Below are 46,772 nucleotides of genomic sequence, written 5' to 3'. Positions count from 1 at the left end.
GCAGCACTAACCGTTGTAGTGGCCGTTGTGGCGATTACGCTACCTGAGTTTAGCCAACGATAGGTCACGCCTTCTGTTGTTGTGGAGCCGATCAGTTCTAAGCTGGTAGTCAAGCAGGTCAAAGGGCCTGTGTTGCTGGCTGTTACCTCTTCAGGCTGGGTGTTGTCTGTGATCACTTCGGTGGTGACGGTGGTCGTGCAGCCTGTACTTTCTTTGGTCACCTCAAGGGTGTATTCACCAGCAGCACTGACCGTTACGGTGGCTGTAGTGGCGATTACGCTACCGGAGCTTAGCCAGCGGTAGGTCACTCCTTCTGTTGTGGTGGAGCCGATCAGGTCTACGCTGGTAGTCAAGCAGGTCAAAGGGCCTGTGTTGCTGGCAGCAACGTCCTGAGGTAAGCTAATATCCTGCATCACTGTAACTGTGTCCTGTTTTGTACAGCCATTGTCGTTATTAATCACCTGAGCAATGTAAGTACCTGATTCGGAAATTGTAATTGAGCTTTCCCCTGGCGTAAACCCATCCCAGGAAATTGTAATATTAGGCGTAGTTGATGACGCTACTAACTCGACAGCAGTGTGGGCACAACTCAGAGTGTCTGCCGGAGAGATTGAAATATCCGGTATTGCGACATCTTGCGTAACTGTTGCGGTGGCAGTACCTGTACAACCGCCACTAGAGGAAACGACCAATGTATAGTCACCCGGAGTACTTACCGTGATGACCTGTGTGTCCGCGGTAAAACCCTCCGGACCGGTCCAGTTGTAGGTAACACCGGGCTCGGAAGACGCTCCGGTGATGTCTACTGAAGTATTGCTGCAAGTCAATGTTCCATCTACAGTCACAATAGCATCTACACTACCCTGACTGGTTCCTGCGACTGTTACGTTATCGAAATAATATTTCTCAGTGGAGTGAGAGTTTCTTACTCTAAAGATGATCTGGACGGTACTACCATTTAATGGTTCCGATTCAATAGTTGTTGACGATGCCGCATTATTTGCCCCGTTAAGGCCTCCGTTATTTCCAAATATCAGCGTTTCCGCACCACCATTCAGCTTATAGTAAACCCGTATATAGTCGTCTGATTCAAAATAATCGTTAGAACTGGCGGTTGCACTGCGCAGATCAGCAGATACCGTAGCGTTACTAATCCCCGAAATATCGATGACATCAGAAAGCCAGACACCCTCGTTAGCTGAATTGAAGGATGCCTTGAATTCATTTCCTTTCACCGAAAAGGTACCCGATCCCGAATTTTGTACTGTCCAGCTTGTCGGGCCATTATCTGAATTTGTACCATCTGCGAGGGTAAAATTTTCCTGCCATACAGTATTTATACCACCTCCATCGGAGGTTACTTGGGCTATGGCTGTAGCCGTACACCCTCCGGGAGTGGATACCTCCAGTGTATAGTCACCAGGCGTGCTGACGCTAATCACTTGTGTATTTCCAGTAAAACCACCCGGTCCGGTCCAGTTATAGGTGACGTTCGATGCATTGGAACTGCCGGAAATAGTTGCTGACGAATTGTTACAACTCAGGCTCCCATCCACAGTTGCTGTGGCAGTTAGAGGTGCGTTTACCATCACGTTATCGAAATAATATAGCTCATCCATGGCAGTGGTCCTCCCTTTGATAACGACCTGAAGAGTAGAACCATTGAGTTCGCCACTGGTGATAATACTGGCGTGACCGTTGTTATTGATCTCCCCTAAAAACTCATGGGCCAGTATTTTAGACCCACCATCCAATATGTAATATAGCCTTAGATAGTCGTTCAGGTTCCCCGAGCTTTCCAATCCATTTCCACCATTGATCACCTCGCTTCTTGCCGCCATGGTAACGGTTACATTCGGCATATTTGAAATGTCAATAACTTCTGAAGTCCATTTCGCTACTTTCCCGGCACCGGTGTTGACAATCACAAACTCATTGCCTGAGACCTCGAAATTTCCACCTCCGCTGTTTTCTATACTCCAACTTGTGCTACCACCATCGCTGTCGGTACCATCAGGAAGTGTGAAGTCTTCGCTCCACAAAGCAATGGTATTAAATTTCAATACCTCTACCTCCGCGACAGCCGTACATTCTGTCCCCGGGGCAGTCACAGTCAGGGTATACATTCCCGGTTCCGTAACCACAGGGTTTTGGGATGATGATGTAAAACCGCCCGGCCCTGCCCAGTTGAAGGTCGCGCCTGCAGTATTCGAGCCGCCGGATAATGTCACCGAGGTGTTGGTGCAGCTTAAATATTCACTTGCCGATGCCGTTGCAGTGACTACAGAGTTCAATTCTACATTATCGAAATAATAGAGCTCATCCGGGGCTGTAGTCCTGCCTTTGATAATGACCTGTAATGTGGAACCGTTGAGTTTACCGCTGGTTATCCTGGTGGCCTCACTGTTATTTCCATTGATCTCCCCTGAAAACTCATGGACCAGTGTTTTCGATCCTCCATCTAGCCTATAATATAAGCGCAGATAATCATTCAGATTTCCTGAGTCTTCGAGTCCGTTTCCTCCATTGATCACCGCACTTCTTGCCAGCATGCTGATCGTCACATCAGGTCTGCCTGAAATATCAATTACCCTGGAGGTCCATCTTGCAACCTCCCCGGCACCAGTGTTCACCACTACAAATTCATTTCCCAAAACCTCAAATTTTCCACCCCCACTATTTTCGATGCTCCAGCTAGTGCTGCCTTCATCACTGTCGGTGCCATCAGGATGTGTGAAGTCCTCTCTCCAGAATACACCGGAACCTCCTCCGGACACCTCTACACCGGCAGAGTTCGACTGCCCGGATGTAGGATCAGTCACGGTGACGGTGTAAGTTCCGGGTACGTTGACGGTGGGATTCCGGTACGTAGATGAAAAGCCATTGGGACCTTCCCACAAATAGTCAACATTAGAACTATTCGTGGTTATACTTATTGTCACCTCAGGATTCGTACAGTTGAGGGTTCCTCCTGTGATTTCTATGATCTCCAAGGTTGGCTTACCAATGACAATCATGTTATCGATCACATGTCTTTCATTTTCAGAACTGTTACTCACTTTGATGATAAACTGTACAGTATTCCCGGAAATATCGTTCACAGACACTGTAACGGGGGCTGCGGAAGCGCCTGTAAAGCCCCCGATCAACACTTCATTTCCCCCATCAAGCCGGTAGTAAGCTTTTATATAGTCCGAACTTTCCATTTTTCCGTAACCGGACAAGTCAACGGACATATCCACCGATGAATAGTTGGATATGTCTATTGATTCACTGATAAGCTTTGCCTCTCCGTTTAACTGTCTTCCAAGAAACCTGTCCTGCCGTACTTCGAAATATCCGACTGAGCCGATGGAGGCACCGGATACATCTCTCACCCACAGACCGCTGGAGGTAGAAAAATCGGGAAGTCCGTTAAACGTTTCATTCCAGACGAGGTTCGCAGGGAGGTTACCGGCATCCCCGGTCACTATCACATCGTCAAATACAATGTACTCCGCAGAATGATCGTTATACACTTTAATAATTATCTGTAATTTCTCACCTGCCAGTCCCGTAACAGTAGCTGTAGCCTGACCAAACGATCCGTATTGCGCCCCGTTGTCGAGCAGGGTCTCAGGGCCTCCATCCAGCCGGTAGTACACTTTGATATAATCTTCATGAGACTCCAATGCTCCTGTTGAGGACAGATCCACCCTAATACCAATGTTAGTGTAGTATTTGATATTGATCACTTCCGATTTCCAGATAGCTTCGATATCTAGATTATTGGATTCGTAAGCCTGATTTGCTACTTTGAAATGCCCGCTAACTCCTGAGGCTTCTCCATCCCATCCGGCTTGCCCGGCATGGTAATTCGTCCCATGGGGCAAATTATCAAAATCTTCATACCAAATGGTGTTGAATGGCAGGCTGGCGCTCTTGTAGGAGATATGCTCCATACCTGACATTTTAGCTTCCGTTGTGGGTTCAACTGATGATTTTGTCCTTGCCGGTATTTCGTGGTTTGGAGCTGCTATGTCCGGGATAGCTAAGGTATGGGTTAAGCTTGCTGTTAGCACATTGCTAATGAGTAAGAAGGAAGTGGCTATGAGCCTTTTACTTCTCGAAAGGTGAGATAAAATAGGTTCCATGCTGTTGGGTTTTAGTTGGTTTAGAAATATTTTATCGGCTGCCATGACCATTTATAAGCTGCTACCCGTTTGGATTTAGCCTGGTATTTGTTGGTCAGGGTAAACCTGGTTGTTATCAACTAGAAGGATACCGGCTTGCATTACTTATGCTTCGCTACCGGTATTGGCCTTTTCTTATTGGCTTTCATAGAATAGCCCCAGTACCTTTTCACCTGAGCTTTTGAATAGATCTTCATAGCGGGTAACTTTTCGCACAAACGCGTCAAAGTATCCTATCTTCCGGTAAGATCCCATAGCCTCGAGGGCCAGAGAAAAACTTTCGAATTCGCCAATAGAAAATCTGTTCAGCCCGTCATTGCCCATGTAGACACTAACTGAACTGATGTCGACTTTTTCAAAAAAATCGATTTCCGGGGCCTCTCTTTTTCCTAATGCCAATAACTGTACAGTATAGTAGATGGGCTGACTCAAGGCTTCTTCGCTCAGCGTATCCTGCACTAAGACAATAGCGGTGCTATCCAACAGAACTGTGGTATCAGGTACAGGTTCCGCTTCTCCAAAAGTGATGACGGCACTATATATGTCGGAATAACTTCCGTTTCCCGAGCTACTATAAAGTGCCAATCCGCCGGGGTCCAGACTCAGGTAGGCATCAAAGCCCTTTGTATTTATCTCAGGTCCCAGATTAACGGGTGTGCTCCAATTTTGCCATGTATCGTCCAGCCTTTCGGTCATAAAAATGTCAGAATCGCCAAACCCGCCATGCCCATTACTGGCAAAAAAGATCCGTTGCTCATCATCAGTCAGGAAAGGGGAAATTTCAAATCCGGATGTGTTTATTTCCGGCCCTAAATGAATGGGGTCCTGCCACTGACCGTTTTCTTTGATATAAATATAGAGGTCTTCTTCTCCATAGCTATTTTCCGAATTCGATGACAGCAGTATGACGTTTCCACTGGCAGAAACAAAGTATCCCCGAAAGTCTCCGGTATTTTTAAAGACCACATCATATTCCTTTGGCGCGGTCCAAATTCCGTCACTATCCTTTGTGCTGTAGGCTATTCCCCACTTTTCCCGTAAAGGGCCTGAATATGAATTGAGCAGATATAGTGTATCGGAATTTTCTGATATGCCGACTACCAGATTGTTATCAATGGTGTTCAGTGAAGTCAAATTACTGGCCGTGGACCAGGTACTGTCTTCTTTTAGCCGGCTATACCAAATATCCTGACCTGCCAGCTTACCACCCATATTTTCCTCTGAAAATGTCCTGACAAAATAGAGTGTCCTGCCATCGTTAGTCAGCATAGGATTCGATTCTTCCATTTGGCTGTTGACAGAATCGGAAAGCACCTTTACATCACTGACACTAAATTGTGCTACTAAAAGAGGAGCAGGTCCCAGGCACAATATCACAATGACAGTTGAAAAGACTTTTCCAAATGTGTGTTTAAAAAAATTACCAGATCGGAACATAACCTCTTTTATTAAAAAGTTGCAAACCCAGAGCGACCTCGTGGCTACCCGGCTTAAAATCACGAACATCCAAAAATTTATACTCATAAGAATAGCCAAACCGGAAAGTATCATTTATGATCAATCCCAATGAACCGATCAGTGTCTGATCATTACGATAAGCCATACCGGCATCCAGCAATTGGTTAAACCTTAGCTTCACCCCCAAATCAAATGAGGTGGGATTTCTTTTCGAGTAGCGTACTATAGCACTGGAAATCAGCTCCAGGTCCTGACGCAGACTGAACCTGTACCCTCCCAAAAGGCTGTGAGAAAATTTGGCAAAGAGGTCTTCTCCGGTTTCAAATCCCGACAAAACCACATCCCCGGCATTCAGAATGGAGTAGCTCAGGTAATATGTTGGGGAATACAACGCCAACCCACCATTTATCCTTAGATAGGTAGATTCCGGGGCATCTTTCAAATACGCGTTGTAAAGAGGGTCGCCCGGGTCAATGACGCTCACCCTTTCAAAGTCGATCTGCGTTTGATTAACGCCATATGACAACCCCAGCGAGAGATAGGTTTTGCGCTTGATAGGAACGTGCACAGCGGTATTGCACATGATCAGGTTTTGAGTAAAGGCTCCCAGTTCATCCTTAATTACATACCCGCCAAGTCCGAGTTTAACACCGTTTCCCTCGTAGGGGGAAAGATTACTTACCCTGGAGGAGTTATATTTGTATTCGTTATTTCTGAACTTTTTAACACCATTTACGCTCACCATCAAAGTTTTTGGCGCTCCTTCGAACCCCACCCACTGCTGGCGATAGGATGTACGGATGTCAACAAAGTCCATAGCGCCTGCAAGTCCGGGAGCTACGGAAGGCAGGTTTTGGTAGTATTGGGTCATGAGCACGTCACTTTGCGCGCAAGCGCCCACCCCTGCTAGTAGCAATATCGATGTAAAGAGGTGTCGGGTCATTTTTTATACGGTTTAGGTTAAAAGCTTTTACAGGATCATTACAAATCCTTTATAGACTCGTTCAGAGCTGTCATTCAATTCGATGATATAGAAGTATGTATCTTTACCCAGTTCTTTGTTGTTGCTGGTTCCATCCCATGGCGCATGATAGCCTTCCGAATAGAATACCTTACGGCCATTGCGATGCATTACCGTTACTTTGCAGTTGGGATACCTTTCGATCTCAGGAATTACCCATAGATCATTAAATCCATCGTTATTAGGCGTAAAAGCACTGGGAATATCTAGCTCCCGGTTGGTATCCGGGATGACGATTATTTCAAAATCTCCTTCAACAAACTGCCCACCCTGATCAGTCGAGCGGATCGTTATATTGAAACTGCTCCGCAGGTCATAATCAAAGGGACTATTGGACAATAACTGATTGTCCTGAATGGAAAATGAAGCATCATCCCCACCAACTATGGTATATTGATGCACATCGCCAATATCTTCATCAGTAGTTAAAAGCAGGCCTACCAGAGTCCCTGCCGCTTCCTCTTCCAAAATTGTGTTGTTGGATAAGCTGATGGAGGTTGGTGGTTCATTAACATCCAGAATAGTGATCTGAAATGTCCTTTCGAAGGACCCGCCTCCCGTATCGGTGGTTCTTACCAGGATTTCATAGCTGTCTTTCAATTCAAAATTAAAAGATGCGTTGGTGAGCAGTTCATCCCCATCGATCGAAAATGAAGTCACATCCGCACCACCTTCAATGGTATAGGTGTGGGTATCGCCAACATCATTGGTACTAAAAATACCCACTAATGTACTCACTGGTTCATTTTCAGGTACCGTGTTTGATGAAAGGGACAGGTCAACAGGTGGGTCGTTTACCTGGTGGACGATAACCGTCAGGAACTGCTCATCGGCAAAGGTTCCATCACTTGCGGAAACGACCACCTCATAGGTATTATTTGCATCATCATCTGCCGGATTTGCAAAATCAGGGACACTAATAAAGTCCAGGTCACCGGAGGTTGCATCAATATTAAACAATGCCTGATCCTCGCCACCGACAATGGAGAATGTGAGGTTACTGCCTGTATCCGCATCGGTAGCGGTAACAGTGGTAACAGCAGCAATTTTTTCATCAGTATGGATTGTGGCCTCATCACCACCACCATTTGAGGTGATCACAGGTGGATTGTCGTTCAGGTCATTAATAGCTATGTTCCAGCTTTCGGAATCACTGTTTCCATCGGAGTCGGTAACTGAAATCTCTATTTCATAGACATTATCTGCATTCGCATCGTCCGGGGACTCAAAGTCTCTGGCCACCATACTTACCACGCCCGTAGTGGAGCTGATAGTGAACGCTGCTGCATCTGCTCCTCCTGTTATAGCATAACTGATACTGCCAATTGGGGTGCCGGCAATGGATGGAGTTACTGACGTATATGCAGCATTCTCATCTACGGTAGCATCAGAAATAGCATTGATGGTCAGCGTAGCGGCTTCCACAACATTGATCACCGTTACAGTCCAGCTTTCCGAATCATTATTGCCGTCAGCATCTGTAGCGGTAATTTCAATCTCATAGATGTTATCCGCATCAACATCGTCAGGAGCTTCGAAATTTCTGGGAACCATAACCACCACGCCCACAGGATTAATGGTGAAGGCAGATGCATCAGCTCCTCCACTGATCGAAAAGGTGACCTCTCCAACGGGTGTTCCCGTGATGGAAGGCGGTGGCGCCAAGGTATATGCCGCATTTTCGTTTACAACGTCATCAGCAATGGGGTCTATAGTAAAAGTGACGGTCTCTACCACGTTATTGACCGTCACAGTCCAGCTTTCCGAATCGCTGTTGCCATCGGAATCTGTAACGGTGATCTCTATTTCATAGACATTGTCCGTATTCGCATCGTCCGGGGATTCGAAGTCTCTGGCTACCATGCTCACCACACCTGTAGTACTGTTGATCGTGAAGTCAGCCGCGTCTGCTCCTCCGGTTATAGCATAACTGATACTGCCGATCGGGGTGCCGGTAATAGCAGGCGTCACAGAGGTGTAGGCTACGTTTTCATCAATATTGGCATCAGCAATCGGGTCGATGGTAAAAGTGGCTGCTTCGATCACATCATTGACCGTTACAGTCCAGCTTTCCGAATCGCTGTTGCCATCGGAATCTGTAACGGTGATCTCTATTTCATAGACATTGTCTGAATTCGCATCTTCCGGGGATTCGAAGTCTCTGGCCACCATGCTCACCACACCTGTAGCACTGTTGATCGTGAAGTCAGCCGCGTCTGCTCCTCCGGTTATAGCATAACTGATACTGCCGATCGGGGTGCCGGTAATAGCGGGCGTCACAGAGGTGTAGGCTACGTTTTCATCAACACTGGCATCAGCAATCGGGTCGATGGTAAAAGTGGCTGCTTCGATCACATCATTGACCGTTACGGTTAGTGTTTGCAAGTCGGTTTGTACGCCATCACTGACAGTAACCTCCACTACATACACATTATCCGTGTCACTATCGGTGGGGGCCTCAAAATTGGGGGCTGTGTCGAATACCAGCACCCCACTGCTACTGTTAATATTAAAAAGCGCCTGATCCGTACCTCCTGTAATGCTATAGGTAAGCGTAGTGCCGGCATCCGCGTCTGTGGCTGTTACCGTGGTAACAGCAGTGGTGTTCTCGTTAATATTGACAGAAGCATTGTCGCCTCCTCCGTTGGAAGTGATCACAGGAGGGTTATTGTAAACGTTGATATGCACCCAGGCTGTATCCGCGAAGCGATAAGGATCTGCAAAAAAAGTGCTGTCAACTACGAGGTATTGAATAGAGTCTTGACCCAGATAACCTGAAGTAGGTGTGTATGTAATATCAGTTCTGCTGGATATTGTCGCGGTACCGTTTTTAGGCGGTGTCACAATAACGCTGGGCATCACATAGATCTCATTAAAAATGTCATTGCTTTGAACGTCCAGTACATCATTCACGGCATTTGTATGCACGTTCACCGCATCGTCTATACTATTGATCTGCGGTGACACCACGTGTGCGTCTCCAAATAGGTCAATGTTTTCGTAATGCGGATAAAAAGGAGCAGGCGGTGAGTTTGCGGTATTCAGTTCAGCGATACCATAATTATAGATGTATCCGTTAAACATGCGATCAAAATGCCATGTACCATATAACGCAGTATCTTCATCACCTCTTAACCTACTATAGAGATCTGCCTGAACTTCAGCTTCAGACCTGAACCTGTTCCATAGTCGCAGCTCACAGATATCCCCTACCAAAAAATTACCGCTATTCATGGTATAGGTTTTTGCCACGTCATTTTTACCGGAAGTTTCGCCACCCACGAACAACCGGGTGAACTGGTTTTCAAGAGGAAGTGAAAAGGTTCTGCTATCTACCTCCTGCCCATCGATGTACAGATGGTATGTATTGGCTACATCACCACCTGTGAAAGTCAGGTGATACCATTGATTTTCATTGACGGTCAAAGTTGCCGGGTTGGTTTCCACCGACTGGCCCGTAGTGTACACATAAGCGCTAAACTTGCCACTCAGGTACTCTATTTTATAATACGCTGTTTTACTACCGTAAGCTGATTCTCGAATTAAGATGACCTGGTTGCCCTTAGAGGTATCATTGATACGTACCCAAAGTTCGACAGAAAACCTTCTGTCACCGTTATTCAAACTGAGGTACATGGAATCACTTACTACACCATATCCGGCGCCATCGAATCTTGTAAAGGAAGAAAAATTCTCCTCTGAGGTAGAGGCGTCAACGGTTGAAAAGCTACCTTCTACACCATCGAATGAGGCAACAGCATAAAAGTAAAACTGGCCATTGGTTAGCCCGTTATCCGTGTAGGTGTTTGTACCAAAAGGCACACTTCCCAAAAGATCAAAAGTAACCGAGTCCGTAGACCGGTATATTCGATATTCCGAGACACCGGAACTTACCGTGGGCAGCCATGAAAGTTCATTTGCTTCATCAAGCGAGACAGCATGAAAGCCTGTAGGAGGATCCGGTTGGGCGTTTGCCACAAATGCAGCAAACACCATAAATAATATAGAAATAATTCTATACCATATTTTTGAATAGGTTAGGTGGTTCACGAAATTCATGTAAGTATGTTGGTTTTAAAAAATGATCTGCCATAACAGATACCATTAGGTTGATTGCTATCAAAGAATGATAGTTAAAATAACATACTCACTAGCTTAGCACTTTATGGATTAGTCGAAATTCCCGATGTACCATTGTACCTAAAGGTATAATACCTCCAGATGGATAAGCGGGAAAGAATCAATGACCTTGTTTTCGGCAAAGCCTTTGATTAACATAGCACGACCTCGTGTAATATAAAGAACACCAGGTCCTTATCGGGGTTGAACCTGCAACTTACTAAAGTGTTATGATAATGCATCGGGTATAAATACTTTTAAGGCACACATGTACCATTATTAGATGAAAACCCATAATAAGCACCTCTTTATACAGTCATACAAGCCCATTCCTTTTTGTACAGAACAGTTTGAACCGTCCGTGGCTGAAGACTTTTGAATATCATGTATTAGAAAAACAGCCCTTCGGCACATTATTAATAATTGAGAAAAGGGCTGTTTGGTTAGTGCCTCGAAGAAAACTCCAATGTCCGCGTTACACTCGTTCCAAAAAGGCTCTTCCCCGACAACTGTAACAACTGTACGGGACTACACCGCTGAGAGGCGGTTACCCAATATTCATCAGTTACTCCAGCGTCATCACCAGTTATTCTTCATCTCCTGATCCGGCATCGTTCTGCCCATAGTGTCCCTTAAGAAAAAGCAAACAAAAAAATGGGGATTAAAAGTGTTAATCTTCTCATTAGAATGAAAAAGTTTAAAACCACCAATTTGATAAAATATAAAATGAAACAGAAGCTTAAAAGGTGTGTAAGTTTTTATACATAAAAGGCAATACCAATCCCAACCTCCTAAGTCAGAATTTTCTATTTTAGTATAATGGACAAAAAACAACAAGAAAATATAATGAGAGAGGCCATCAGGCTCTCTATTCATAATGTAGAGTCAGGAAACGGAGGGCCTTTCGGAGCTGTTGTGGTAAAAGACGGGAAGATAATAGCTCATGGCACCAACCAGGTGACAGCAACTAATGACCCTACTGCTCACGCGGAGGTGGTGGCCATCCGGAAGGCATGTGAAATACTAGGTTCATTTCAGTTGGATGGTTGCGAAATATACACTAGCTGCGAACCTTGTCCGATGTGCCTGGGAGCCATTTATTGGGCAAGACCGGATAAAATATACTATGCCAATACCAAAGAGGATGCAGCAGCGATCAATTTTGATGACCAGTTTATCTATGACGAAATCGAGCGCCCGATATCAGAAAGAAAGCTTTTCACACAGCAAATGCTTCGTGACGAAGCGATAGAGGCTTTTAAAAAATGGTCTGAAAGTTCAGACAAGATCGAGTACTAAGCAACACTAATGGAATTTATTCTAAATAACAGATTGGTAAAAACTGACAAGCCGGGCGGAATGACACTGCTGGATTTTATCAGGTATGACCACCAGCTTACCGGCACCAAGATCGGCTGCAGGGAAGGTGATTGTGGTGCCTGTACGGTCTTGATCGGAGACGTGAAGGAAGGCAAGTTAAGGTACCAGTCGATGACATCTTGCATCACTCCACTGGCCAACGTCAAAAACAAGCACGTGGTAACCATAGAAGGTTTAAATATGGAGCAGCTTACACCGGTACAACAGGCGTTCGTAGATACAGGGGGCACCCAATGTGGTTTTTGTACTGTTGGTTTTATAATGTCCTTGTCAGGATACTGCCTGTCAGCCGGGTCGGCAACGTTAGAGGAAGGCATCAGTGCTATTGATGGCAATATCTGTCGCTGCACCGGGTACAAGTCTATCGAACGGGCCACAGGGATCATTGTAAGTAAATTAAGCCGTAAAGATGATAAACATCCCATTGACTGGTTGATCAGAGAAGGGTTTATTCCCGGGTACTTTGCAGGAATACCTGAGCGACTGATCGCATTACAGGTAGCCAGCCAAAACCCCAACGGACGTGCGGATAGACTACCCAAAGTAGGCGGAGGTACAGATGTGTATGTACAACGTCCGGACGATTTAGTGACCTCTGATATCCATCCTTTTTTCGATCTCACAGACTTAAAAAGTATTTTCCTGGATAAAAACATTTGCTATGTGGGAGCAGGGGCAACAGCAACCGACCTGCTGGAATCAGATGTATTTAACAGCATGTTTCCCAACCTCAGGAAGCATCTGAAGTTAATCTCGTCCACACAAATAAGAAATATGGGCACTATAGCGGGAAACCTGGTCAATGCCTCCCCGATCGGTGATCTGACAGCATTTTTTCTGGCCCTGAATGCCACTTTGACAATTAATAAACCGACTGGTGAAGTGCGGAAGTTGCCGTTGAAGGAGTTCTACCTGGCCTACAGAAAGGTTGACCTCAAGGAAAACGAAGCGGTTGAGATGCTTGAATTTCACCTCCCGGACGAAAATACTTTCTTCAATTTTGAAAAGGTAAGCAAACGTACATACCTGGACATTGCCAGTGTTAACACTGCCATCAGACTGGCCGTCATAAACGACAATATTGAAGTGATAGATGTATCAGCGGGAGGGGTATTTGCCACACCGCTATATCTGGAGAAAACATGCGCTTTCTTAAAGGGTAAGCAGCTAAGTTCTGAAAGTGTGAGCGCTGCAGCGGAAATATTGGATTCGGAGATTTCGCCCATCAGCGATATACGTGGCAGCAAAGAATATAAAAGGTTGCTGCTGCGCCAGCTCTTTTTTGCCCATTTTATTGAATTATTTCCTCAAAAAAATTTAAAATGGAGGCGCTTATATGAAAAATATTGATTCAAAAGGACATGTGCGGGGTGAATCAATTTACCTCGATGATATCCCTGTACAGATCGGTACGCTCCATGGGGAAATTTTTGATGCTCCGTGTGCGCATGGAAAAATAAAAAATGTAGACTATTCCCAGGCAGAGCAATTTCCCGGGGTAGTAAGAATTATTACTTTCAAAGACATCCCCGGTGAAAATCAGATTGGCGGCATTATACCTGATGAGCCTCTGTTTGCCGAAGATGAGGTCCACTTTTGGGGTATGCCGGTGGCTCTGATCATCGCCACATCCGAGTTTATAGCCAGACAGGCTAAAAAGCTCATAAAAATTGATATTGAAGAGCTCGATTGTATTGTTGACCCAAAAGAAGCCAGAGAAAAAGGAAGCCTGATATTCCCACCCCGAACCTTTAAGATCGGTGATGTTGACAGCGTTTGGGAAGCATGTGAGCATGTATTTGAAGGAGAGGCAGACTCCGAAGGGCAGGAACATTTGTACATAGAAACCCAGGGCGCTTATGCCTTTCAAATGGAGAATGGCAATATCAGGATAGCCTCCTCTACCCAGGGGCCAACGGCTGTACAGCGAACTGCGGCCAGGGTTTTGGGTGTGGGCATGCATAAAATAGAAGTAGATGTGACCCGGCTTGGCGGTGGGTTTGGCGGAAAGGAGGATCAGGCAACTTCCTGGGCAGTAATGGCAGCCCTTGGCGCTCACCTTTTAAAAAGACCGGTAAAAATAGTACTGCATCGGATGGATGACATGTGCATGACAGGAAAACGGCATCCTTACCGGTCCGATTTTAAGATCGGACTTTCAAAAGACTTTAAAATAAAGGCTTACCAGGTCACCTTTCACCAGAATGCGGGGGCTGCGGCTGACCTGTCGCCGGCTGTAATGGAACGGACCTTGTTTCATGCAACAAACAGTTACCACATTCCGAATGTTACCGCCACAGCATATAGTTGTAAAACGCATTTGCCGCCGAATACTGCATTCCGGGGTTTTGGTGGTCCGCAGGGTATGTTTGTTATCGAGTCGGCTATAGCCAAAGCTGCACATGAGCTGGGTATAGATGCTTCACGCATTCAGGAAAGGAATTTGCTCAAAGATGGCGATGAACTGCCATACGGACAGGTCATGGAACATGCTCTGGCACGAAAAACATGGGCAACCGCACACAAGAAGTTCCAGCTAGAGGCCAAAAGAACAGACATTGCCGATTTCAATCAAAAAAACAAGTACATCAAAAAGGGATTGGCGATACAGCCTGTCTGTTTTGGCATTTCATTTACCAACACCTCCATGAATAACGCCCGTGCACTGGTACACATCTACAGTGACGGCAGCGTTGGTGTAAGCACAGGTGCTGTTGAGATGGGGCAAGGCGTAAACACAAAAATGCTCCAGGTGGCAGCCAATGCATTTTCTATTGCTCCCGAAAAGGTAAAGCTTGAAACCACCAACACCACACGGGTAGCAAACACCTCTCCCTCTGCCGCCAGCGCAACAGCAGACCTGAACGGCAAAGCGCTGCAAATAGCCTGTGATAAGCTACTCACCAGGCTAAAAGAGACTGCTGCCAACATGGTAGGTGCCGAGGTTTCGTCCATCGAGCTACAGGATGAACAGGTTTACTGCAACAACAAACCTGCGGGTATAAAGTGGGAGAAGCTTATTCAGACAGCTTTTCTGGAACGTGTTTGCTTAACGGAAAACGGACATTATGCCACTCCCGTAATCCACTTCGACAAAACCAAAGAGAAGGGACATCCTTTCGCCTACCACGTCTATGGCACTGCTATTCTCGTAGTTACGGTAGACTGTATCAGGGGTATCTATACCTTTGATTCCGTGGAAATAGTTCATGACTTTGGCAAAAGTATGAATGAAACCATCGACCTTGGTCAGATAGAAGGTGGCCTAGTGCAGGGCATGGGCTGGATGACAATGGAAGAACTGAAGTACAATAGTAACGGGAAGCTTCTTTCCAATGCACTGTCTACGTACAAGATCCCCGACATCTATTCGGTACCTAAGGAGATAAAAGTAGAAGCGCTGGAAACAGAAGGACATGAAATGGCAATCCGGAAATCCAAGGCTGTGGGAGAACCTCCGCTGATGTACGGACTGGGGGCCTACTTTGCTATTCAAAATGCGGTAAAAGCATTTAACCCCAACTACCAACCAAAGTATCACGCTCCGTTTACCCCGGAGAAAGTGCTTTTAGGACTTTATGAAAAAGTAAATGTATCTGTATCTGGAATATAAGCTATCAAATATAGTCAGAGGCGGAATCATCTATTGTGGCGGAGATACTATTGCAGCTCTGATACTTGGTGAGTTTACCTTGATCAGAATGCTGACGATGTTAGTGGTCGGCAGCACGATCTACGCATTTGAGATACCCAATTATTTCAGATGGATCGATAAGAAGACCCTCACGCTCTCCGGCTTGAAGAAAGCACAGGCAAAGACAGGTCTCGCATTGCTTTACTTTAACCCGCTATGGGTTGCCCGGCATTTATTCTTTATTAAAGTCTCTATGCTTCAATGGAATGAAATTGCTGTAATATCGCTGATCAATATCGGTTTCTATTCGTTTTTGGTAAATATCCCTATTGCTGTAATAGCCAATTACCTGATCCAAAATCAGGTAAACCTGAAATGGAGGTTTCTGGCCAGCGCTATATTTTCAGCTTTAATGGCCATTTATTATGCAATGAGCGCTGTTTGGTTTAGTTGATGGAATTTTGGAATGATACATATCGCCTCTTAGCTCAATATAAAAAAGTAGCGCTCTTGTACGTTGTTCAAAGCAAAGGCAGCAGCCCGGGAAGACAAGGCTTCAAAATGATCGTGGCTCCGGGTCAGGACATGAGTGGTTCTATTGGCGGGGGTATTATGGAGCACAAATTTGTAGAGCTGTCACGCTCCTTGCTTAAAGGTAACAACGCACTTCCAAAACCATTCATCAGACACCAGGTACACCGCGATGATGCTTCTGAAAAATCGGGAATGATATGCTCGGGTGAGCAGACCATTGCCTTTTACTTTCTTCAGCACGAAGACCTGATATGGCTGAAGAAATTGCTCAGCGCCCTTAAAAGTAACGAAAAACATGTGCTAAGACTGACCAGCGATAGGATCAACCTCCTGAAAAAAGACTTGGCAGCTCCTTTTATGTTTAAGGATATGCAATCATCATCGGGCTGGGAATACGAGGAACAAGTGGGTTTTAAAGAGGCCATTTATATCATCGGTGGTGGCCATGTTGGCCTGGCCCTGTCGCAACTTATGCGTAACCTCGGCTTCTATGTTGTGGTGATGGATGACAGGGAAGATCTAAATACTTTGACAGAAAACAGCCATGCTCATCAAACCAGCGTGATTGCCTATTCCGAAATACACAAACATGTACCCGAAGGAAAGAATGTGTATGTGGTGATTGCCAGTTTCGGATATCGTACAGATAAAGTGGTACTAAAACAACTGCTTGGCAAGAAATACAAATACCTGGGTATGATGGGGAGCGAGGAAAAAGTAAAACGGCTTTTTGATGAAATGAAAAAAGAAGGAGCAACAGAAGCACAATTATCCATTGTTCATTCACCTATCGGGATCCGTATCAAAAGTAAAACCCCTGAAGAGATTGCAGTGAGTATTGCTGCGGAGATTATTGCGGTAAAGAATGGTGGAATATAATGGCGTTTGAATACTTGTCCTGCTATTAAATCAGTAAGAAGACAATGATCAACAGCAGCAAAATGATAAATGGCACCAATGAAACCCCACCCTTTTTTGTCAGCAAATACATCCTCTCCTCCTCATCATCTGTTGCCATAAGTACATTTTTAATGTTTTTGTCGGCTTTTCGAATGTAAAGATAGTTACCCACGAAGCCCCACAGCACTCCAAAAGCAAAGGATGAAACGTAAAAGATCATGGTTTGGGTGTCCTCACTGACAGCGAACAGGTCATAAATTACGCCTTCAATCATCCCCGAAACCAAAATAAAAAGAATAATGAGTATGCCTTCAAGCCATAGCTTTCTGTAAAAGAACCAAAAGAAGCCAATGAAGAAGGGTGCAATATTAAATGAGAACTTATCACCGGATGTATAAGCTTCAAATTTTTCAATATAGTAACCGGACTGGCGTCCAAAGTAGGCCTGTAGGTATTTATCATCCGGCAGCGAAGGCTCTTGAGGAATGTCAATGATATCTTGCATTAGCTTTGATTTTCTGGTTTTTCAACGAATTAATAACTTCCGGTATATTACCGAAGGTGATAAGATGTATGATGGCGTGTGATGACTTCTAATGTTTCAAAACCGCCCTGACACCTGCGGTTCACCGAAATCCGCACCAATTAGTGTCTCTAAGAAAACTCTAAGTGGCTTTAAGAAAGCGTCAAGGTCAACAAGGCTTGCGGAGTTCCAAAAAGCGGAACGTACTAAGGTACGAGAGCATTTTTGGGACAAGCGTAACGCAGACATTGACGTTTTCTTAGAGCCACTAATTAAATAAGATTATCCGGACCATGAAAGAATGTTTATCGATACTTCTCCAAAAATTAATCCTCGTCTGAGTTTGTGATTTAAACCTAATCCCGAAAAGTGATAACAAATTTCGTTCCTTCGTTCACCCTGCTTTCCACATGAATTTGCCCACCCATATCGGTGACGTGGCTATGCACGAGGTATAGGCCTATACCTTTGCTATCGGAGTGTTGGTGGAATTTTTGGCCCAGCCCAAAAATCTTGTCTTTTACCTTCTCCAAATCAAACCCCTGACCATTATCAGCTACTATGAGTTGTTTTTTGCTTCCTTCCTGGGTAGAATAGATTGAAACAACAGGGGGGCGGCCGGGTACGGAATACTTGATCGCATTGGTGATCAGGTTCAAAAAAATGCTCTCGAGATAGGCTCTATTGAACATCACTGTTTCCCACCCTGAAAAGTCGGCATGAATAGTGGTATTTGATGATCGAATTAGCGTGCCGATGTCGTCAAGTACTCCTTGTAAGATCTCTGCAAAAGAGACCTCCTCCATTGCCGCATGCAGCCGGTGCTTTTCGCTAAGTACATCGACATAGCTATTGAGCGTTTGCTGTAACTTACTGCCCGAAAGCTTCAGTATCTCCAATAACTCAACCGTTTTTTGGTCCTTAACTCTGGAAATATCAATAAGGCTGATAATCGCCAGCAAGTTATTTACCGGTGACCGCAAGTCATGTGAAGTAGTATATGTGAGTTGTTTGAGGTCTCTGTTGGCCTGACTCAGGTTGGCAAGCAGCGAATTACGCTTTTCTTCTTCCCTTTTTTTATGGGTAACATTTTTTGCAATCGCAAAGATCAGTTGTTGACTATGTACCGGATAAGCTGTCCATGCCAGCCAAACGATCTCACCGCTTTTGGTTATATATCTGTTTTCAAAGTTGAGTAGTGGTACTGACTCGGTCAGCTTTTGACGCATGTCAGCGGTTACCTGCTTGTCATCATCATATACAAAATCGTTGATAGGCCGGGAGTATAATTCTTCCATTGTGTAGCCCAATGCTTGTGATACAGCAGGGTTGATCCGTTTAAAATACCCATCATACCCGGCTATACACAGCAGGTCAGGTGAGAGATCAAATAATAGTTGGTAATTAAAATCCGTTTTGCCCATTCACAACCGTAAAATCAAATCACGCCTAGATATATTTTTACCATTTCACCGATAAACATAAGCTTTTTTTGTCAGGCTCACAACCTGCTGCACCATCATTATCAGATGGTTAACCTGATGGTTTTCTTTTGCAGTGGCACTGATCGCAGGAACGATTTTTTCATCAGCAAATGGGGGGATCAGTTGCTTCTGCCGTTTACAAAGTGGCAGCTCGTCAGTATAACATCTGCCTGGAATAAACAAGCCTACCCTTAGTGGGGCTGAAAATGATCACGCTGATCATAATGCCTTTCTCATTTTTAGTTGGTATGCCAATGGCAATGGTTGCATTTCCTCGATCGCATGCCCTTTGCAAGATATCAAATCTTTCATCGCCCTGATAAGTCGCTCGTGTGATGATCACTAAATTCGTTCCTCTTTTTGCTTTTATCCTGCATTAAAGTTTGATACCATAACGCTGCTATACTTTCAAATTTTGCCTTGTCTAAAGAAAAAACAGCCGCAAAAATTTAGTAAACCAATTTAACAATCACTACACTATTCGTCTGGCCGGCTTTGGCTCATAACCTGTAGCAGATAACTCTGAAAAGAAAATCAAATAAGAACCCTTGTTCACAGCTATCTCTATGAAGGCCGCCCTGTGTTTCTCAATATTCTTCTCTATGTAACCGGGGCTTCGTACTATACATATCTTCATCTGCTGTGCTTTTGTTCCTTAAAAATATGGGGCATATGACAATGCTGTCATCAAGTGCAAGGAATGAAGTTACCCATTCATTTTAATCACGACTTTTCCTTTTATCTGTCCTTCTCCAAGCATCCTGATGGCCTGAGGCAGATCCGCTAAAGGATATACTTTGTCGATAATGGGTTTCACGCTGCCACTATCGAACATTGTTTTTAACTCCTCCAGATCATCTTTGTTTGGTCGATGCGCCAAGAGACTTAATGATCTGTTTTTTCCTGAGATCCATTTTCCCAAAATGCCTGTTTGAAGTAAAGTAAAAACAGCTCCACCTACAATTACAAGGCTACCTCCGGAATTCAGTGCGCGTCTGTAATCAAACACAGATCTTTCAGCTAATACGTCCAGGATCAGATCATATTTTTGACCAGTCTGAGTAAAATCTTTTTTGGTGTAATCAATAAAATAATCAGCCCCAAGGCTTCGGAGCATATCCCGCTTATCATATTTGTCTACTGCGGTGACCTCGGCACCCCATAGCCTTGCTATTTGTATGGCAAAAGTGCCTACCCCTCCTCCTGCCCCATTGATCAACACCCTGCGCCTTGTTTTGATCCCTCCCTTTCGTAGCCCCTGCAGCGCTAACACTCCGGCTTGTGGTATGGCAGCGGCCTCTTCAAAAGTCATTTTTACAGATTTAACAGCCAACAGATTTTCCGGCACCGCAACATATTCCGCAAAGGCGCCAAAACCAATACCGGAAATATCACCAAACACTTCAGTACCAGGTTTGAGGTACTGTACTTCACTACCCACTGCCTCCACAGTGCCTGCAATGTCGGAGCCGATGATCGGGAATCCGGGTTTTAATATTCCAAATAGCAGTCTGTAAATAAGAGGTTTACCCGTTATCAAGTCCCAGTCCCAGGAGTTAACAGACGCGTTTTTAACCTTCACTAATACCTCATAAGCTTTAGGCACAGGCTTATCTACTTCTATAAGCTGAAGCTGTTCAGGGGAGCCATATTTTCTGTAAACCATTGCTTTCATGGGTCAATCCGGCAAAGCTTCAATATAGTAACCATATTTTTTGATCAGGTTAATGATATCCGTTTCTTTCAACTCTCCATTGGTTTCAATTCTTAACACATTGTCAATATCAGCAGTATCTACCGACCATCCGTCAATCAGGGGGTGGTGGTTAAATACAGGCCCCAATGCTTTTACCTTTTTCTTTGTTTTTATATCCGTTCTAAATATTAGTACCTACATTTTTTCTCTATTTGACATAAATATGGTCAACCTGTTTCTTATCCCCACGCACTTTAGTTAAGGTCGTGATTGCCCTGCAAAATCTATGCATATGTCTCCCCCAGGGGCATTTTCGACTCCTTTTATATCTCTATCACTACCTTTCCCCGGCTATGCCCTTCACAGAAGTATTTAAATGCATCAGAAATTTGATCCAGACTATATTTCCGGTCCATAACCGGCTTCAACTTTCCAGTCTCGAGAAGTTCGCTTAAGAAGCTTAACGATTCCCGGTCAGGTTTTGCCAGTAGTACACACATCTTCCTGCCGTTTCTTCCAGATATGACCGGTGCCAGAAAGAAAGTCTCGAACATCTGTGTTTTCTCACCACCAATACACACATAAACGCCCGTTCCTTTCAGCATACGTTTGTATTTAGTGATGGGGTGATAACCGTTTATAGCCAGTATCAAATCGTACCGCCTATCCGTTTGGGCAATGTCCTCTTTTGTATAGTCGATAACGTGGTCTGCTCCCAGCGCCTGGACCATCTCCATTTTTCCCGTGCTACATACGGCCGTTACTTCAGCTCCAAAATATTTGGCCAATTGTACTGCATACGTGCCTACGCCCCCGGAGGCCCCATTGATCAACACCTGATGTCCGGCCCGAATCCTCCCTTTATCGCGAAGACCCTTCAATGCTGTAATAGCCGCAAGGGGTACGGCAGCAGCTTGTTGAAAGGAAACATTGGCAGGTTTAGCTGCCAGCACTTTCTCCGGGACACAAACATATTCGGCAAATCCTCCGAAACCACATCCTGACAGGTCTCCATACACCTCATCGCCCGGTTGAAAAAGACTGACCTGCCTCCCTGCTGCTTCCACCCTACCTGCAATGTCGGCTCCGAGCGTCTTTTTAGGTTTTAGAAAACCAAAACCCAGGAATCGCCCCATGCCATTCATGATGTGCATATCTGCGGCATTAATAGACGTTGCGTGAATTTTTACCAGTACCTCATCATCGGCCGGCACAGGTTTTTCCACTTCCTTGATCCGAAGCTTATCCGATGATCCATATTTTGTTAATACAACAGTCTTCATTTTATATCATTTAATGTCTTAAATAGTCGATAGCCGCGGTTGCCATTGGAGGTCGGTCCTTTATCCCCCTGATCAAAAGCCATAAACAAATAGTCAGTTCGCCAATTGTAGCAGGCAGGGTAAGGATCGTTGAAATATTCGTATTACCATACGGAGGATATATGGAGTATGCCAAAAAGTCGACCAGATACCCGCAACAACCGATCATTAGAAATACGCCCAATATTTTAGGTAAATACCCTGATCTGTAGACCAAATAGCCAAAAGGAAATAGCCAAAGCGCCCAGAATACCTGACTTACCAACAACCCGTTGCTATGGTATTGAAGAGCCAGCATTACCTGTGCCTGCAACTGCTCCGCATCCAAGACACTGAGATAGTCTGCCTCACTTAAAAGAGATAGTACGTTGAACTGAAAAAGTATGCTGACAAATGAGATGGGGACACTGACCACTACAAAAACAACCATCATTGATGCGTGAGTTTTATCTACCTCACGAAAGAGCTGGTATAACACCAGGGGAAGTAATAAAAAGGCAGTATAACAAACTAAACTGCTTACTGCACCCAACCGGAAGAGCCATTCTGAAGACCTTATATTGCCAACTGTGGCAGCAGGATCTTCCCATACGATAAGCTGGCCAGGCACATACATAAGACTGAAGATACCGGTGATCACCACTATAAAATATAGCACTCCTGCAATTCTCGCTGTTTTCTTAGTAACTTTCATTTTAATTGCTGTTTAAATTAACTGGCTAAATACCCAATCTGTCAAAAGCTTCATAGACCAGAAAGGCGGGCCAAACTATCGCTTTTAGCAGACCTAAAACGCTCATCCAAAAGCCAGAGGCATGCCCTACAAAGTAAAAGGCAGCTCCGATCATACCCAGGAAATAAATACAGTCCGGGGACGGGCGATATTTTAGTTTTTGTTCCATAATATTTCCATATGTTTATGATTAGTTTTGAGATAGCTCGAAGATCGAAATCGGGAGTGCATCCCTAAAGACTTTCGACTATTACTCACAGCATTTTTGCCACTACTTTCCCACGGCTATACCACAATTGGCTTGGCATTTTTTACTCACGACTCACCTTTTGCCTGCTGCTTTTGCCTACTGCCGGCTATTTTTTTTCATTTAAAAATAAACCCGGTACATCAGGTTAGGAAAAAATCCAAATTGAGTTACATAACCCACCGAACCAGGTTCACTTGCGTCATAAAATTCAGACAGCCTTCCTTTATGATCGGTAATATTGTCAAGATTAAGGAAGAGCTCGTGAGTGGCTTTGGGTCTGTTCCACTTGTAGCTGGCCGATATTATGACCGCATACACATCCTCAAGGTCGTGCTCATAAGCCTTTTCATAGTCCCAATACCTGTTATTTTGAGGGTCAACAGCCAGGTGTCCGTTTTCATCCCTCAGCAGCGGAATGATCTTTTTACCCCCGCCAAAAAACACTTTACCATTCAGCCCCAACGTTTGATTCCTTTTTTTACCAAGCCGTGTAAACTCTTTGCCGAACAATATATTCAGCAAGTAGTTGCCATTATATTGGGTATTCCGCTCAACACCATCCAGCGCTGTATACTTCGATTCATACAATGATCCGTTGATGAGATAATAGTATTGGTTATCGAAAAACTTCTCCAAAGTGACTTCAATACCATAATTTTTGCCTGTTCCTTTATTCACCAGATCAATATACCTGAATTCGAGGCCTTCATTGATAGTAGAATAATAGCTGGTATCACTGTTTTCAACCGGTATATCGTACAACCCCTGGTAATAAGCTTCTACTTTTGCTCGCAGGTTCCTCCCCATACGCTTTTCATAGCCTACTACATAATGATTAGCCTTTAACAACCCAAGATCTTTGTTGGGTTTGGTTATGCTTCCGTCTTCATGCTCCACCTGAGCAAAATAATTATGGATACTCTCCATGTTGCTATGTTTTCCGTATCCGAAATGCACCGAACTAGTATTGCTCATCTGCCAGTTTAGAGCAACCCTAGGTTCTAATGTGCTCTTATTGTTCAGCAAAACATTCATGTTGTGAAAGCCCGCTACAATAGCAATATCTCCACTTACACGGTATTTCCAGCTAATAAAATTCCTGATAGTACTTACCCCGTCATTGAAATCAAGAAGTGTAAATCTGCTGCTGGCGTCATCACGAAGACGGCTTTGTTCATAATTATAATCAAAGTAAGCATATGTGGTACCCAATTGGAACTTATTCCTGGCATTGATCTTATTATGGTAGGTAATGGCCCCTCGGTAAGTAGTTTTTGCCAGCCTGCTTTTAAGGTTCAGCCTTTTATCTGCTACTGATTCGCCTATCAAATTCCCCTCATCATCATATATTTTCTCGATCTGAGATTCAAAAACATCATCATTTATTCCTTCGTTTGAATAGGCGATAGTAGTATTGATAAAGCTGTTGTTATTAATGGTAGCAATATGATCGATACCCAGGTTAAGCAAGTGAGCGCCTTTTTTATAGTCTTCTTCAATATCTTCACGCATAAATCTGTCACCCGGAGTTTCCCAGTTAACGGGCGTTACATCTTCTATAAGAAAGCTACTCAACCCACTCAGGCCGAAGAGGGAAAAAGATCCCAGCTTTTCCGTTGGCAGTACTATCTTGAAGGCGGCATCCTGAAATTTGGGTACTCCATTGATGTCCACCAGCCCAAGGTCTTTAATAATAGTGGCGGTAGAGTACCGGTAATTGACGAGGTATGAGCCTCCATATCCCTTCTTCAACGGTCCTTCCAGCGTGAGGTCGGTTCCCAAAAGTCCGAAGCCAAATACCGATTCGAATTTCTCGTTATTGCCGGCCCGTAGTCTTACATCATAAACGCCTGATAGTACATCACCAAATTCGGGTGAAAAAGCTCCGGTATAAAAATCAGAGGTAGCCAGCAAGTTGTTGTTAAGTGTACTTATTGCCCCGCCAACCGCACTCTGATCTGCAAAATGATTGGGGTTGGTGATCTGAACACCTTCCAGGCGCCATTGTACATACTTGGGTGAATTTCCCCGCACAATAATATCGTTGCTGCCATCCTGAGTGCTGGTAATACCCGCAAAATTAGACATGATACGAGAGGGATCATTGAAGCCCCCGGCATAGCGGTTGGTTTCTTCGGCAGAAATAGAGCGTGCGCTGACAAGCGCCATGTCGTTAACGGCCTCTCCCTTGTTTCTGACGGCAGTGACCACTATCTCATCCATTTTAACGGCGGACTCTTCCATACTCAGGGCCAGAACTACCTCTTTACCTGAATTCACAATTACATTGGAAATGATCTCAGGCTCGTAGCCAACATAAGATAGTTGGAGTGAAATCCTGCCCAACGGCACATATACTAATCTGAACGTACCGTTTTCATCGGTTATGGCCCCAATGAGAGGATCTGATCCCTGCACCACTACGGTGGCACCTATTAACGGTGATTTACTGTCTCTGTCAGTGATAACTCCCCGTACTGTCTGGGTGAGCTTTTGACCAAAAGCCGTGGTAGCCCATAGGACTACCATGGCAATTACTGTTAGTTGTTTCATTTTGAGTTGTGTTGTTGTTATTGGATTTCATATTTGTTAGCTTTGAGATGCTGGCTTGGAGTATTGAAAAAGAAAACTCATTCACCATTTTCCTTCCTTTCTTTGTGACCTGACCACGATACACTTTTAGGAATTTCAGGATCATTAGCCAAAACTGTTATCAGTTAATATTTGGGTCATCATAAACCTCAATATTGACAGTTCCTGATGATTGAAAAGAAACATACTTAAAAACATTATCTATTCCCCTGAAGTAATCGCCATGCTGCAGGGCGACATCCAGAGAATCAGTATTGAAATTCTTCATTTCAATCTTGGTACTTCCCATAGTTTTTATAGCTCTTAACGCGGGAGCCGTTATTTTGACCTTAATACTATTATCATTTGCTGTGGTGGAATTCTTTTTAAAGTGCAGGGTCCCGGCACTATTTTCGATCACTGTTTTTTCAAACCCTCCGTTTTCATTAGCCACCTCTACCTTATACACCTTACCTTGCCTTATCTTCACATCCCAATTGGCTGAAAAATTGAGTTTTTCAAAATATTCCACTGGTACGGCCTTATAATTGTTGGCAGCCTCAGCCTGAATCAAAAAGGTTTCCAAATGATTCCTCCACAGCACCATGCTGGCAACCAACAGGGCGATAATAACTCCTACAGCGGTTATCACTATTTTAGTACTTGTTTTCATTATCTACTATTGATCCTCGTGTTTGTACTTTTCATAATACGTTGTAACATCTTCAATTGTCAGGTTAAGCAGGTTCATGGCTTTAAAAAACCTGGGCAATTCCTGGGTGATAAAATCCTCCTTCTTTAGCGCCTTTGTTTTCTGAAGGCCGTCTTCAGAAACAAAATATCCAATCCCTCTTTTGTTGAATATGATGCTCTTTTCCTGCAGATAGTTAAATGTTCTCATCACCGTATTTGGGTTTACTTCCATGTTTACTGCTGTTTCTCTTACTGAAGGTATACGATCTCCAGGATGCCACTTTTCGAGTAATATATTCTCGCAAAAGAGGTCAGCTATTTGCAAATAGATAGCCTGATCGTCTCTGAATTCCATGCTATGCCTCCTGCTCTTTTAATCCTATATAAGCTGTTACCCAACAAAATGGCGCCAGTACCCACAAAAACACCCACTTAATGATCATCCAAAATCTGTGCGCCACAATTTCATCAAGAAGCTCACACTCATAACCCAGACACTCATGATCAGATAAGAATACTCCTTTTAAAATAAAATAAGCAAGTGTGCCTATCGCTGCTCCGAAAAGGACCAATACAAAAAGTGTCTTAGGAAGGACATATCCCTTAAAATGTGTAGCCCCAACCAGGAAAATGCCATGGAGGATAAAATAGTATTTCATTGTATTGACAGCAAAATCGTCAAGCGGATTGAACGGTTCGAATGCCACACCAGCAAAAAGTAATTCGCCAATGGGGTTAGCTATTAAAGCATATATAAAATAGGTAAGGGTAAATAGCCCCATCCATCCTACTGAAGTCAAAAGCCACATACAAACAAACTTTTCAAGTGTAGATGCGGGCAACGTAAGGTAATGGTAACGCTTCAAAGAGTTACCCAGATCATTAAACGCCAAACTACTCAGCACAAATCCCCCCGCGAGCAAACTGAAGATATAATTTTCAGTATGTTCATAAAGTCGCTTGTGCGAGTCAACAGCGATATCCAGCAGCAAGCCGATGAAGAACAGCATACCAAATACAATCACAAATGTCATCAGTATACCTTTTCTGCTCCTGAATACTTCTAACTTCAGTAACAGCCAAAATCTTGATATGTCGAAGTAGCGACTCATTTACTTACTCACTTTTGAATATTTCATAGATCTTTCTCTTGTTACTCACCACAGCATTGAAGAGTATCTCAAGATTCATATTAGTCTCCTCCCTGGTAGTGTTTTCGGATACCACCGTATAGCCACCCAGAGAAGACTCAGAATAGACCAAAGCATCGTTGTCTGGCAGTTCCTTTTGCTTGCTCACCCTCAACTTTTTTGATATTTGTACATAATTCTGAAAAAAAACAATCTCACCCTCATCGAGAATAATGACAGGATCGATCAGGTTTTCCATATCCCTGGCCTGGTGGGTAGAGATAATAAAACTCCGCTCCTCATGAATAGCATTGGCCACCACTTTTCTAAATTGACTTTTGGAAGGAATATCCAGACCATTGGTAGGTTCATCAAGGATCAACAGTTTGCAGTCTGTAGCCAGACCAAACGACAAAAGAAATTTTTTCTTTTGTCCGTATGACATCTCCGAAAGCTTCTGCCCTCCGGTAATATTGAATTCATGCAAATATTCCTGCAACAGCGCATAATCGAAACGTGGATAAAACGGGCTGTAGAGTTGAACATATCGCTCCAGGTACATTGACGGTAGATGGAACTCTTCACTTACCAGATAAATCTCTCTCAGGTATTGCGGGAACCGGTCCTTAGGCTGAAAACCTGCCACATCCAATGTTCCCCCGTTTGGAAACAATAGCCCTGAAATGAGCTTCAGCAAAGAAGTCTTTCCAGCTCCATTCTTGCCTAGCAAGCCATAAATATTTCCCAGCGGCATCGTTATGCTCAGTTGATCGAACAGTTGGTGTCGCTTATTATAGCTAAATGAAAGGTTTTCTATCCGGATCATTATAAGTATCTTAGTGTACTACTTAACTAATACACTGCAATAGTATTGTTTTTATTTTAATTTAGCAAGAATAATTTTTAGAAATGACAAGTTTATTGACGATGAGATGAGCTATAGTCAATTTTTTAAAGCGGCAAATGGAGGTGACTATTGAATAACAAAAGTGAAGTTAAAAGTATAGACTTCGAGTTCATCCTTTTAGCTTATAGATCTTCCTTCTTAACTTTTTCATCTTGCTTATCTTCTTCTTTACTCATTTCCTTTTTCATTTCTTCAATAGCTTGTCGGGCTTCATCATAAGCTATCATACCTTCATTGGCGTTGTATGATGCGGCTTTCTTCATATTGGCTGTGATAGTAGCACGGGACAATGCAATGTTGGCCAGTGTGTCCGCCCCTTTTAAATCCGGTTTGGCTATGTGTGTTACTGCCATCGTCTCTGCACCTGTAAGCAGAATTAGAGCATTTTTTGTATGGTGGCTATCAGTAAGGATAAGTTCACCGGTCAGCGGATTCCCGCTCGTAGCTGTATCTGTGCTAAAAGCCACAGGTGGTGGATCTACTTTAACTTTCTCTAAGGCTATTTGCGCAGCCCTTTTTATTACCTTATCTGCTTTTATACCTTGAAGGAAGCCTCGCCCATACTCTTTCGGGATCATTTTTGCCATCCCCTTTTCTTCTGTGCCCATCCATGCTTGCTGGTTGAGCACATTGGCAACGGGAACTTCCACAACCTGACCATCAATTGGTCCTAGTACCTTTTGCGCCTCACCTTCCTCCTCTTCAGTCCACTTCGCCTGAATAACCCCATCCGCTATATTATTTTCATTAATATTTAAGAAGTCGCTTGTATCTCGTGCTTTCATCTTCATAGCCTTCTGTCCCATTACATCAGCCTCCTTTTCCAGCCCTGGGTTATCATTTACTTTAACTCCACCCGTCATTTGCGTTGTGGGTTTTACCCTTCCCTGTTTTTGTTGTACAACGTGCCAGGCTTCATGAGGTAAGTGTTTTTCCTGCCCGGAAGCAACATGTATCTCAGTACCTTGAGCATAAGCATGTGCCTGCAATTGGGAGGGTTTATCGGAATTGTAATGAACTTTAACATCATCCATTGAGTACCCTGAAAGATTTTCAATACCTGTCTTTAGATGATCGGGCAAGCCCGTGTTGTTCTTTTTCTGAGTGACCGACTGATTTTGACTGTAAGTGTTCTTATTGGCTATTTCCTGAAGCTTTTTCATTTGCTGTACCTGGGTACTGCCGTTTACAACCTCCATCAACTTTCTTTGAGCTATAGCTTCAGGGTTATCAACATTCAATTGAGGGGTGCATTGCCCTGCTTTTGCTTTTTGTTGTGCCACAGCAGTTGACGCTTCGCTTTTGTTTTTTGAAATACTACCAATATATACATTCATATAAGTTTTTTTTAATCTATGGATAGTAACGCCTCCTACACAGTTTCAGCAGACTTAATGACTTTTTCTTTTGGCAATGTAAAATAAAACTGAGCGCCCTCATTCACCTTTCCTTCTGCCCAAATCTTACCACCATGCCGCAGTAAGATACGGTGTACAAGCGCTAAGCCAATACCATAACCTTTGAATTCACTTTCACTATGAAGCCTTTGAAATATACCAAAAACCTGGTCGTAGTATTGCATATCAAAACCGGCTCCATTGTCTTTTACAAAATAAGTTATTTCACTATCCGAGGCTTCACCCCCTATTAAAATTTCCGCCTTTTCACTATTGCCGGTATACTTAATGGCGTTTGATATCAGATTTACCCATACTTGCTTTATTAAAACAGGGTCACCCATCGTGGGAGGCAACTGATGGATCTCGCAGCTAATATCTCTGCCCTCTTCCTGCTCGATAAGTGATTCACATATTTCCTCCACCATCTCTGCCATAGATATGCGCTCATATGAGAGATCTTTTTTCCCAAGCCTTGAAAAATTCAGCAAACTATGGATAAGCTCATTCATCCCATTGGCCTTCGCAATAATAGATTCAATTAAATTTTGAGCCTCGGTGTGGCCTGAATAATCTTCCTGTAAAATGGACAGCCGCCCCGTGATGGTCCTTAGTGGAGCTCTCAGGTCGTGAGCAATAGAATGCGAAAAAGCTTCCAACTCTTCATTTACCGCCATCAATTGCTCGGTTCTTTCCTTAACCCTCTGCTCCAGTTCGTTATAGACATAAACATTTTCAATAGATACGGAAGTGATATCAGCAAGAGACTGCAGTAATTCTATCTCTTCATCAGTAGGATTGTGCTGTTTTGCCCAGTAATTTCCAATGGCTCCCACCGGATCCATAGATCTGATCGGAACGGTAATGAGGCTTTTCACGAAAGTGGGTTTGTATGCTTCGATAGGAATACGATCATCAGTGTAAATATTTTGCACCACAGCCGGTTTTTTATGGATCATAGCCCAGCCACTTATGCAGGAAGACATGGGAAACCTCTGCCCCTTCCATAACGGACCGATGGCATCTTCATCAGCATAATAGCACAGGTCCCGGTCTCTTAATACAAAAGTTGCACCATCGGCCCCTGTCAATTTTCTGGCTGTTTTCCTTACCACATCCATTATGGTTTCTATATCGCGGGCCAGCGATAGCTGCTGAACTGTTTCAACCAATAACTTTAACTGCTTACTTGTCATTGTGCTTTGTTTGACATTCATCTCAATGCGTTGATACAATTTATACAATAAGATGAGGCATTATATTACTCAAACTAGTTATTTCCTTAAAGGCTTACAATTCAATTTTAGCAATAAAGGTACATCAGGATATCCTTTGTTTGAATGAATTAAAACCATTGACATTAATTAAAATCAATGCGGCCTTGAATATTTTTCATACCCAACACAAAGACTTAGTACATGAAGCGTTATATTTTTGATCATTAGCAAATTCAAATATGATTGAAATTCGCCATTTAAAACTTATCGATGCGGTTGCAAAAGTCGGATCATTGAAGAAAGCAGCGGAAAAGCTGTTTCTAACCCAATCAGCCCTGAGCCATCAACTCAAAGAGCTTGAGACGCACCTGGGAACGCAGGTGTTTTACCGTATCAACAACCAGTTGCATTTTACCCCCGCCGGCAAAGAATTCAGGGATGCAGGCAAAGCCATATTAGAACAACTCGGGCAACTTGAAAACCGTGTGCAGCAAATCAACCAGGACCGATTGAAAAGCTATATTCATGGATATTCGAGCGAGGAAACCCAGCGGCTGAATGATCAGGCCTCGACCATATCAGAACTACTGCACCGGGACTCTAAGTGGGAAGACGGGGCGTTGATATTGGAAGCAGGGTGCGGTGTAGGCGCTCAGACCCAGATCATCAGCCATAAAAACCCTGGTTCTAACTTTATATCGGTAGACCTTTCGGAAAAATCATTAGCCCAAGCCTCACAGGTCATTAGGGAAATGAACATCAACAACGTAGAATTTCAGTTGGCCGATGTGTTCGACCTGCCTTTTAATGACAACACTTTCGACCACATTTTTGTGTGCTTCCTTTTAGAGCATGTGTCTAAACCGGAGCTTGCACTTCAGGAGCTAAAAAGGGTGCTGAAAGCAGAGGGTACGATCACGGTGATCGAAGGAGACCATGGTTCAACCTATTTCTATCCCGATAGCAAAACAGCCCGGAAAGCCATCCAGGCACAGGTGACGCTGCAAAAACAAAATGGTGGAAATGCTTATATCGGCAGGCAACTTTATCCTATGCTTTCAGATGCCGGATTTTCCAATGTTGCTGTTAGTCCACGGCAGGTGTATGTTGATGATTCCAAGCCTGAGATGGTGGACCGCTTTATTAAAAATACCTTTACTGCCATGATAAAGGGCATTAAAGATGAGGCGCTTTCTAAAAGAATTATTTCCAGAGATGAAATAGAAGGTGGCATAAGGGACCTGTACAAAACCACCGAAGGAGGAGGTACGTTCTGTTATACTTTTTTCAAAGCCATTGGATATAAAGAACGATAAAGCAACAACTCTTATCATTCAATAGAATAAAGCTCATGGTTCTTCTGAACAACATAGCACAAACCCTGGTTTTTCTTTAAAATAAAGTTCTTTTTCCCGATCCGGCTAACCTGGCAGGCTAATTGTAAATGCAGTACCTATATTTTCCCTGCTTATAAAGTCTATATCGCCTTTCATAAGCTCCACATAATGCTTCACGATATTCAGACCAAGGCCCGTACCTTGTATGCCGTTGACGTTCCGGGCTCTGAAAAATTTACCAAACAAGTTTTTCTGCTGCTCGTCAGGAATTCCTATTCCCTGGTCCTTCACGATTATAACCACGTGGTCATCTTTAACTTCTGAGGTCAGGTCGATGTCTTTTTCTGAATATTTAATGGCGTTGGAAAGCAAATTGAGCATAACATTACGCAGTATTTTCTTATCCAAAAGCACTTCTCTTCTTCCATGATGTAAGTGGTTGATAACCTGTCCCTCCTTTTTCATAGGGTGAAGATCTTCCACGATCTCTGATAAAAACGACTTCAGGTCAAATCCCTCAGGCTCAGTTTCCACTTTACCACGTTCCAGTTTATCAAGTGACAGGAAATCTGTAAGTATACCTTCCAGGTTTTTTACCGATGACCTGATACGTTGCAGGTGTTTTGTCCTTATTCCCTGTTCATCCGCTTTGGCATATCTTTCTGTCAGGTATGCAGATGAGAGGATCGTGCTTAAGGGTGTTCTGAATTCGTGTGACGCCATAGAAACAAATGCGGTTTTGAGCTCATTCATTTCCTTTTCCCTTGCCAGAGAATCTGCCAACTCACTGGTGCGCTCCTTTACTTTGTTCTCAAGCTCTAAATTAAGGTACTGCATGGCACTGTTGATCCTGCATCGTTCAATAAAGCTCTCCGCATTACGTGCAAAAAGCTCCATCCTGTAAAGCTCATGCTCAGTACAACGGCAAGGCTCTTTGGAATGAGTGGTGATAATGCCGATGGGAAGCCCATTCCGATCAAAAAGGGGTGTAGCTTGTACCGCACGGTATCCATACCTGCAGGCTATTTCATATTGTGGAGGCAGATTTACTTCCGTCCTCATATCTGCAATGGCCATCTGTTTATGAACTTGAAAACTCGTACTGTCTTTCACAGAGACCTCTGCCAACTGCTCAAGAAACTCACTGAGCAAACCTACCTGAGCCTCTGTTCTCAGCACATGTTTCTCCGGATCAAGTAACTGGATGTACCCCACTTCTGCTTTAAACAAACTTATTGAGGTACGGAGTATCTCTTCCAACCCCTCCTGAAACCCGTTGATCTCCCATAGCCGGCTTCCTGCATCATTAAGGTCGGCCAGTACTTTCGCGTCATTTTCCAACTTATTTCTTACCTCTATGTTTTCTATCGAAACAGCCGTGATATCTGCAAGCGCCTGCAGGAGAGTCACTTCCTCTTCAGTGGGTGTTCGATAGGTAGCCCAATAATTACCAATAGCACCTATTGGATCCAAAGTGCGAATGGGAACCATTAAAAGACTCTTCACAAAAGTGGCTCGGTAAACATCTTTGGGAATCCGTTCGTCCGCAAAAATATCGGCAATAACCACTGATTTTTTATTTGCCATAGCCCAGCCGCTAATACAGGTCTTCATAGGGAACCTGCTTCCTTTCCAAAGCGGGCTCACGGCATCCTCATCGGCATAGTAGCAGTGGTCGCCTTCTCTGAGTACAAAGGTTGCTCCATCCGCTCCCGTAAGTTCACGGGCAACAGTCCGTACAATCTGCATTACCGAATCAAGATCTCTGGCTAGTGACAACTGCTGCACCGTATACACCAATCGCGTCATACCCGAACTACGGTTAGGCGATTCCCCTGTTGACGGGGTTTTCTCTGATGTATCCAATATAGCCATGCTACCAAATAGTGGGGCTTTTTAGAAGTCCTCTCCGGCGCTCAAAGCCTTCATCTTCTACAAATTAGGAAATTGATCGAATAGTTTCAAGTCATAAGAACTTAATTAGTGTCTCTAAGAAAACGCCAATGTCTGCGTTACGCTTGCCCCCAAAATGCTCTCGTACCCCAGTGCGCTCCGCTTTTTTAAAACTTTATCCCACTCTTTAGCGGGAACGTTTTTCTTAAAGCCACTTAGAGTTTTCTTACAAACACTCATTAATTAATTTATACATTTAATTACTAAATATAATCTTTAGCCCACAAGCCAAAGACCGGCCTCTAAATAGTATTCACTTAAACTTTCTACGACAGCCCTCTTGACAAGCCGCAAAAAAGGCCCCGGTACTCATGACATAAAGCACCAGGGCTTGAGCAGCAAAGCACCGGAGAAGGCTCACCGCTCCTCCCCGGGATATTTTAACTAAAACTACAAAGCGGTATCTACAGGCAGTAGTACTGCATCAATGATATGAACCACACCATTGGCAGCCAAAACATCCGTATTCGTTACTACAGGATTAGCAACATCCGGATCTTTGTCTGTTAGCGTGACGGCATCACCAACATTTACTACAAAGGTATTTCCTTCTACTGTGGTGGCCTCTAATCCATCGGTGAGATCAGATGAAAAAACTCTACCTGAAAGCACATGGTATGTCAGGATGCTTTCCAAAGTACCTGCACCCAGCGTTGGATCCACGTCTTCCGGCCCGTCAATGCCCAGCGCACTGTACAATGTCTGAAACGCAGCATTGGTAGGAGCAAACACGGTAAACGGACCGGCTTCCTGCAGCGTACTCACTAAGCCCGCTTCCTCCAATGCAGCAGCCAGGTCCGTAAACCCCGCATTTGTTGCGATACCCACTACGTCTAGCTCGGCTGGTATCAGGGTCCGGCTGATCACATGTACTACACCATTGTTGTAATCCAATGCCCCTCCACTGTTGGTAGCTACCTGTACCTGTGAATTACCATTGATAAATACTCCATTACTATTGTTAGTAAGATAGAAATCACCATTCAAAGTTGTCACTGCCGTGGCAAATCCCCCGGTGGTGGAAGGCAGATCAGAGGCAAAAACTTCCGAACCCAGTACGTGATACTGTAAAATTCCCGCCAGGTCCAGACCTTCCAGTGCAGTGACCCCTGCTGCTTCAAATGCGTCATCATTAGGTGCAAAAAGGGTGTAATTGGCGGCCGGATCGATCAAGACTGATAACAGGTCCGCTTCCACCACTGCGGCTGTGAGTATACTAAAGTCATTGCTGAAATAAGCAGGTTCAACTATGGTATTTAAAATACTCTCCTCCAGACCAGGAACAAGCACAGCATCAATAATATGGACAATACCATTAGAAGCCTCTACATCTGCTGTAGTCACGGTTGCATTGTTGACCGTCACTGTGCTACCGGATATGCCCACTGTTATTTGATCATTATTACTGAGTACTGTTGAGGCTGTTTGCCCGTCTGAAAGATCCGTAGAAGCCAAAGCCGCACCCGCAACGACATGATATTGCAATATTCTTTTCACCACATCTTCGGGCACATTGCTAATGTCATCTTGCCCGATAGCATCCAGCAGACCTGCAAATGCATTATTAGTAGGTGCAAATACGGTAAACGGACCGTCTCCTGATAATGCACCCACCAGGTCGGGGTAGTTGCCGAGAAGCTGATACAACGTGCTTAAACTTGATGTGGCGGCTGCGGTTTCTACAATATTAGGAGCCGAAGGCATTAAAACACCCGCGATCGTATGGATGACTCCATTGCTGGCAGGCACATCAAAAGGCTCAACTATGCTGATACCGTTAACCGTCAGAGCAGACGCATCGATGGATATATTTTCACCACTCAGGGTAGCCACCTCTCCTGTAATAAGGTCTTCGGAGTTGACGGTACCACTTGCCACATGATAAAGTAATATTTTTTCGAGATTGGCAACGCCTGATACGTTATCTTTTGTAATTCCCAATGCAGCAAAAGCTTCGTCAGTAGGTGCAAAAACAGTATATGCTGTCGTGCCAGAAAGCTCATCATCGAGTTCAGCCTCAACCAGTGCAGCGGCAAGTGTGTTATAGCCATTGGCAATAGCCACATCTACAATGGTCTGAGGTCGCGCCTCCGAATCATCATCACCACAACCGGTAGTGAGTAATACAAAGGGTAAAAGAAAAGCCAAAATCAATGAATAGCTTCTCTTTAATGTGCTGGTAATGCTTATAGCGATTTTCATAGTATAGGTGTTAATAAATTAGATGTTACAACTCATATTCCCTCTTAACGAAGCGTTCTACAATTTTGTTTAACAACTATAAAAATTTATTAAACAAAATATTTTGTTGAAGTTTAACGCGATCTTCACGCATCCCTCTACAGTAAGATTGCGGGGTGTCTTATACTGATATAAATCAGCTTATTTGGTATGGAAAGTATGACCCAGATCATAAAATTTGCAATGCTCCGCTTCTACTTTTGCTTATTGAATAAGGCAGAATTTATAAATGCAAAACAGAAAGCTACTTCCCTTTATCCTTCCAATAGTGATGCTATCACTATTAGCGGGCATTTGGGCCGGTTGGATCCGCATTGGATGGGACTTTCCGCTTTCGGCCACTGCCGGCAAACATGGAGCCTTAATGGTGGGAAGTTTCCTGGGTACACTTATCAGCCTGGAAAGAGCTGTGGTGCTGAAAAAACACTGGTCAATGCTGGTACCAGCGCTTAGCGGCATAAGTCTGTTGTTTTTTCTGTTCAACGTAGATGTTTGGGCCTTTGCTTTCCTTACGGCCGGCAGTCTGGGACAAGCCATCATGATGGCGTACTTTTTAGATAAACACAAAGAACTTCACATGAGTGTGATGTTGTCGGGTTCTATCTGCTGGCTAACAGGCAACCTTATGTGGCTGGCGTATCAGTCATATCCACTCGCTGTGCCCTGGTGGATAGGTTTTTTACTGCTGATGATCACGGGAGAAAGGCTTGAACTGACACAATTTTTACCTGTTAAAAAGTACAAAAGGCAGCTATTAATGGTCGCCCTTGGCATTTTTATGATTGGTATTATCATTCCGTTTCATGGAAATGGCAGATACCTGGCCGCTGCCGGATTGATTTTAACAGGATTGTGGCTATTGAAATACGACATGGCGACCAAATCCATTAAAAAGGAAGGCCAACACCGGTATTCTGCAGTTCTGTTGCTCACCGGGTATTTCTGGCTGATCAGCAGTGGTGTACTTATTATATCGGGTGATATCTATGGTTTTATGTACGATGCTGTGTTACATACTTTTTTTATCGGTTTTGTCTTCTCCATGATATTTGCGCACGGTCCGGTTATTCTTCCGGGAGTTCTGGGCATAGTGGCCAGGCCATATCACCGGATCCTATACTTCTGGGCAGTATTATTGCATGCTTCGCTAATTCTGAGAGTGGGCGCTGACCTGTATTCAAATGTAGAGCTGAGAATGTGGGGCGGACAACTTAATGGCATAGCAATACTGGCTTTTTTTGCTACAATGGCAGCATTAATGATAAGGGCAGTAAAACATAATAGCTATAAACGAAACGGCAATGTTTCAACGGCTTTTATTGATAGCAACGGGTTGTTGCAATGGAATAAAAATGAAAATTTAAAAGATGAATCCAAATAAAGAAATAAGCTCAAGAGAAGAAGTAAAGGAGCTGGTGGACAGCTTCTATGCCAAGGTAAACGAAGATGACCTGCTCTCCCCTGTCTTTAATGATTTTGCCAGAGTGAAATGGGAAAACCACCTTCCCATTATGTACGACTTCTGGAGCAGTATACTGTTAGGTGATGCCAGCTACAGGGGAAATCCATTTATAAAGCACATGGTGCTGCCCATCGATAAAGATCATTTTTCGCGTTGGCTGGACCTGTTCCTGGAAACGGTAGACGAACGATTTACGGGCGCTGTGGCTGAGGAAGCAAAAAAAAGGGCAGGTACCATAGCCGGTATCTTTCAATATAAGATGGAAATGCTGAACCAGCAGAGATGATACAAAAGTGGGTTAAATTATCTTTTATATATTTATTTTTTGTAGGTGCACTGGGATGTCTTCTTCGCTGGGTGATGTTCTCTCCTGTGGAAGGTATTAACTTCCGGTATTTTTTGCACACCCACTCTCATTTGGCCTTCCTCGGCTGGGTATTCAATGCTTTGTTTGCTGCAATGATCTTTGCTTACCTGCCCCACAAGGCCAAGAACTACAGGTTGCTTTTCTGGCTTTTGCAACTGGCGGTACTGGGAATGATGTTCACCTTTCCATGGCAGGGTTATGCAGCCGCCTCCATTGCTTTTTCAACAGCGCATATTTTCCTGTCATATTGGTTTGCGGGTAAATTTTTATTCGACACAAAAAGCAAAAAGCTTTCGTCTAGTCCGCTGTCGTTGATGTTTATGCGATGGGCGCTATTTTTTATGGTATTGTCATCAATAGGCCCTTTTGCCCTCGGAGCCATTATGGCCAAGGGACTTGCCGGTACAGACCTGTATCAGCTAGCCATTTATTTCTACCTCCATTTTCAATATGACGGCTGGTTCACCTTTGCTGTTTTCGGACTGTTCTTTTGGTTGCTGGAACGCCATAAGGTGGCCTTTAGCATCAAAAGCGGTCACAGATTCTTATGGCTGATGGCCATTGCCTGTCTGCCAGCCTACACACTATCCACATTATGGACGCACCCACCAGTCGGGATATATGCTGTTGGCTTTGTAGCTGTTGCTATGCAAATTATGGCTGTGGCTTATCTGTTTCATATGATAAGGAACAGGAAAAGGCAATTGAAACAGATCCTTTTACCCTGGACTACACGGCTCCTTACATTTGCTGTTGGCGCCTTCCTGGTCAAGATCACGCTACAAACTGCTTCTGCTTTTCCAGCTATAGCAGACCTGGCTTATAATATCAGGAATTTCACCATCGGCTATCTGCATATCGTATTTTTAGGCTTTATTTCTGTGTTTTTGATCGGCTGGTTCCACCAAACCGGATTATTCATTATCCATTCCAAAACGATGAGATCAGGTATTGTTTTGTTTCTATCAGGTTTTGTTTTAAGTGAATTATATATATTCCTTCAGCCGCTTTACTTCATGGTCGGCTTCGGCTTAATCCCTTACAGCCATCAAGTGTTATTTGCTATTTCGCTCCTTATGCCGGCAGGCATCGGAATGTTCCTTTTTCGTGCTGTGCGCATTACAGTTTCAGGTACAAGGCGACATTCCCTCAAGATAGTTCCTTCTTTTCAAAGTCATCAGAAGAAAACATTTGAAGTTGAAAAGTCAGGAAGCCAACAAGAAGCGTAGGCTAAGCTGGAGCATCCTCAAGATCCTTGTTAGCTACAGATTGTAGCTATCGGTTATTTTAGCAGAGTCATAAAAGATGGAGTGCTACACTGCATGGATTTCTCCCTTTAGGGTCGAAATGACCTGGAAAGTCGGAAAGTAGACGCTGATAATTGTTAATCATTTGTAAGACTGCCCAACTGCTTCTCCCTACTGCATACTTTGCTCGTTGGTTAATGGCTAATGGTCAACGGCTAATTAATGGTTTATCCATGTCTTTCCTGTTTCCTGTTTGATGTTTGATGTTTTCAGAAACTGAACTGCGAACTGAAAACGGTGAACTGTGAACTGTGGAAGTTTCTACTTTTTTCCTCAACATGATCTGGGTCATAAAATGCCCGGGACATAGTCACTAATTTCACATCAAACAAATGACAAGATATGAGAACTGAACATTTGCTTGATGTGCGCATCATAGAGCCGAAACTGAAGCACCCAACCATATTTCAGCGTTTTGATGAACTGGAAACCGGAGAGCAACTGACTATCGTCAACGACCATGACCCTTTGCCTTTATACTACCAGTTTAAAGCAGAGCGGCCGGAGCAATTCGAATGGAATTACCTTCAGGAGGGGCCGGATGCCTGGAGGGTGGGCATTACTAAAACAGCTCAGATAAAAACTGTTGCCGATGTGTTGGTAGACAATCCTAAAGCTGCCACTGTTTTTAAAAAATACAATATAGATTTCTGCTGTAAAGGCGCCCGTCCTTTAGACGAGGCATGTGCCGAAGCTGGCGTCAGGTCAGATGAGATCCTGCAGGAAATTGACAAGGCAGAGGAAATTCCACAGTTCAACATGCGGGCCAACGAATGGTCATTAGACTTCCTGACAGAATATATCGTCAATAATCATCATAAATATGTCAGAGATAACGCGCAGGACCTCGAGAATTTGGCTGATAAGGTAGCCCAGGTACACGGGGAGTTTCATCCTGAGTTGATTGAAATTGCCGGAATTGTCAGCGAGATCACAGAAGACCTGCTGGAGCATATGGAAAAAGAGGAGCAGGTACTTTTCCCCGCTATTCGCACTATGGTTTCCAAAGGAAAAGTGCATTTTCCTTTTGGTTCAATACGCAACCCCATCATGATGATGGAAGATGAACATTCGGAAGCAGGCCAGGGATTTGATGACATTCGAAGACTGTCGGAACAGTATACCATACCGGAAGATGCATGTGCTTCATACCGTCTGCTGTTTGAAAAGTTGCAAGCTTTCGAAGACGACCTGCATCAGCATGTTCACCTGGAGAACAATATCCTGTTTCCTAAGGCCATTGCCCTGGAAGATAGTTTTTAATAATTCAATTGCAATATAAACAACTGATCATGCACCAACATACTCACCCGTCATTCTATATCTCACCTTCAATATTTTTTGCCACTGTATGAAGGTAGACTATTATTTATGGCCGGCCGATCTGTTAGCTAACTATGTGATCAAGGGTCACCATATAGCCATTCTTCAACTGATCTCTGAAGCCAAAACCAGTTTCGGGCATCTGGTAGAGATATACGGACATGAATACCCACAGGTATATGAAATGCAAAACCTTTTTTCCTTTTGTGCCTGGAAGCTGGAAGCCCATTTTGGCAAAGAGGCGATTACCATTCTGCCTTATGTAAGAAGGTACACGACCGAATTGAAGAAGCACCGTACTAAACGAAAGTCTACCCTGTATTCGGTGTGTCCTTCCATTCACAAGATGTACTATGAGCATAAGGCGGAAAAGCTCCGATTCGACCTGCTCCTGAAATTGATGCGCCAGGCTGCTCTTCCGGCAGAAGACAGTCCGGTTTTCGAAACCACATATCGCAAATTGAAAGAACTGAAAACCCGTTGGCATGAGCTGACACTGTTGGAAAATAACATCCTCTTTCCAAAAATAATTGAGATGGAGGCCATTTTGAATCCTATGTAAACATTAACTACTCAATCTCATGATCGCTAAACTACCGGAACCCACAGAAACCTTAAAGAAGTATGCAGAAGAAGAAGTTCGAAAGCAAAGCATTGCCTATTTCCAGGGCGACACGCTTGCTGCCGAAGTGTGGATGAGTAAGTATGCGCTAAAGGACAGCAAGGGACATTATTATGAAAGATCGCCTGACGATATGCATCGGAGGCTGGCCCGTGAGTTCGCACGGATAGAAGCAAAATACCCCCTGCCTCTGCTTGAAGACGAGATATACGAACTGTTGAGAAATTTTAAGTATATCATCCCACAGGGAAGCCCTATGTCGGGCATCGGTAACAATTTTCAGCACGTATCGCTGTCCAACTGCTTCGTTGTGGGTGTAGAACAAGACGCTGACTCCTATGGTGCTGTGCTTAATCTGGATGAAGAGCTGGTACAACTGATGAAAAGACGCGGGGGTGTAGGCCTTGACTTGTCGCACATCCGGCCCGAAGGTAGTACCGTCAACAACTCTGCGCTTACGGCCACGGGCATTGTGCCCTTCATGCACCGGTTTTCCAACTCCACCCGGGAGGTGGCTCAGGGTGGTCGAAGAGGTGCACTCATGCTAACGCTGGCAGCAAAACACCCCGAAGCTATCTCATTTGCCAAAGCCAAGGGAGACACAACAGCCGTAACAGGTGCCAATATTTCCCTGAAGCTGGATGACGAATTTATGCAAGCCGTTGAAGAGGATGCGGAATACCAGCAGCAATTCCCCGTCAATAGTCCGTCTCCTACAGTAAAAAGATCAATAAGAGCCATGGACATCTGGCAGGAGATAACAGAAGGCGCCTGGAAATCGGCCGAACCAGGGGTGATCTTCTGGGATACCATCATTCGTGAATCATTGCCCGACCGGTATGCAGACGAAGGCTTTGGCACAGTTTCCACCAATCCCTGTGGTGAAATACCCCTATGCCCGTACGACAGTTGCAGACTCATGGCTATCAACCTGACTGGTTATGTAAAGGAGCCCTTTCAACAAAACGCTCATTTTGATTTTGACCTCTTCAAGCAGCACGTGCGGATCGCTTTGAGACTGATGGATGACCTGGTAGACCTGGAGCTGGAAAAAATAGACAAGATCATAGGGAAAATAGACAGCGACCCCGAACCGGAAAGCTATAAGCAAGTAGAGCGAACCCTGTGGCTGAAAATCAAAGAAAAGTGTGAAAAAGGAAGGAGAACCGGGTTAGGCATCACCGGACTTGGAGATATGCTGGCCAACCTGGGCATTAAATACGGCTCTTCGGCATCTATTATTATGGCGGAGAAAGTGCAAAGCACGCTGGTGACAGAGGCTTACAGGAGCTCCGTAAACCTGGCAAAAGAGAGGGGTGCATTTCCTATTTATGATGCGGAAAAAGAGACGGATCAACCATTTCTCAGCCGGATAGAAGCAATAGATCCGGAATTAGTGGAGGAAATGAGAGTGCAAGGCAGAAGAAATATTTCTATGCTAACCATAGCACCAACCGGATCCACGAGCTTGCTGGCACAAACAACATCAGGCATAGAGCCTGTGTTCAGACTGTACTACTCCCGAAGAAAGAAGGTAAATGCTAAGCCAGACAATGATAAACCCTACTTTGTAGATGATAATGGCGACTATTACGAAGAATTTGCTATTTTTCATCATGGATTCAAAAGATGGCTGGAGGCACAGGGATTTCAGCCTGACGAAATAGAAACACTAAAAGCAAATGACCTGAAGCAACTGGTGGAGAAATCTCCCTATGCAGGCGCCAGCAGCGAGCAAATTGATTGGTCTGACAAGGTAACACTACAAAGTGTACTCCAAAAGTGGGTGGATCATTCCATTAGTATTACAGTGAATCTACCGGAGGAAACACCGCAAGATATGATCTCAGAAATCTACCTGGAAGCCTGGCGGCAGGGTTGTAAAGGCATCACAGTATATCGCGAGGGCAGCAGGGCCGGTATATTGGTAAGCGAACAAAAAAAGGAGAAACACGATTTCGTAGAGACCAATCCGCCAAAACGTCCTGCCGAGCTGGAAGCCGCTGTGCTTCAGTTTAAAAATAATGAAGAAAATTGGGTAGCTGTGGTTGGTCTGTATCACAACAAACCCTACGAGATCTTTACCGGACGAGCCGAGGATTCTTTCTCCATATTATCAAAGGTAAAGAAGGGAAAAGTGATCAAAAGCAAAGGACAGAATGGCAAAAACCGCTACGATTTTCAGTACCAGGATAAAGATGGCTATAAAGTGACTATCGAAGGGCTGTCGCGAACCTTTAACAAGGAGTATTGGAACTACGCGAAGCTGATCAGTGGTGTACTGCGCCACGGTATGCCGATAAAATATGTAGTGGAAATGGTCGAGGACCTATTCCTGGATGGACAGACGCTGAACACCTGGAGAAATGGTGTGAAACGCGCCCTGCTTCAGTTCATCCCCGATGGTACCGTGCCTACGAATAACGCTTGCCCTCAATGTAAACAAGCATCTATGGTGTACCAGGAATCTTGCCTCCAGTGCAGCCAGTGCGGTTACAGCAAGTGTGGGTGAGATGACCGAAGACGGAAGTCGGAAGTCGGAAGATCGAAGTCGGGAGTCGGGAGACCGGAGTCGGAAGTGGTTGTTTGATGTTTGGTTAATCGTTAATTGTTATCGGTTAATCGTTAATTGTTAATAGAGAGTTGCCTGACTACTTCTGCTTGATGATTGACATGTTTAATGTTTCTGGTTCATTAGTTATTTGTTAGGTATTTTTGCTATTGCAGTTACCGATGGTCTGTGTGAATGGCGGAGGTTCGCTTAAGGTTCATTGTCAGGAAAGCTTTACTAGTCCTTACAGGCTTAGTAAAGCAGGCTTCGTTCCTCAGTACTCAAGACTAATTAGTGTCTTTAAGAAAACGCCAATGTCTGCGTTATACTTGTCCCAAAAATGCTCATCCCGACAACAGTATGGGACTCCGCTTTTTGGGACTTCATTTCTTAAAAGCCACTTAGAGTTTTCTAACAAACACTAATTAATTACTCACTACTCATCATCATTACCACTTCGGTCTTCGGTCTCCCGACTTCCACATGATCCAGATCATATTATTAAAGCCTTCTGATTGCCACCTTTGTGGGGAACTAATATTTAGAATATGCAGACAGCCATTCACCACTTTCATATCCCTGTTATGGGGTTAGCATTCACCATTGATTCACCTATTAAAGTAGCGCGTTTCGGTATTACATCAGCAGTATCCATCATCGAAGATAACCTGGTAGAAACGATGCGTAAATACTACTATCAGCAATACGATGAACCATATAGCCCCATTACACCGGACGAGGAAGATTACAGGGCCAAAAGGATCACAGATTATCTAAACCTGCTCAGCAGGATTGTCAAAAATCAATTTGAAAAACTCAAGTCTTCAGCATTTGAAGCTGGTTCGGAAATAGTAAAGTACTTCGACATGCTACCTGAAGATAGTAACCTGAAGGCTATATACCGGGAGATGATGCGCTCAATGAGTGAGCGGGAAAAACACACGCTCGAACATTTCCTAAAAGAAGAAATGAAACCGGGCGCTATAGAGGTGAATATTATGACAAAGCTGGACAAAAACAACTACAGCAAAAGCGGAGAGCTGATTGAAGACGGATCGGACGCATTAACTGCTTTAAAAGGTTATGCCGAAAGCGAGCTAAAAGATTCAGCGGTCATCTTTTCTGCCGGCATGAACCCCAGACTTTTCAACTACCTCGAAAAATTTGAAGCGTTTGATCCCAAAGGCTGGGGCCAGTTTGATAAAAAGATCATCATCAAAGTCAGCGACTTCCGGTCTGCTTTGATACAGGGTAAATATCTGGCTAAGAAAGGAATTTGGGTGAGTGAGTTCAGGGTGGAATCGGGGCTCAACTGCGGAGGTCATGCTTTTGCCACAGAAGGACTGCTGATGGGACCTATTCTGGATGAATTTAAAAATAGAAGAGAAGAACTTATTAACAGTTTATTTGAAATCTACAATCCTGCGATGGAAGCCCTTGGAAAACCCACTTATGAACGGCCACACCCGATAAAATTCACCGTACAAGGGGGGATCGGCACACACCAGGAGGATGTTTTCCTTCGAGAATATTATAACATTGACAGTACCGGCTGGGGAACTCCATTCCTGCTATGCCCTGAAGCTACTACGGTTGATGAAGCAACTCTGACACGCCTGACCGAAGCCGGGGAAAAAGATGTAGTACTCAGCACCAACTCACCTCTGGGAGTACGGTTCAACTATCTGAAAGGGACGTCTTCCGATCTTGAAAAAAGGGAGAGGATAAAAAGAGGATTTCCCGGAAGTCCATGTACGGAAAAATACCTGGTATCAAACACAGAATTTACCAATGAGCCCATCTGCACTGCTTCCAGGAGGTATCAAAAGATGAAAATCGAACAATTGCAAACCCTTGACCTTCCAAAGGAACAGCTCCAGGATCAACTTGATGAAGTGCTTAGCAAAGAGTGTTTGTGTATCGGACTCAGTAATTCTGTTACTCACCAGTACAAAATACCCTTTGTCAAAAAACTGGAGTCAGTAACCATTTGTCCGGGACCCAACATTGCCTACTTTTCAAAATTGACCACACTTCAGGAGATGACCGATCACATTTATGACAGGGCCGATCTCCTGGAAAATACCGAACGACCACATATGTTTGTGAAAGAACTGAGGCTTTATGTAAACTATATTCGCGAGCAGGTGGATAAAACCTACTCTCCAGACAATAAAACCCTCAGGAGTTATACCAATTTCTGCGAAAATCTTTTGGCAGGTATTTCATACTACCTCGATCTGCCCCTTGCCTCAAAACAGTGTTTCTCAGACAATTTAACTGTAGAGCATTTGGAAAGTGCCAAAACCGAAGTGCAGAATATACAAGATCATATTCACAAATTGTCGTCTGCAAACCAGGAAGCATAGCTGGTATTGGTTTCCCTCAGGCAAACGGAATATAGCCTGAGGGGGGCTTTTATTTTTTCTTCTATGCGACTGACAAAATCGATCAGAAGGTTTTCGCAC

36 protein-coding genes (1 of these 36 only partly in view) are annotated in these 46,772 nt (G+C 44.1%); 13 read left to right on the top strand and 23 right to left on the bottom strand.

Annotated elements, in window-relative coordinates:
- The 4 genes from C900_RS09145 to C900_RS09130 all read right to left on the bottom strand — a co-directional run.
- Positions 1–4,133, bottom strand: a 4,133-nt coding sequence (locus C900_RS09145; RefSeq protein ID WP_157493962.1) for an autotransporter outer membrane beta-barrel domain-containing protein, incomplete at its 3' end; no start/stop codon positions are given.
- Positions 4,134–4,307: 174 nt separating this feature from the next.
- The gene (locus C900_RS09140; protein ID WP_009579479.1) at positions 4,308–5,609 is read right to left on the bottom strand and encodes a PD40 domain-containing protein; all 1,302 of its coding nucleotides are present in this window, start codon (positions 5,607–5,609) and stop codon (positions 4,308–4,310) included.
- The gene (locus tag C900_RS09135; protein ID WP_083867465.1) at positions 5,593–6,573 is read right to left on the bottom strand and encodes a PorP/SprF family type IX secretion system membrane protein; all 981 of its coding nucleotides are present in this window, start codon (positions 6,571–6,573) and stop codon (positions 5,593–5,595) included. Before C900_RS09135 ends, C900_RS09140 begins: the two co-directional genes overlap by 17 nt.
- A 27-nt stretch (positions 6,574–6,600) precedes the next feature.
- Positions 6,601–10,710, bottom strand: a complete 4,110-nt coding sequence (locus C900_RS09130) for a T9SS type B sorting domain-containing protein (protein WP_009579477.1) — start codon at positions 10,708–10,710, stop codon at positions 6,601–6,603.
- A gap of 879 nt (positions 10,711–11,589) precedes the next feature.
- Here C900_RS09130 and C900_RS09125 point away from each other — a divergent pair.
- The 5 genes from C900_RS09125 to C900_RS09105 are packed head-to-tail and all read left to right on the top strand — an operon-like array spanning position 11,590 to position 17,197.
- Positions 11,590–12,069 (top strand): nucleoside deaminase, encoded by a 480-nt coding sequence (locus C900_RS09125; protein WP_083867464.1) that lies wholly within the window; start codon positions 11,590–11,592, stop codon positions 12,067–12,069.
- Positions 12,070–12,078: 9 nt separating this feature from the next.
- Positions 12,079–13,500 (top strand): FAD binding domain-containing protein, encoded by a 1,422-nt coding sequence (locus C900_RS09120; protein WP_040496251.1) that lies wholly within the window; start codon positions 12,079–12,081, stop codon positions 13,498–13,500.
- Positions 13,487–15,763, top strand: coding sequence for a xanthine dehydrogenase molybdopterin binding subunit (locus C900_RS09115; protein WP_009579473.1), 2,277 nt, complete (start codon positions 13,487–13,489; stop codon positions 15,761–15,763). Before C900_RS09120 ends, C900_RS09115 begins: the two co-directional genes overlap by 14 nt.
- A complete protein-coding gene (locus tag C900_RS09110; RefSeq protein ID WP_009579472.1) occupies positions 15,741–16,238 on the top strand; it encodes a hypothetical protein in 498 nt (165 codons plus the stop codon). The genes C900_RS09115 and C900_RS09110 overlap by 23 nt, the downstream gene beginning before the upstream one ends.
- Entirely contained in the window at positions 16,238–17,197 is a 960-nt protein-coding gene (locus C900_RS09105; protein ID WP_009579471.1) for an XdhC family protein, read from the top strand. The genes C900_RS09110 and C900_RS09105 overlap by 1 nt, the downstream gene beginning before the upstream one ends.
- A gap of 25 nt (positions 17,198–17,222) precedes the next feature.
- Here the strand turns inward: C900_RS09105 and C900_RS09100 are convergent, their stop codons facing one another.
- From C900_RS09100 to C900_RS09035, 16 genes are all read right to left on the bottom strand, one after another.
- Positions 17,223–17,723: a DUF2628 domain-containing protein gene (locus C900_RS09100; RefSeq protein WP_009579470.1), complete on the bottom strand. Its 501-nt coding sequence runs from the start codon at positions 17,721–17,723 to the stop codon at positions 17,223–17,225.
- A 374-nt stretch (positions 17,724–18,097) separates the two neighbouring features.
- Positions 18,098–19,165 carry a PAS domain-containing sensor histidine kinase gene (locus C900_RS09095; protein ID WP_009579469.1) on the bottom strand — a complete coding sequence of 356 codons (1,068 nt, stop codon included), beginning with the start codon at positions 19,163–19,165 and terminating at the stop codon, positions 18,098–18,100.
- A 214-nt stretch (positions 19,166–19,379) separates the two neighbouring features.
- On the bottom strand, positions 19,380–19,568 hold the full coding sequence (locus C900_RS09090) for a hypothetical protein (protein ID WP_009579467.1): 189 nt from the start codon (positions 19,566–19,568) through the stop codon (positions 19,380–19,382).
- A 129-nt stretch (positions 19,569–19,697) separates the two neighbouring features.
- The gene (locus C900_RS29830; protein ID WP_009579466.1) at positions 19,698–19,862 is read right to left on the bottom strand and encodes a hypothetical protein; all 165 of its coding nucleotides are present in this window, start codon (positions 19,860–19,862) and stop codon (positions 19,698–19,700) included.
- Between the two features lie 69 nt (positions 19,863–19,931).
- Positions 19,932–20,900, bottom strand: a complete 969-nt coding sequence (locus C900_RS09085) for an NAD(P)-dependent alcohol dehydrogenase (protein ID WP_009579465.1) — start codon at positions 20,898–20,900, stop codon at positions 19,932–19,934.
- 3 nt (positions 20,901–20,903) lie between these two features.
- Positions 20,904–21,068 (bottom strand): hypothetical protein, encoded by a 165-nt coding sequence (locus C900_RS29825; protein WP_009579464.1) that lies wholly within the window; start codon positions 21,066–21,068, stop codon positions 20,904–20,906.
- Between the two features lie 176 nt (positions 21,069–21,244).
- Positions 21,245–22,204 (bottom strand): NAD(P)-dependent alcohol dehydrogenase, encoded by a 960-nt coding sequence (locus C900_RS09080; RefSeq protein ID WP_009579463.1) that lies wholly within the window; start codon positions 22,202–22,204, stop codon positions 21,245–21,247.
- A gap of 10 nt (positions 22,205–22,214) precedes the next feature.
- Positions 22,215–22,937, bottom strand: a complete 723-nt coding sequence (locus C900_RS09075; RefSeq protein WP_009579462.1) for a DUF4386 domain-containing protein — start codon at positions 22,935–22,937, stop codon at positions 22,215–22,217.
- Between the two features lie 25 nt (positions 22,938–22,962).
- Positions 22,963–23,145, bottom strand: coding sequence for a hypothetical protein (locus tag C900_RS09070; protein ID WP_009579461.1), 183 nt, complete (start codon positions 23,143–23,145; stop codon positions 22,963–22,965).
- Between the two features lie 201 nt (positions 23,146–23,346).
- On the bottom strand, positions 23,347–25,779 hold the full coding sequence (locus C900_RS09065; protein ID WP_009579460.1) for a TonB-dependent receptor: 2,433 nt from the start codon (positions 25,777–25,779) through the stop codon (positions 23,347–23,349).
- A 160-nt stretch (positions 25,780–25,939) separates the two neighbouring features.
- Positions 25,940–26,470 (bottom strand): GIN domain-containing protein, encoded by a 531-nt coding sequence (locus C900_RS09060; protein WP_009579459.1) that lies wholly within the window; start codon positions 26,468–26,470, stop codon positions 25,940–25,942.
- Positions 26,471–26,476: 6 nt separating this feature from the next.
- On the bottom strand, positions 26,477–26,845 hold the full coding sequence (locus C900_RS09055) for a GntR family transcriptional regulator (RefSeq protein ID WP_009579458.1): 369 nt from the start codon (positions 26,843–26,845) through the stop codon (positions 26,477–26,479).
- A gap of 1 nt (position 26,846) precedes the next feature.
- Entirely contained in the window at positions 26,847–27,602 is a 756-nt protein-coding gene (locus C900_RS09050) for a hypothetical protein (protein ID WP_009579457.1), read from the bottom strand.
- A 4-nt stretch (positions 27,603–27,606) separates the two neighbouring features.
- On the bottom strand, positions 27,607–28,446 hold the full coding sequence (locus C900_RS09045; protein WP_040496248.1) for an ABC transporter ATP-binding protein: 840 nt from the start codon (positions 28,444–28,446) through the stop codon (positions 27,607–27,609).
- Positions 28,447–28,649: 203 nt separating this feature from the next.
- Positions 28,650–29,864, bottom strand: a complete 1,215-nt coding sequence (locus C900_RS30360; RefSeq protein ID WP_009579455.1) for an eCIS core domain-containing protein — start codon at positions 29,862–29,864, stop codon at positions 28,650–28,652.
- 35 nt (positions 29,865–29,899) lie between these two features.
- Complete coding sequence (locus C900_RS09035) at positions 29,900–31,120, bottom strand: sensor histidine kinase (RefSeq protein WP_009579454.1); 1,221 nt, start codon at positions 31,118–31,120, stop codon at positions 29,900–29,902.
- A gap of 260 nt (positions 31,121–31,380) precedes the next feature.
- Here C900_RS09035 and C900_RS09030 point away from each other — a divergent pair, with 260 nt between their 5' ends.
- Positions 31,381–32,457 (top strand): methyltransferase domain-containing protein, encoded by a 1,077-nt coding sequence (locus C900_RS09030; RefSeq protein ID WP_009579453.1) that lies wholly within the window; start codon positions 31,381–31,383, stop codon positions 32,455–32,457.
- Positions 32,458–32,562: 105 nt separating this feature from the next.
- On the opposite strand, the gene C900_RS30355 is transcribed toward C900_RS09030, so the two are convergent.
- Both C900_RS30355 and C900_RS09015 read right to left on the bottom strand, forming a co-directional pair.
- Positions 32,563–34,353: a sensor histidine kinase gene (locus C900_RS30355; RefSeq protein WP_221408115.1), complete on the bottom strand. Its 1,791-nt coding sequence runs from the start codon at positions 34,351–34,353 to the stop codon at positions 32,563–32,565.
- 468 nt (positions 34,354–34,821) lie between these two features.
- Positions 34,822–36,633 (bottom strand): fasciclin domain-containing protein, encoded by a 1,812-nt coding sequence (locus C900_RS09015; protein WP_009579451.1) that lies wholly within the window; start codon positions 36,631–36,633, stop codon positions 34,822–34,824.
- Positions 36,634–36,901: 268 nt separating this feature from the next.
- On the opposite strand from C900_RS09015, the gene C900_RS09010 reads away from it, so the two are divergent.
- The 7 genes from C900_RS09010 (at position 36,902) to C900_RS08980 (ending at position 46,673) form a co-directional block, all read left to right on the top strand.
- Positions 36,902–38,053 carry a hypothetical protein gene (locus C900_RS09010; protein WP_009579450.1) on the top strand — a complete coding sequence of 384 codons (1,152 nt, stop codon included), beginning with the start codon at positions 36,902–36,904 and terminating at the stop codon, positions 38,051–38,053.
- A complete protein-coding gene (locus C900_RS09005) occupies positions 38,040–38,420 on the top strand; it encodes a group III truncated hemoglobin (RefSeq protein ID WP_009579449.1) in 381 nt (126 codons plus the stop codon). The genes C900_RS09010 and C900_RS09005 overlap by 14 nt, the downstream gene beginning before the upstream one ends.
- Positions 38,417–39,730, top strand: coding sequence for a hypothetical protein (locus C900_RS09000; RefSeq protein WP_040496246.1), 1,314 nt, complete (start codon positions 38,417–38,419; stop codon positions 39,728–39,730). The genes C900_RS09005 and C900_RS09000 overlap by 4 nt, the downstream gene beginning before the upstream one ends.
- A gap of 420 nt (positions 39,731–40,150) precedes the next feature.
- On the top strand, positions 40,151–41,071 hold the full coding sequence (gene ric / locus C900_RS08995) for an iron-sulfur cluster repair di-iron protein (RefSeq protein WP_009579447.1): 921 nt from the start codon (positions 40,151–40,153) through the stop codon (positions 41,069–41,071).
- An 88-nt stretch (positions 41,072–41,159) separates the two neighbouring features.
- The gene (locus C900_RS08990; protein WP_009579446.1) at positions 41,160–41,693 is read left to right on the top strand and encodes a hemerythrin domain-containing protein; all 534 of its coding nucleotides are present in this window, start codon (positions 41,160–41,162) and stop codon (positions 41,691–41,693) included.
- A gap of 19 nt (positions 41,694–41,712) precedes the next feature.
- Entirely contained in the window at positions 41,713–44,265 is a 2,553-nt protein-coding gene (locus C900_RS08985) for an adenosylcobalamin-dependent ribonucleoside-diphosphate reductase (protein ID WP_009579445.1), read from the top strand.
- Between the two features lie 587 nt (positions 44,266–44,852).
- A complete protein-coding gene (locus tag C900_RS08980) occupies positions 44,853–46,673 on the top strand; it encodes a hypothetical protein (RefSeq protein ID WP_009579444.1) in 1,821 nt (606 codons plus the stop codon).
- On the opposite strand, the gene C900_RS08975 is transcribed toward C900_RS08980, so the two are convergent.
- Positions 46,640–46,772, bottom strand: partial view of a 6-pyruvoyl trahydropterin synthase family protein gene (locus tag C900_RS08975; protein ID WP_009579443.1) — the end only. It continues 308 nt past the right edge of the window; the window shows 133 of its 441 coding nt (coding positions 309–441); its start codon lies beyond the right edge, outside the window — the gene reads right to left on this strand; it ends in the stop codon at positions 46,640–46,642. The genes C900_RS08980 and C900_RS08975 overlap by 34 nt on opposite strands.

The sequence above is a fragment of the Fulvivirga imtechensis AK7 genome (assembly GCF_000331535.1).
GTDB lineage: Bacteria > Bacteroidota > Bacteroidia > Cytophagales > Cyclobacteriaceae > Fulvivirga > Fulvivirga imtechensis.
The sequence above is the reverse complement of the archived record's forward strand: the minus strand, read 5'-3'. Positions and strand labels throughout refer to the sequence as shown.

Coding starts and splice junctions, on each gene's coding strand:
- C900_RS09005 (WP_009579449.1), top strand. CDS start 38,040: ATGAATCCAAATAAAGAAATAAGCTCAAGAGAAGAAGTAAAGGAGCTG.
- C900_RS09115 (WP_009579473.1), top strand. CDS start 13,487: ATGAAAAATATTGATTCAAAAGGACATGTGCGGGGTGAATCAATTTAC.
- C900_RS09075 (WP_009579462.1), bottom strand. CDS start 22,937: ATGAAAGTTACTAAGAAAACAGCGAGAATTGCAGGAGTGCTATATTTT.
- C900_RS08980 (WP_009579444.1), top strand. CDS start 44,853: ATGCAGACAGCCATTCACCACTTTCATATCCCTGTTATGGGGTTAGCA.
- C900_RS09060 (WP_009579459.1), bottom strand. CDS start 26,470: ATGAAAACAAGTACTAAAATAGTGATAACCGCTGTAGGAGTTATTATC.
- ric (WP_009579447.1), top strand. CDS start 40,151: ATGAGAACTGAACATTTGCTTGATGTGCGCATCATAGAGCCGAAACTG.
- C900_RS09110 (WP_009579472.1), top strand. CDS start 15,741: ATGTATCTGTATCTGGAATATAAGCTATCAAATATAGTCAGAGGCGGA.
- C900_RS09010 (WP_009579450.1), top strand. CDS start 36,902: ATGCAAAACAGAAAGCTACTTCCCTTTATCCTTCCAATAGTGATGCTA.
- C900_RS09105 (WP_009579471.1), top strand. CDS start 16,238: ATGGAATTTTGGAATGATACATATCGCCTCTTAGCTCAATATAAAAAA.
- C900_RS08985 (WP_009579445.1), top strand. CDS start 41,713: ATGATCGCTAAACTACCGGAACCCACAGAAACCTTAAAGAAGTATGCA.
- C900_RS09085 (WP_009579465.1), bottom strand. CDS start 20,900: ATGAAAGCAATGGTTTACAGAAAATATGGCTCCCCTGAACAGCTTCAG.
- C900_RS09055 (WP_009579458.1), bottom strand. CDS start 26,845: ATGGAATTCAGAGACGATCAGGCTATCTATTTGCAAATAGCTGACCTC.
- C900_RS09135 (WP_083867465.1), bottom strand. CDS start 6,573: ATGACCCGACACCTCTTTACATCGATATTGCTACTAGCAGGGGTGGGC.
- C900_RS30360 (WP_009579455.1), bottom strand. CDS start 29,864: ATGAATGTATATATTGGTAGTATTTCAAAAAACAAAAGCGAAGCGTCA.
- C900_RS30355 (WP_221408115.1), bottom strand. CDS start 34,353: ATGGCTATATTGGATACATCAGAGAAAACCCCGTCAACAGGGGAATCG.
- C900_RS09035 (WP_009579454.1), bottom strand. CDS start 31,120: ATGACAAGTAAGCAGTTAAAGTTATTGGTTGAAACAGTTCAGCAGCTA.
- C900_RS09045 (WP_040496248.1), bottom strand. CDS start 28,446: ATGATCCGGATAGAAAACCTTTCATTTAGCTATAATAAGCGACACCAA.
- C900_RS08990 (WP_009579446.1), top strand. CDS start 41,160: ATGAAGGTAGACTATTATTTATGGCCGGCCGATCTGTTAGCTAACTAT.
- C900_RS09100 (WP_009579470.1), bottom strand. CDS start 17,723: ATGCAAGATATCATTGACATTCCTCAAGAGCCTTCGCTGCCGGATGAT.
- C900_RS09140 (WP_009579479.1), bottom strand. CDS start 5,609: ATGTTCCGATCTGGTAATTTTTTTAAACACACATTTGGAAAAGTCTTT.
- C900_RS09130 (WP_009579477.1), bottom strand. CDS start 10,710: ATGAATTTCGTGAACCACCTAACCTATTCAAAAATATGGTATAGAATT.
- C900_RS09125 (WP_083867464.1), top strand. CDS start 11,590: ATGGACAAAAAACAACAAGAAAATATAATGAGAGAGGCCATCAGGCTC.
- C900_RS09000 (WP_040496246.1), top strand. CDS start 38,417: ATGATACAAAAGTGGGTTAAATTATCTTTTATATATTTATTTTTTGTA.
- C900_RS09050 (WP_009579457.1), bottom strand. CDS start 27,602: ATGAGTCGCTACTTCGACATATCAAGATTTTGGCTGTTACTGAAGTTA.
- C900_RS09095 (WP_009579469.1), bottom strand. CDS start 19,165: ATGGGCAAAACGGATTTTAATTACCAACTATTATTTGATCTCTCACCT.
- C900_RS09070 (WP_009579461.1), bottom strand. CDS start 23,145: ATGGAACAAAAACTAAAATATCGCCCGTCCCCGGACTGTATTTATTTC.
- C900_RS09030 (WP_009579453.1), top strand. CDS start 31,381: ATGATTGAAATTCGCCATTTAAAACTTATCGATGCGGTTGCAAAAGTC.
- C900_RS09080 (WP_009579463.1), bottom strand. CDS start 22,204: ATGAAGACTGTTGTATTAACAAAATATGGATCATCGGATAAGCTTCGG.
- C900_RS09065 (WP_009579460.1), bottom strand. CDS start 25,779: ATGAAACAACTAACAGTAATTGCCATGGTAGTCCTATGGGCTACCACG.
- C900_RS29830 (WP_009579466.1), bottom strand. CDS start 19,862: ATGAAGATATGTATAGTACGAAGCCCCGGTTACATAGAGAAGAATATT.
- C900_RS09015 (WP_009579451.1), bottom strand. CDS start 36,633: ATGAAAATCGCTATAAGCATTACCAGCACATTAAAGAGAAGCTATTCA.
- C900_RS09120 (WP_040496251.1), top strand. CDS start 12,079: ATGGAATTTATTCTAAATAACAGATTGGTAAAAACTGACAAGCCGGGC.